Genomic DNA, 55,348 nt, shown 5'->3' with positions numbered 1-55,348 from the left:
CCGTGGTGCCGCACGGCCAGGCTTTCCCGTCCCTCTGGCAGCTTTGGCCCAGCTCGGGCGCGTCCATGCCCTGGAGGCGGATGCGCTGGCCGTCGAGCTTCAGGGTGTCGCCATCCACCACCCGTGCCGGACCGGCGAATACGTCCTTGCGCTGCAGCCATTCGGCCACGAAGCCAACCGCCAGAACCAAAGCGAGAGCGACGACCACATCGATGATGCGCATGGGACAGGTCTCTGGAACAGGTCTCTCGACAGGTCTCTCGACAGGTCTCTCGGGCCAACGCTCCGGAGGCCGGTATCAGGAATGCCGTCCGGCGCCGGTCCGGCCAGATCGCGGCGGTTGACGGGCGAGCCTGGACGGGGGAGCGTTAAGGCTTCGTTAACCGCCTTTCGGCGAGGAGTCGAACGGTCCCGTTGATGGGTTCATTCACTGCGGCAGCCGGTTGGTTCCGGCGCCGCCCGTGCCAGGGGGGCGCCCAGGAGCGCCACGGTTTCGCATGCACGGCTCCGTTCGGCCCCGGGTGACCCCGTCGCCCGCTCCCGCCCGCCAGGACGGCGCGGCGCGCTCCGCCGTGCCGGTCGCTTTGCTGTCGGCTGCCGTGGGCACCCTCGGGGCGGGGGCCGCCGCGCTGGCCTGGGGCGGCGTGGCGGCGCTGGTCGTGGTTGGCGCCGCCGGGGTGGCGGCGGGCGCGTTCGCGCTCGCCTGGGCGCGCGGTCTCGACCAGGAGCGGGCCCGCCTTGAGGCCCGGCTCGCCGCCGTGGAGGCCGCGCGCGCGCGAGCGGAGGCGGACAATCTCGCCAAGTCGCGCTTTCTGGCCGAGATGAGCCATGAGCTGCGCACGCCGCTCAATACGGTGATGGGTTTTTCCGAGATGATGGCGGACGAGGTGCTGGGCCCCCATCGCGTGCCCGCTTATGGCGGTTATGCCCGCGACATTCTCGCTTCCGGCCGGCATCTCCTGGCGCTGGCGGACGATCTGCTGGATCTGGCGCGCATCGAGAGCGGGCACCGGGTTCTGTTGGAAACACCGGTACATCTGGGCCGGCTGGGGCAGGAGTGCCTCGCCATGCTGCGGCCGGATGCCGCCAGCCGCCGCCTGACCCTGCGTGTGGAGCCTGCCGAGGGCGCGCCCGCGCGGCTGTGGGGCGATGAGCGGGCGGTGCGCCAGATCATCCTCAACCTGTTGGCCAATGCGGTGAAATTCACGCCGCAGGACGGCGAGGTGCGGCTGGTGACTGGTATCGACGCCAGCGGCGCCCCCTTCCTGGCGGTGGAGGACACCGGAGCCGGGGTGAGCGAGCGCGAGCTGCCGCTGGAGGACGCGCGCCACCGCGAAAGCCGGCTGGACGTGAAGAGCGGCCGTGGCGCCGGGCTGGGCCTTGCCATCGTGCGGGCGCTGGCGACCCTGCATGGCGGTGAGCTGAGCCTGACGCGCCGGGCCGCCGGCGGCACCCGCGCGCGCGTCGTCTTCCCCAAAAGCCGCGCCTTGGACGCGCCGTTGGAGGCCACCGAGAAGGTGTGAGCGGCATCGGCCGGGCGTGAGCCGTTCGCGTCGATGGTGCCACTCGGGATGCCGGGCGCGGTGCGCGCATGAGCGCGCCGGGCGGGGGGCGATGGCGGTGCCGCCGAAGTTTTTCAGGTCCACGCCTTCTGTGCGCCAGCCACAGGCCAATTCAGCCTTTCATGGGGGCCGCTGAAGTCTCTTGGCCTGTTGTTTGGCCTGTTATTTCGCACGTTTCACTCCGGCGCACCGGTTCGCGCGTCCCTCGGAAATGCTCTGGGCGGGCCATGTTGGTCGTGATCCGCTTCTCGCCGATGAAGCCGGGCTGCTGCGGATCGTGCGGCTTCTGGCGCGCGGGCGTTGAGGTGGCGACGAGCGATATCGGCCCGGCCTGTCCACGGGGCGGGCATCGTTTCTCGGGGAGCGCGGTGCCGGGCGGCGCAGGAAGCGCCAGACGGCATCTGGGACATGGTGATCCCGTCTCCGCCTTCATGCCGTGCCGCGTCAGGCGCGGGTTTTCGGCGAGGCACCTGATGATGAGGGCGCGCTGCGGCCACTTCACCACGGACGAGATCGAAACCCCGAACCGGGCGGTTAGATCCCGATTCGTGTCGCCGGCGTGCGCGGCGGCAATGATCCGTTCGCGCGGATCATTGGAGAGGGGGCTTCGATACGGGCCTTCGCCCCTCAGCTATTCTGAATCAGGATCCCGCCTCCAACCGCACCCGCCCCGATTCACTCGGCCAGGGAAACGCTCGCGCGCGGTTTCGAGCCGAACCGGCAACCGGCGCGGGAAAGAAACGCCGGAAAACACAAGGATGGGCTGTTTCATCGTTTCGATGAAAGGCGGAAGGCGTCCAGCGCCGGGGGCATTGGCATTGGCCTTGGTGCGTCGTCGAGCCTTCGTGGCCCCGCCCGCAGATGGCGAGCGGGCGGCGTCTTCCCTGCGCTGCTGCGCGGAAATGGGGGGTCAGGCGCCGCCTTCCGCGTCCCATTCCCCCCTCACCTCGGCGTCTTCCTCCAATGGCGCGTGGCGGCTGGCGAGGGTCTGGAAATCCGCCACGGGCAGCAGCCGCGCGAGCGCCCACACCGCCGCGCTCCGCACCAGGGGCGAGGGGTCGGCCAGCCGGGCGCCGGCGGCCTCCGCAAATCCCGCGTCTCCGGAATTGCCCATGGCGATCAGCACGTTGCGGATGAAGCGATCGCGCCCCACCCGCTTGATGGGGCTCTTGGGAAAGCGGGCGCGGAAGGCCGCATCGTCCAGGCTCACGAGGTCCAGCAGGCGCGGCGCCTCGTTCTCCGCCCGCGCCGCGAGTTTCACCTCGCGCCCGGCCACCGCGAACTTGTTCCAGGGGCAGGCGGCAAGGCAATCGTCGCAGCCATAGATGCGGTTGCCGATGAGGGGGCGCAGATCGCGCGGGATGGGCCCCTTCAGCTCGATGGTGAGGTAGGACACGCAGCGCCGCGCGTCGATCTGGTAGGGCGCGGGAAAGGCGGCGGTGGGGCAGGCCTCGAGACAGGCGCGACAGGAGCCGCAATGGTCGCGTTCCGCGGTGTCGAAGGGCAGCTCCAGGGTGGTGGCGATGGCGCCCAGGAACAGCCAGGAGCCGAACGCCCGCGACACCATATTGGTGTGCTTGCCCTGCCAGCCGAGGCCGGCCGCTGCCGCCAGCGGCTTTTCCATGAGCGGGGCGGTGTCCACGAACACCTTCACGTCCCCTTCGCCCGCCGCCGCGAGGAGGGCGCGGGCGATGCGCTTCAGCTTGGGCTTGATGATCTCGTGATAATCCTCCCCCCGCGCATAGACGGAGAGGGCGCCCGTCATGGCGTCCGCCTGCGCGGCACGGGGGTCCTGCTCGGGTCCGTAATTGAGGCCGAGCATGATCACGGCCCGCATGTCTGGCCACAAAGCGAGGGGATCGGCGCGGCGCTCTAGGGTCTCGGCCATCCAGCCCATGTCGCCATGGGCGCCGCTCGCCACCCATTGGGCGAGGCGGGCGCCGGCCGGAGCGATGGCGCGCGGGTCGGCGATGCCGATGGCGTCGAAGCCCTCGGCGCGGGCCAGCTCCTCAAGCCGGGCGCGCAGCGCGGCGGGTGTCGGCGGGGTTTTCAGAAATCGAGATCCGCATAGGTCTTGGAGGGGGGCATTCCGGGAATGCTCTCGCTCAGCAGCGCGCGGAAGGTCGGGCGCGACTTGATGCGCGCATACCAGTCCCGTGCGTGCTCGTCCTCGTCCCATGGGACATCGCCCAGATAGTCCGCGACGGACAGATGCGCGGCCGCCGCCAGGTCCGCCTGGCTCAGCCGCCCGCCGGCGAGCCATTTGCGGGCCTTGGCGAGCCAGCCGATATATTTGAGATGATAGCGCAGATTGGTGCGGGCCATGCGCAGCGCGGTGGCATCCGGCGGGCCGCCGCCCTGCTGGCGGTTCATATAGCGCTTGTGAATGCGCTCGCGCACCAGCGGCTCGGTGGATTCCACGTACATCTTCTCGTTGAACCACGAGGTCAGCCGGCGCACCTCCACCCGCTCGGCGGGCGCATCGGGCAGCAGGCGGTGGTCGCCCAGGGCAAGGCCGCGGGTTTCATCGAGATATTCGGCGATGATGCCGGCCCCGGGCACGGAGGCGCACTGCTCCTCCACGATCACCGGGGTTTCACCGGCGGGATTGAGGGCCAGGAATTCGGGCCGGCGCTCCCACACCCGTTCTTCCACAAGCTCCGGTTCCAGCCCGTACTCGGCGAGCAGCAGGCGAACGAAGCGGGAATGGGGGCAGAAGGGATGATGGTGCAGATACATGGGGCACTTTCGCCGGGGCGTTCGAGCGCCACGCGCTCACCCGGCCCGGTCATGTTTAGTGACGGATTCTTTCCGATTGGTTCCATTTCGCGCATGCCGCGCCGCGGTGCCGAAAGGGAAGGCCGCGCCTTGCCGCCGCGAGCGAAACGCAAGCCCGGCCGCCAACCAATGCGTCTTTTGCCGCATGTAGAACCCCCGCCCGCGCCCTCGCAAGGGGGCGGGACGCGGAAGATGGGCATGGGTGGTCCGAACATACCGTTTGCAACGCACAAAATGCCGCCATGGCCTCAATCGGCAGCCGGGTGCCTCTGCGGAATGGCTGGCGCGCGGCGTAAGAGCGGCTTAATGGCTCTTCGCGCAGGATGGCGCGCCCGGCGGCCCGGGTGCGCCATTCCGCTTCCTCTCCCTTCGGATCTTCTCAGCCCATGACCCTCGGCGACATGTTTGAAGCGCTCGTGCTCGGCCTCGTGGAGGGCCTGACCGAGTTCATTCCCGTCTCGTCCACCGCCCATCTGCTGCTGCTGGGCCATTTCCTGGGCTTCGAGAGCACCGGGCGCACCTTCGAGGTGCTGATCCAGCTGGGCGCGGTGCTGGCGATCCTCACCGTCTATTTCGAGCGCTTTGTGCGGGTGGCGAAGATGCTGCCCACCAGCCCGGGGGCGCGGCGGTTCGTCATCGGCGTGGTGGTGGCCTTCCTGCCGGCGGCGGTGATCGGGGCGATGGCGCACGGCTTCATCAAGAGCGTGCTGTTCGAGACGCCGGTGCTTATCTGCTGCACGCTGATCTTCGGCGGCATCGTGCTGCTGTTCATCGACAAGGTGGTGCCGGAGCCGCGCTACAACAACGCTATGGGCCTGCCATGGCAGGTGGCGCTGAAGATCGGCTTCTGGCAGTGCCTGGCCATGATCCCCGGCATGTCGCGCTCGGGCTCCACCATCGTCGGCGCCATGCTGATGGGTGTGGACAAGCGGGCGGCGGCCGAATTCTCCTTCTTCCTGGCCCTGCCCACCATGCTGGGCGCCTTCACCTATGACCTCTACAAGAACCGCAACGCGCTCTCCTTCGACGACGGCATCCTGATCGCCATCGGCTTCGTGGCGGCCTTCTGCGCGGCGGTGATGGTGGTGCGCTCGCTGCTCGATTTCGTGTCCCGCCACGGCTACAAGCCGTTCGGCTGGTGGCGCATCGCGGTGGGCATCGCCGGGCTGATCGGGCTCGCTTGGGTGGGTTGAGCGCCCGGCCCCTCGTGTTTCAACCCGCCGGATGCCTCTTCCGGCGGGTTTTTCTTTGCCGGAGACGGTCAGGCCGCCTCCACTTTCAGAAGGGTGCCGTCCACCGCCACCACCTTCACGTCCGTGCCGGCGGAAAGGTCGGGGCCGGTGATGCGCCAGACCGTATCGTCGATGCGCACCCGTCCCACGCCGCCCGCAATGGGCTCGTCCAGGGTGAACACCCGGCCCACGAAGCCCTGTGCCCGCCGGTTCAGGAACGGCCGGTCGGAGGCGTGGCCGGGACCGGGGGACACCTTGCGCCCCACCAGCACCGCCACCACCGCCAAGGCGGCGAAAGCGAGCACCTCGGTCTGCCAGGACAGGTCCACGGCATAGGACAAAGCGCCGGTGACGAGGGCGGCCAGCCCCAGCCACAGGAGGAAGGCGCCGGGCACCGCGATCTCGGCCACCAGCAGCACCCCGCCGAGGATGAACCAGGCCCAGGGCCCGAGATCGGTCAGAAGTGGCATGGGATCCTCACGCGCCGGGCGGAACGGTGGGGCCGGTGGCGCGGCCGCGGCGGGGCGGCGGCGTGGTTTCCGAACCGAAGGCGGCGCGGGCGATCTCGCCGATGCCAGTGAGGGAGGAGAGCAGGGCCGTGCCCTCATAAGGCACCAGCACCACCTTCTGGTTGGGGGAAGCGCCCAGGGTCTCGAACGCCTTCACGTATTTCTCGGCGATGTAGTAGTTGAGCGCCGCCGGATCGCCGCTCTCTATGGCGGCGGACAGCATCTGGGTGGCGCGGGCATCGGCCTCCGCCAGGCGCTCGCGGGCCTCCGCGTCGCGGAAGGCGGCCTCGCGCCGGCCCTCGGCCTCCAGGATCTGGCTCTGCTTCTGACCTTCCGCCTTCAGGATCTCCGACTGGCGCATGCCCTCGGCCTCCAGGATGGAAGCGCGCTTCTCGCGCTCGGCCTTCATCTGGCGGGCCATGGCATTCACCAGGTCCGCCGGCGGCACGATGTCCTTGATCTCGATGCGGTTGATCTTCACCCCCCAGGGAGAGGCCGCCGCGTCCACCACGGCCAGCAGGCGCACATTGATCTCGTCGCGGTGGGACAGCAGCTGGTCGAGGTCCATGGAGCCCATGACGGTGCGGATATTGGTCATGGTCAGGGCCAGGATGGCGGTGTCGAGCCGGGCCACCTCATAGGAGGCGCGCGCCGCGTCGAACACCTGGAAGAAGGCGACGCCATCCACGGAGACGGTGGCATTGTCCTTGGTGATGACCTCCTGGGTCGGCACGTCCAGCACCTGCTCCATCACGTTCACCTTGTTGCCGATGCGGTCGATGAACGGAACGATGAGGTTGAGCCCGGGATTGAGGGTCTTGGTGTAGCGGCGGAAGCGCTCGACGGTATATTCGTAGCCCTGCGGCACGGTCTTCACCCCGGCGAAGACGATGGCGATGGCGAGCACCAAGAGCACGATCACGAACAGGTTCGGGCCGATCTCGATCATGTCATCTCCTAGAGCGCTTCCCCGCAAAGAGGGAACCGGTTCGCGTGAAGGAAACGCGTAAAAACAAAAGGATAGACTGCTTCTGCGCTTCCATGAAAAGCCGAAGCGGCCCATGGGCCGCGCCTTGAGACGGGCTGCCCGCACTCCGCCGGTGGTGTCCCGGCAGGGGCGCGGGGGAACTGGCCTGCCGATGCGTGAGCTCGGGCAGGCGGCGCAGTCGAGCATGGGGCCGGCGCGCTCGCAAGCAGGGCTTTAGGGTGGTGCCGCCAGCCGGGACGTCCGCGTGCGCCGGGAACGAAGCGCGATCCGGCGTTGGGAAGCGATTCGCGCGCCTTTTGTTCGCCTTTGGTCCGCGTGGGCGCGCCCGGTGTCCCAGAATGGGATTTTGCCGCTGCAGGGGCCGTTGCGGGGCGCGTTGGGCGTGTTTCAGTCCGCAATCACCGCGAAACGCAGCAGGATGGTGCGCTGGAGGGGGCTGAAATTATCGTCGGAAATCATGGTGAGCAGGGTTTCGCCGGCGGCGTTGGTGGTCACCGCGAGCCCTTCCATATTGTCGATCTCGTAGCCGCTGTCGAAGGTGCCGAGAATGGTGCCGCTCAGCACCGCCCCCGGCTTCACCTCTGCCAGGGCGAAGCGGCGCAGCTGCATCAGCACGCCGGTGGCCAGTGAAAAATGGCGTTCCAGCAAGTACATGTCGCCATTGGGCGCGAGCGCGAGGTCGGTGGCGTTGAAGGGGCCGCTCTTGGTGATGGTGAAACGGCCGGGATGCGGCCCGCCGATGATGTAGCCCGGCAGATCCTCGCCCTTCTGAATTCCATCCTCGCCGATGCCGATGAGCGCGCCCTTCAGCGGGCCGGAGCGGACATAGGCCAGGCTCTCCAGCCCGAGATTCCAGCGCAGGTCGCGCACCATGGGGGCGGGCACGCGGGTGCCATCCTGCCCCAGCGGCGTGCCGGTCTTGGGATCGAGCGGATAGCGCCAGATCTCGTTCACGCTCTCCAGCCCCACATAGGCGGCCTGGGGGGTCAGGGTGAGGGATTCGCTGTCGCCGCGCCCGCGCTGTGCCTGGAGGCGGCCTTCATCATCCTTCAGCGCCGCGGCCATCACATCGGACAGGCCGGTGGGCTTGCCGCCCTCCAGGTCGAGCCGGCCGGAGAGGAAAACGCCGGCATCGGTGACCGCGACGAAGCGGTTGTCGTTCCCCAGGCTGAAGCCCGAAATGCCGCCGAACGCGGGATAGGTGGATTTCAACACAAGCCCGCCGCGGAAGCTCAGCGCGCCGAAGCGGGTGCCGTCCTCGGCGATCTTGAAGCGGGTGATGGGGGTGGCCGTGACGATCAGTGCCTCGGGCTGCTCCGGCAGGGCGGTGGGCTTGGAGGAGGCCGAGCCCACCAGAACCGCCGCGCCTGCCGCGAGCGCCAACAGGGCGCCTGCCGCCGCGCCGATGATCCGCCCCTTGTACCTGCGGCCCGTTGGAGCCGCCATCAATGCACCCGGCGGCGGGTGGAGGGGGCCGCGCTTTCCGCGAACAGCTCGGCCAGCTTTTCGGTCATCACGCCGCCCAGCTCCTCGGCGTCGACGATGGTCACGGCGCGCTTGTAATAGCGCGTCACGTCATGGCCGATGCCGATGGCGATCAGCTCCACCGGCGAGCGGGTCTCGATCTCGGAGATGATGTGGCGCAGGTGCCGTTCCAGATAATTGCCGGCATTCACCGAGAGGGTGGAATCGTCCACCGGCGCGCCATCGGAGATCATCATCAGGATGCGCCGCGCCTCGGGGCGGACCAGCAGGCGCTGGTGGGCCCAGTCGAGGGCCTCGCCGTCGATATTCTCCTTCAGCAGCCCCTCGCGCATCATGAGCCCGAGATTGCGGCGGGAGCGGCGCCAGGGCGCGTCGGCGGACTTGTAGACGATGTGCCGGAGATCATTGAGGCGGCCGGGATGAGCCGGCTTGCCGGCGGCGAGCCACGCCTCGCGGGATTGGCCGCCCTTCCAGGCGCGGGTGGTGAAGCCCAGCACCTCCACCTTCACGCCGCAGCGTTCCAGGGTGCGGGCCAGGATATCGGCGCAGGTGGCGGCCACCGTGATGGGACGCCCGCGCATGGAGCCGGAATTGTCGATGAGCAGCGTCACCACCGTGTCGCGGAAGTCGGTGTCCCGCTCTCGCTTGAAGGACAAAGCGGCGGTGGGATCGGTGACCACGCGGGAGAGGCGGGCCGGATCAAGCACGCCCTCTTCCAGGTCGAATTCCCAGGCCCGGTTCTGCTGCGCCAGAAGGCGCCGCTGCAGCCGGTTGGCGAGCCGCGCCACGACCCCCTGGAGATGGGACAGCTGCTTGTCCAGATAGGCGCGCAGGCGGGTGAGCTCCTCCGGGTCGCAGAGGTCCTCGGCGTGCACTTCCTCGTCGAACTTGGTGGTGAATGCGTGGTATTCAGGTCCGCGATTGTCGTGGGTCACCGGCGGGCGGGGCTGCCAGGGCTCGGCCTCCTCGTCGCTGTCGCCGGGCTCGGCGCCGTCGGGCATTTCCTCGGGCGGGGCGGACTCGGCGTCGATCTCGCCCAGGGGCAGCTCTTCCTCGGAGAGCTGGGCATCGGCCTCGGACGCGCCCTGCTGGCTCTCATCCTGCTTGGACTGGCCCTGCTCGGCGCCCTCTTCCTCCGAGCCGCCCTGCTGGTCCTCGTCTTCCTCGTCGCTCTCGGAATCGAGGCTGGAATCCTCGCCCATGTCGAGGGAGGAGAGCATGTGGCGGGCGATCTCGCCGAAGTGCTTCTGGTTGTTGATGGAATCGAGCAGCCGGCCGAGATCCTTGCCGGCCTTGTCCTCGATGAGGGGCCGCCACAGGTCCACCAGCGCCTTGGCATCGTGCGGTGGTGCCTCGCCGGTCAGGCGCTCGCGCACCAGGAGGGCGATGGCATCCTCGATGGGGGCTTCCGAGCGCTCGGTGACGTCGGCGAGGTTGGCGCGGTGGTAGCGGTCCTGGAGCATGGCCGCGATGTTGCCCCTGGTGCCGGGCATCCGGTTGGAGCCGATGGCCTCCACCCGGGCTTGCTCCACCGCCTCGAATACGGCGCGTGCGGTGTCGCCCACTGGCAGCATCTTGCGATGAACGGAGGGGTCATGACAGGCGAGCTTCAGGGCGAAGGCGTCCGCCTGTCCGCGCACGATGGCGGCGTCATGGGCGGTGAAACGGCGCGGCGGTTCGCTGAGGCGCACACGGCCGGGGGCCAGGCCCGGCCGCTCCGATGAGAAGGAGACCTCGAACTCGCCCACCCCGGCAATGGCCTTGAAGCAGCCGGTGACAGCCCGCTTGAAGGGCTCGGTGGAAGCCTCGGCGGAGGGCTTTCCAGGGGTGCGGTTGGTGGGCGCCATGGTCCGGCTCTTTCTCGACTCGTCACGCGGGGCAGGCGGTGCCGGTCCGTGGACCGGCACCCGGACGGGGAGGCCGCCTCAGGAAAGGGCGACGTTCACCGTGCTCTCGGTCAGCTCCTGGCCGAAGCAGCGCTGGAAGAATTCCGCCACCAGCGGCCGTTCCAGCTCGTCGCACTTGTTGAGGAAGGTGACCCGGAGCGCGAAGGCGATATCCTTGAAGATGTCCGCATTCTCGGCCCAGGTGATGACCGTGCGCGGGCTCATCACGGTGGACAGGTCGCCATTGATGAAGGCTTGGCGGGTGAGGTCGGCGAGCCGCACCATGCGGTTGACCGTGTCGCGCCCTTCCTGGTTCTGGAAGTGCTTGGCCTTGGCCAGAACGATGTCCACTTCCTTGTCATGGGCCAGATAGTTCAGGGTGGTGACGATGGACCAGCGGTCCATCTGCGCCTGATTGATCTGCTGGGTGCCGTGATAAAGGCCGGTGGTGTCGCCGAGGCCGATGGTGTTGGCGGTGGCGAACAGGCGGAAGGCGGGGTGAGGGCGGATCACCCGGCTCTGGTCGAGCAGGGTCAGGCGGCCGGAGGATTCCAGCACCCGCTGGATGACGAACATCACGTCCGGCCGGCCGGCGTCATATTCGTCGAACACCAAGGCGATGTTGTTCTGGTAGGCCCAGGGCAGGATGCCGTCGCGGAACTCCGTCACCTGGAGCCCGTCCTTCACCACGATGGCGTCCTTGCCGATGAGGTCGATGCGCGAGATGTGGCTGTCGAGATTGATGCGCACGCACGGCCAGTTCAGCCGCGCCGCCACCTGCTCGATATGGGTGGACTTGCCGGTTCCGTGGTATCCCGTGACCATCACGCGGCGATTGTGGGCAAAGCCGGCGAGGATGGCGAGGGTGGTCGGGCGGTCGAACAGATAATCGGGGTCGAGATCGGGAACGTGCTCGTCGGGCTCGGAATAGGCCGGCACTTCCATGTCGATATCGATGCCGAAGGTCTGGCGCACCGACACTTTCATGTCCGGGGTCGGGGCAAGGGTTTCGGTGCCGCTCATAAGTCCTCCGTGGGCGAATGCTGTGCGCCCTTCGCGTCTGAATCTCCGCCCGGCAGGCTCGACCGAAGCCGGCTCTCGGGCAACATGAAAAATGTCACGCCCGGCGATTGCCGGGGTCAGCAAAAGCCAGCCTGCTTGAGGTTGGTGTAGGCCTGGATGACGGAGCGCAGCCGGTCCTCGGAGGACCGGTCGCCGCCATTGGCGTCGGGGTGGTGCTTTTTCACCAGTTCCTTGTAGCGGGCCTTGATCTCGTCCGCCCCGGCGGACATTTCGAGGCCCATGACTTCCAACGCCCGCCGCTCGGTGGTGCGGATCACGCGGCCGTCCGGCTCCTCCCGGTCGGCGCGGAAGGTGCGGCCCATTTCGGAGGCAAAGCCGAACGGGTCCTTGGCATCCTTTGTGAAACCGTCACGCGTGGCCTCGTTGGCCGCCTGCCCGCGCGCGCCCATGCGCCAGGTGGGCCGGTGGCCGGTGAGCGCGTCCTTCTGATAGGCCGAGACGGCGTCGTCGGGCATGCCCGCGAAGTAGTTGTAGGACTGGTTGTATTCCTTCACATGGTCGAGGCAGTAGTGCCAATACTGGCCTTCCATGCTCCGTCCCTTCGGCGCGCGGTGAGTCGCGGGCGCGTCGCAGCCGGGCCACTGGCAGCACGCCTGCCGCGGAGCCTGCGAGCGGTCGTCGCCGGGTTTCACGCGAATGCGGTCGAAGAGCGGGGAGTTAAGCTTCATGATCGGGCGATTATGAGCGTCGCGCCGCGGCGCGGCAAGGAATGAGCTGGGTCTGCGCGCCCCGTGGAGGGGCTCGGCGGCCATGCCCGGCAAAGGATAGGCGGGCCACGATAACGCTTATATAATGTCCCGTGGCCGGTGCGCCATCGCGGCGCGGTTACGGCCCCCTTTCATTTCAGACATCGGTTTCATCATGCCCCAGCCCTCCCTTTCCCAGACCTCCCTGGCCTCCATTCGGGAGACCCTGCAGAGCGGCCTCAATCCGGTGACGCTCGACCTCATCGACGAAAGCCACAAGCATGCCGGCCACATGGGCGTGAGCCACGACCACAAGGGCGCCCACCGCGAGGATGGCGGCGTGACCCATGTGAAGGTGCGCGTGGTGTCGCCGGACTTCGTGGGCAAGAGCCGGGTGGAGCGTCATCGCATCGTGAATACCCTGCTCCAAGGTGAGATCGACAAGGGCCTGCACGCCATCACCATCGATGCGAAGGCCCCCGGCGAGTGAGATCCGCGTGGGGGCGCGTGCCTCCGGCGTAAATGAGAGCGGACCGGGCGGGGGCGGACGGCCGGTGCGGCTTCAATGACGAAATGGGCTCGCGCCGTCGCGGGCCCGGAAGACGAGACCTCAGGCGAAATGAACACCGCCAGCGTGCGTGATTTGGATGGCGCCCCGGAAGGGGCGCTGGTGCTGTTTTCCGGCGGGCAGGATTCCACCACCTGCCTGGCCTATGCGCTCGATCGCTTCGAGCGGGTGGAGACGGTGGGCTTCGCCTATGGCCAGCGCCACGCGGTGGAGCTGGACTGCCGCCCGCGGGTGCGGGAAGCGCTGGCGCGCCTCAACCCCAGCTGGCGCGGCCGGCTGGGCGAGGACCACATGGTGAGCCTCGATGCCCTGGGCCAGATCTCCGACACGGCGCTGACCCGCTCGGTCGCCATCGAGATGGAGGAGGGGGGGCTGCCCAACACCTTCGTGCCGGGGCGCAACCTCATCTTCCTGACGTTCGCGGCCGCGCTCGCCTATCGGCGCGGGCTGAGGCACATCGTCGGCGGCATGTGCGAGACCGATTTTTCCGGCTATCCCGATTGCCGCGACGACACGGTGAAGGCCATGCAGGTGGCGCTCAACCTCGGCATGGAAAGCCGGTTCGTGCTGCACACCCCGCTCATGTGGATCGACAAGGCCGAGACCTGGCGCCTGGCGGAAAGCCTGGGCGGGGCGTCGCTGGTGGCGCTGATCCAGGAGGAGACCCACACCTGCTATCTCGGCGAGCGCGGAGAGCGGCACGACTGGGGCTATGGCTGCGGTGCCTGCCCCGCCTGCCGTCTTCGCGCCGACGGATATGCGCGCTACCGTGCGGGCATCCGGGGGCCGGCCACGGCCGGGGGATGAGGAGGGCTTCATGCGCGCAAGGGCCGGTTTGTTGGGGGGCCGCAGGCTCGCCGCGGGCGGGCTCGGAACAGGGCCGGCGCGCGCGGCCAGCTTCGATTGCGCCACCGCCCGGACCGCCGACGAAAAGGGCGTGTGCGGAAACTGCGAGCTGCAGCAGCTCGATGTGAAGATGAGCACGCTTTACGGCGTCATCACGCGCCTGGTGGCCATGGGGCAGCGCGGCGACATCCAGGATGCGCAGCGCGCCTGGCTCTCGCGCCGAGCCCTGTGCGGGGGCGAGGTCACCTGCCTGCGACAGGCCTATCAGGGCCGTATCCAGGAGCTGGAGGCGGGCCTTGCCGCCATCTATTCGCGCGGGCCGTTCTGATCCGGCCTGCTTTCCTCCCGATCCGGCGCACCCGTTGCGTGCGCCTGCGAGCTTTCGATGACCTTTCCGGTTCCGCCATCCCGCTTCCAGAACGTCGACACCTGGGTGTTCGACCTCGACAACACCCTCTACAGCGCCGACCACGATCTGTGGCCACAGATCGACGCGCGCATGAAGTCCTACATCTCGGATTTCCTGGGCATCGCGCCCGATGACGCTTTCAGGCTCCAGAAGGATTATTATCGCCGCTACGGCACCTCGCTGCGCGGGCTGATGATCGAGCACAAGATGGATCCCGGCGCGTTCCTGGACCATGTGCACGATATCGACCTGTCGGGACTTGTGCCCACGCCGCGCCTGGGCGAGGCCATCGATGCGCTGCCGGGACGCAAGATCGTTTATACCAACGGATCAGTGGGCCACGCCCATAACGTGCTGTCCAGGCTTGGCATAGATGATCGGTTCTCGGCGGTTCACGACATCGTCGCCGCCGGGTTCCAGCCCAAGCCCACGGAAGCTGCGTATCGCGGCTTCCTCCACGCCCATGACGTGGATCCGCGGCGCGCCGCCATGTTCGAGGATCTGGCGCGGAACCTGGAGGTTCCCCACCAGCTCGGCATGGCGACGGTGCTGGTGGTCGCCCCATCCCACCGCCCCGGCACGCGTGAGGCCTGGGAGCTGGAGGGGCGCGATGCGGCCCATGTGGACCAGGTCACTGACGACCTGCCCGCCTTTCTCGAAAGGCTGGCCTGAAAGGGCGTCGGGGCGGGCGCCGCGGCGGGCCCCGCCTCGCTCCGCGGAAGGAGTGAATAGCCGGCTTGCGGCCCATAATGCAGGTGGCGCCGTGTCCTGATAGGGGTATCATAATGGTGCTTCGCGGTGGCGGCGGGATGAAACCTTGCCTGTCATCGCGATTTCAACCACTGCGTGCAATATTGCCTATACCTTTTACGTCAACGCCACATATAGTGCTGTGAGCGGCTCAGCCGACGGTACCCGCGAGGCCTCCGCAGTGACGAATGCAGAGCAGCATGCCTGGGTTGATCTCGTCCACGCCCCCGTGATGGTGGTGGATCGGGAGGGGGCGCGGGTCGTCAGGGCCAATGCGCAGGCGGTGGGGCTTGTCGGCGACAGTCTCGATGGGCGCGATCTCGTCGATCTTTTCGGAGCTTATGCCGCCGGCCGGCTGCAAGCGGTATTGGGCGGCGGCAGCCATGATCCCGAGGAGGTGGTGCTTTACTGCCGCACCCCATTCGGCCTTGCCACCATAGGCTTCAAGCCCTCCTGGCTGCCGGGTGACGCTGGCGCGGTGGTCACGCTGCGTGATCCCCGCGGGCCGTCGGCCGTCGGGCGCGGCAGCGCGGCCCCGCCGGCTGCCGATTTCGGACCCATGCTGGAAGAGATCGTCCGCTCGCTTCCCGTTGGCGTCGAGATTTATGACGGCAACCTGCGCGAGCTGTTCTTCAACAACCTTTCCGACCAGATGTTCGGCGTCGGGGCCACGGCCCACGGGCCGGTGCAGGGCGATCTCGACGGCTGGTGGGAGCGCGCCTTTCCCGATGATGCGGCCCGCGCGCGGGCGATTCAGGGCTGGCGGGAATGTCTGGACGGCGCGCGCGCCGATCCCTCGACGGTCAAGGAGGCCGAGTGGGAAGTGCTTTGCCGGGACGGGCAGACCCGCACCGTGCAGTTCCGCTTCCGCTTCGTGGGCGACACCTACATCGTGGTGTTCTGGGACGTTTCCGAGCAGCGCCGGCTGGAGCATGAGCTGCGCCACCTTGCCGTGACCGATGAGCTGACGGGCCTGTGCAACCGCCGCCACTTCTTCGACGAAGGCGACCGCGCCTTCCGCCTGGCGGTGGCCACATGTAGTGAGCTCGCGGTGCTGATGATCGACCTCGACCACTTTAAGTCCATCAATGACGGGCACGGCCACGGCGCCGGCGACGCGGTGTTGCGGGAGGTCGCGCGCCGTTGCCGCGGCACGCTGCGGGCGCGCGACCTGGTGGCGCGGGTGGGAGGGGAGGAATTCGCCGTGCTGCTGCCCACCACCGACATGGCGGGTGCCCGCCATGTGGCCCAGAACCTCGTTGCCTGCCTGTCTGGACAGCCGGTAGAGATCGAGACCGGCGCGTTGGACGTGCGGGCCAGCATCGGGGTCGCAGTCCTGCTGCCGGGTGATCGCAGCATTGAGGCCGTGATTGAGCGGGCGGATCGCGCTCTTTATGCCGCCAAGGACGGTGGGCGGAACCAGGTGGTGGTGTTCCCGCCCTCCGCTTCGGCGGCCGACGGCGATGGGGCGATGCTTTATGAATGATGCCCCGCTCATCCGCGCCCTGACCGACGCCGAGGTCAACACGGCTGTGGAGTGGGCCGCCCGGGAGGGCTGGAACCCGGGCCTCGCCGATGCCGCCGCCTTTCGCGCGCAGGATGAGGCGGGCTTCCTCGGCCTGTTCACGGGCGATGAGCTCGCGGCGACCCTCTCCGCGGTGCGCTATGCGGGCGGCTTTGCCTTCCTGGGCTTCTATATCTGCCGGCCGCAGCTGCGCGGGCGCGGCCTGGGCTGGCGCCTGTGGCAGGCTGGCATGGCGCGGCTGGAGGGCGGTACGATCGGCCTCGACGGGGTGCTGGCCCAGCAGGCCAATTATGCCAAATGCGGCTTTGAGCTCGCCCATCGCAACATCCGCTATGGCGGTGTTCCGCGCGAGCTCGCGGCTGCGGGCGCGGGCGCTGTGACCCTGACGCCGGAACTGCGGGCGGAGGTCGAGGCCTTTGATGCGCTGCATTTCGGCTTTGCCCGGCCAGCCTTTCTGGCCCATTGGCTGCAGCCCCCGCTGGGCGCCGCGCGGGTGCGCGTCGAGAATGGCCGGGTGACGGGCTATGGCGTGATCCGTCGCTGTCGCGAGGGCTTCAAGATCGGCCCCCTGTTCGCGGAGACCGCCGCCGGCGCGGGCGCGCTGTTCGCGGCGCTTGCGGGGCAGGCGCAGGGCGTCGCGCCTGGCGCGCCCGTCTATCTCGATGTGCCCGAGCCCAATGGGCCGGCGCGCGCCTTGGCGCAGGAGGCCGGCCTTGCCCCGATGTTCGAGACAGCGCGCATGTATCGCGGCCGCGCGCCCCACCTGCCCTTGGCGCGCATCTTCGGCATCACCAGCTTCGAGCTCGGCTGAGCAGTGCCGGCTGTCCACACCCGGCGCCGGAATGTGGGCATTCGTCTCGGCGATGCGGGGGCATCTTGAGAACGCCAAAGTGCTGCCCTAGCTCCCCGTGATCCACGAGGGAGATGCTCTTGACCTACGGATTGATCGGCGGCACCGGCCTCGGCCTTGTTCTGGGCGGGCCGCTGGGGGCGCTTCTGGGCGCCCTGGCGGGACACGTGCTGGACCGGCTGCTGTTGGCGCCCGCGCCCCGGCCCGCTGCCTTTTCGGTGGCGCTCATCGCTCTTTCCGCCAAGATGGCCAAGGCCGATGGCGTGGTGGTGCCGGCGGAGGTCGAGGCGTTCCGGCAGGTGTTCGACATTCCGCCGGAGGATTTCGACGCCGTCTCGCGGCTCTACAATCTCGCCAAGGCCGATGTGGCCGGTTTCGATGCCTATGCCCGCCAGGTGGCCGAAATGTTCGCCGACGATCCCGAGACCCGCGAAGACCTGATGGACGCGCTGTTCCACGTGGCCAAGGCCGATCACGCCCTGCATCCGCGCGAGCTTGCCTTCCTGGAGGAGGTGGGCCGCATCCTGGGCTTTACCGGCGCCGCCTATGCCCGCATCGAGGCGCGCCATGTGCGCCGGGCGGATGATCCCTATGCGGTGCTCGACCTGTCGGCCGAGGCTTCCGATGTGGAGGTGAAGCAGCGCTGGCGGGCGCTGGTCGCCGCCCATCATCCCGACCGCATCGCCGGGCGTGGCCTGCCACCGGCGGCGGTGAAGCTCGCCAATGACCGGGTGGCGGCGCTGAACGCCGCCTATGGCCGGATCGCCGAACTCAGGGATATCAAGTGACCGACGCCGTTTCGTTCGCCCCCGACTGCCCGCTGGTGTCCGCGGTGGTGCCCTCGCCCAATTTCGGCCCGCGCCGCGCCGCCATCGACATGCTGTTGCTGCACTATACGGGCATGGAGACGGCGGAAGCCGCCATCGCCGCCCTGCGCAACCCGGCGGCGGAAGTCTCGTCCCATTATGTGGTGCTGGAGGATGGGGGCATCCTCCAGCTGGTGCCGGAGGGCGCGCGCGCCTGGCATGCGGGCCTGTCCGAGTGGGAGGGCGTCAGCGACACCAATTCGCATTCCATCGGCGTCGAGATCGTCAATGGCGGCCATGAATATGGGCTGCCGGCCTATCCCCCGGCGCAGATTGCGGCGGTCACGCGCCTGAGCGCGGACATCGTCGCGCGCCATGCCATCCGGGCCGACCGGGTGCTGGGGCATTCGGACGTGGCGCCGGCCCGCAAGGAGGATCCCGGCGAGCATTTCCCGTGGGAGGTGCTGCACGCCGCCGGCATCGGCCATCTGGTGCCCGAGGCGCCGGCGACCGGTGGCCGGTTCCTGATGCCCGGCGACAGCGGGCCGCCGGTGGAGGCGTTCCAGGCCATGCTCGCCCTTTATGGCTATGGCATCGCAGTGAGCGGGCTCTATGACGCGGCCACCAGCCAGGTGGTGACCGCGTTCCAGCGGCACTTCCGCCGCTCGCGGGTGGATGGGGTGGCCGATGCCTCCACCATCATGACCCTGCATCGGCTGGTGTCTTCGCGCCCTGCCGCCGCGCGCCCCGCTATGGCGTGAGCGGCGACGTCAGGCGACGCCGATCCGCAGCAGGTCGTGGACGTGGAGGGCACCCACCGGCCGGCCATCCTCGGCCACCAGCAGCGAGGTGATCTTCAGCGCGTTCATGATCTTCAGCGCCTCGGAGGCGAGCTGGTCCGGACGCACCGTCTTGGGAGTGGAGGTCATCACCATCTCGACCGGCTGGCTCACGAGATCGTTGGCCATGTGGCGGCGCAAGTCGCCATCGGTGACGATGCCCACCAAGCGGCCGTCGGTGTCGAGCACGCCCACGCAGCCGAGGCCCTTGCCGCTCATCTCCACCAGGGCGGCCCCCATGAGGGTGCCGGCCTTCACCAGCGGCAGGGCATCCCGGCCGCGCATCACGTCGCGCACGAAGGAGAGGCTCGCGCCCAGCTTGCCGCCGGGATGGAACTGCCGGAACTGCAGCGCCGTGAAGCCGCGCGCCTCCAGCAGCGCCACCGCGATGGCGTCGCCCAGGGCGAGCTGCATCACCGTGGAGGTGGTGGGCGCAAGGCCCAGCGGGCACGCCTCGGAGGCCATGGGCAGCTGCAGCAGCACCGAAGCCATGCGGCCGAGCGTGCTTTCGCCATGGGCGGTGAAGGCGATCAGCGGCGCGTCGAACCGCCGCGAATAGTTAACCAGGTCCCGCAGCTCGGCGGTCTCGCCCGACCAGGACAGGGCGATGATGACGTCGTCGGCGGTGATCATGCCGAGGTCGCCATGGCTCGCCTCAGCCGGATGGACATAGTAAGCCGGGGTGCCGGTGGACGCGAGGGTGGCGGCGATCTTGCGGGCCACGTGGCCGCTTTTGCCCATGCCCGTCACGACCACGCGCCCGCGCGCCCCGCGAATGGTTTCCACCGCCTGCTCGAAGGACGAGCCGAGCGGCCCCTCAAGGGCCTCGATCAGGGCCTTGAGCCCATCGCGCTCGGCTTCCACCGTGGCCACGGCCGAACTGACGGAAGCGTGCTGCGGCAGCACGGCGCGCTCATCGCGCGCGGGTGTCTTCTGCGAAACTGTCATGCTCATTTCATAGCACCGATGGCGGCACCGATGGAATGTCACTTCTCAACCCTGCCGCGCAACGGCGAACGGGCGGAGCGACTTCGGTTCGATTTGGGGCCGCCCGTCCCATCAAGCGCGTCAAAACTTGATAGGAGGTTGGCGGCCGCCAATGGCACCTAGGCGCCATACTTCTCCAGGAACGCTTCCACCGCCAGGCCGCGGAAGTCGCCCAAAGCGGCGTGCAGCGCCTCGTGGCTCCAGTCCCACCAGGCGAGGGTCTGGAGGCGCGCGGCAATGCCGTCCTCGAACCGCCATTTCACGATCCGCGCCGGCACCCCGGCGACGATGGCGTAGGCCGGAACATCCTTGGTGACGACGGCGCCGGCCGCCACCACCGCGCCGGTGCCGACCGAGCGCCCGGCGAGCACGATCGCCCCATGGCCGATCCATACGTCATGCCCGAGGGTGAGCTGCTGCGCGCGGCGCCAGGCAAAGAATTCCTGCTCGTCTTCCTCGCCGGGAAAATAGGCGGAGGCGCGATAGGTGAAGTGGGCCTGGGTGGCCCGCCAGGTGGGATGGTTGCCGGGATTGAGCCGCGTCATGGCGGCGATGGAGCAGAACTTGCCGATGCGGGCGGAGGCAATGTCCGCATCGTTCACAACGTAGGAATAGTCGCCCATCTCCACGTCATTGAGCTTGGTGCGCGCGCCCACCTCCGTGTAGCGGCCGAGGCGGGAATCCCGCACCTCGGCGGTGGGGTCGATGAGCGGCTCCGGCCCGAGCTGTTTCATGCGCGCACTCCCGCGCCCAGGGGAACACGCCGCGCGAGGCGGAAGCGCGCGCCCGGCTCCGGCTGAACATAAAGCCCCACATCGGTGACCGCGAGCGGCGCATCGGCCCCGGTCGCCCCATAGGCGTCGGTCAGGGCGTTGAGGGCGTGGGCCAGCTCGTTCTCCCCCAGCGGCCCGGTAAGGGTCATGTGGAAGCGGAAGTCCTCATGGACATAAGGGTAGCCGTAGCGCTCCAGATGCCCCCGCTGGCGCGCGGAGAGGCGGTCTGGCCGGCGGCGGGCCACCTCCTCGGCGGAGAGGGGGGCGCGGGCCGGTTCCAGCTCCATGACGGCGCAGCGGGCGATATCCTCCAGCATGGGCACCGGCACGGGCGGCACCAGCGCCACGAAGGGGCCGATGGCCCGCACCGCCAGCGGCGGCAGCTCGAACGGGTGGTGCTCGGCGGCGAAGGCCGCGATCAGCGCGTCGAGATCGGCTTCGGTGCAGCCGTCAGCCAGCCGGAAGGGGGCCTTCAGCGTGCCGTGGAAGCCATAGCGGCGGGGTTCCTCGGTCAGCTCGCGCCAGCGCGGCGGATCGAAGCCGGCCATGTCCGGGGCGTCGAGGTCGGCGCCGCTTTCCGCGTCATATCCAACCACGGCGGAGCCGAACCGCCATAGCGGGCTCTGCGCCGCCGGGGCGAGGTAGATGGCGTAGCGATGGGCCATGGGAGGTCAGCCCTGGAGAAAGGGGTTGTGGGCACGCTCGTCGCCGATGCTGGTCAGCGCCCCGTGCCCTGGCAGGCAGACCACCGCATTGCCGAGTGGCAGAAGCTTTTCGACGATGGCCGAAATGAGCTGGGCATGGTCGCCGTAGGGGAAATCGGTGCGGCCCACCGAGCCGCGGAACAGGGTGTCGCCCACAATGGCGATGTTCTCGTCTTTCAGCACATAGACGAGATGGCCAGGCGTGTGGCCGGGCACATGCAGGATATCGAGCTTCAGCTCACCGATGGCGAGCGGGTCGCCCTCGCTCAGATAGCGGTCGGGCGTCACCGCGCGGCCGCCCTCGAAGCCGTATTTCGTGGCCATTGCGGGGATGCCGTCCAGCAGGAACTGGTCGGCGGCGTGGGGGCCTTCCACCGGAACCTTCAGGATCTCGGCGAGCTCGGCGGCGCCGGCGGCGTGGTCCACATGGCCGTGGGTGAGCAGGATTTTCTCAATGGTGGCGCCGGTCTCGGCAATGGCCGCCTGGATCCGGTCGAGATCGCCGCCGGGGTCGATCACCGCCCCCTTCATGGTCCGGGTGCACCAGACGATGGAGCAGTTCTGCGCGAAGGGCGTGACGGGCACAACGGCGATCTGAACGGGCTGCATATGGTTCCTGCTTCTGATCCGCGCGGGCCGGCCCGCGCAGAGAATAAGGCGTCGATTCCCTGCTCAAAAGCGCGTCCATATCGGGCGTGACGGGGCGCTGGCGCCCCGCCTGGCCGTCAATCGTGGTCGCCGTGGGCGCGACGGATGCGGCGCACCACGCCCCACACCGCGAGCACGGTCAGCGGCACCGAAATGGCGGTCACCAGCCCCACGTCCAGGTGCAGGCCGAGCTTCTCGGCGACACCGCTTTCATGCAGCCCATCGGCAAGGTGGTGGATCAGGCTCACCACATAGTAGGAAATGGCGGCCACCGAAAGCCCTTCCACGGTCCGCTGCAGTCGCAGCTGGAGCCGGGTGCGGGCATTCATGGAGGCCAGCAGGTCGCGATTCTGCTGCTCCAGCTCCACATCCACCCGCGTGCGCAGCAGGTCGGCGGCGCTGGAGAGCTTGCGGCCGATCTTCTCCTGTCGCTCCTCCACCGAGAGGCAGGTGCGCATGGCGGGGGCCATGCGGCGGTTGAGGAACTGCTGCCAGGAGGGAAAGCCGGGCACCGGCACCTCGCGGATGGTGGCGAGGCGGAGCTTCACGATTTCCATGTAGGCGCGGCTGGCACCAAAGCGGAACAGGGAGCCGGTGCTGGCCGCTTCCAGCTCCGCGGCCAGCGCCACCAGCTCGTCGAGCAACTTGTGGTTGGCGGAAAGGCCCACCGAATGGGTCATGGCATTGGCCGCCTCGGCCAGGCGCCCCTCGATCTTCGAGATGGCGGGCGCCAGGCGCTGGGCTTCCGGCAGGCCCAGAAGGGCCAGCGTGCGATAGGTCTCGATCTCCAGAAGGCGCTGGACCAGCGCCCCGGCGGCCTCCGCGCCCAGCCCGCGATTGCGCACCAGAATGCGCACGAAGCCGGAGGGGTCGGCCAGGAAGTCGCTGGCGATCTCGGCCATGCCGTCATTGACGTCGGCGCGGGCCAGGCTGGCGCGATCGAACACCTTGTCGAGGAACAGGTCTTCCGCCGTGTCGGGGATGAGGTGCAGGTCCACCGCCACCAGCAGCGGGCCTGGCTGGGGCATCTCGCCGAATGGCGTTGCGAGGGTCGCGGCCGGCGGCTGGAAGGGCAGCATGCCCGGCAGCACGCCGGGGGAGGGCAGGTCCCAGGTATAGGTGCAGAACTCGGCGTGGCTCTCCCACCGCAGGTCGGCGCCGCCGAACGACACGTGGTGGTGCTTGGCCCCCGCCGCCGGAGCCGGCAGCCCGCGCGAGGTGCACAGGGCCGCCAGCGCCTCCCGGTCCTTGCCGGAGCCGCCGGCGCCGAGCACGAAGGCGGCGTGCAGAATGCGCCGGGGCGTTTCCACCGGCACGAACGGGCGGGCGTGAAGCTCGCGCAGTACGGCGGCTCGCAGCGGATGGGCCGCAAGGGCGCGGCCTTCGCCGATGAGGAGATCCGCCTCACCCATGGTCATGTCCCATCGTCCGCATCCGACACCCCTCCCTTACGTCTTTCGTATGGTGCTGGCATGGGCGCGCGGCGGGATCAAGCGGAGGCGAAGCCGCATTCCGTCGCATGGGGGAATGGGCTGGCTCAGTGACGCAGGCCGCGCAGGGGGCAGGCGGGGTCAAGGGCAGGCGGGGTCAAGGGCAGGCCGCGCAGGGGGCAGGCGGGGTCAAGGGCAGGCGGGGTCAAGGGCAGGCGGGGTCAAGGGTAGGCGGGGTCAAGGGCAGGCGGGGTCAAGGGCAGGCGGGGTCAAGGGTAGGCGGGGTCAAGGGTAGGCGGGGTCAAGGGTAGGCGGGGTCAAGGGTAGGCGGGGTCAAGGGTAGGCGGGGCCAGGGTAGGCGGGGCCAGGGTAGGCGGGGCCAGGGTAGGCGGGGCCAGGGTAGGCGGGGCTGAGCCAAACGCCGAAGGCAGCCCCTGAGGCCTGCCTTCGGCGTTGGCGCGGGGCGGGCCTTGGTCGGGCCCATCCCGCGCGGTGCTGGAGCAAATCTGTCCGGCGCCGGTCGCGGGTCGGCGCCGGTGGCGTCAATTGCAGACGCGGACCGGGCCGAACGGCCCTTGGCGCCACCAGCAATGGGGCCGCCAGGGGCCGTACCACCGATAATAGCTTCCATTGGGGCGGCATCCGCCCCAGGGGCCGCGATGCCAGCCCCAGCCGCAGCCCTGGGCCACCGGCACCACGGGTGCTTCGGGCGCGAGGGCCTGCTCCGCCACGACGGGCGGTGGCGAGGCGAGGGCGGGCAGGGCCTGGGCCCCGGCGACGCCGGCGAGGAGGGCACCCGCGACGAGAGCGGGCAGAAGCAGCGGCTTCATGGCGCAGAATCCTTCCGGTGTGGGCTGCGGGCGCTCATTCCTCTTCCTCGAAGATCCAGAGCTGGCTGGATTCGGGCATGGCGCCGGTGTCGTGGAGGCCCAGGAAGGCGGGGATGCGGTTGAGCTGCGCCGGCGTCAGGGTCGCCACGAAGGGCTTGGCAGCCCCCACGAAGGTCTTGAGCGCCTTGGCGCGGGCTTCTTCCGCGTCGGCGATCATGGACAGCACGTCGAGGGCGGAGGTGGGCGGCGGCGCGGCCATGCGGGCCTCGCGGCGGGCCATGGCGCCCTTCGCGGCGTCGCGGATGGCGGCTTCCACCGGCGGCCAGAGCTTTTCCTGCTCGGGCGTCAGCTTCAGCACGGTCTTGAGGGCGGCAAGGCGCGCATCAAGGATCGCCGCGGCGTCCTCGGGCGTGTAGGGCATGCCGACAGCGTCCTGGGACATCATTGCCCCACCGGGGCCCCTGCCGTAGGGCATGCCCTGCCCCATCATGCCTTGGCCCTGCCCCATCATTCCCGGGCCCATGCCCTGGGGCATTCCTTGGGGCCCGCCCTGCCCCATCATTCCCGGGCCCATGCCCTGGGGCATTCCCTGAGGCCCGCCTTGCCCCATCATTCCCGGGCCCATGCCCTGAGGCATGCCCTGGGGGCCCGCCGGCTGGGCGGCGGCAGGAGTGGCGATGGCGGCGCCGAGTGCGGCGGCGAGCGTGAGTGTGGATAGGAGGCGCATGGGAGGACAAGCTCCATGTCTGACTGCGCGAGGCCTCGGCCTCACGCAAGGGCACCCGTTCCCGGCCGGAGGGCCGGCGGGCGGGCACAGGGTATCAGCCCTGGCGCTGGCCGGAAGGGGCGATTTGCGCGCCCGCCCGTCCATCGGCCGTTTCCGTTTGTCGTGGACGCATTGGATCTTTCTATCTATTTGTTTTTACGTGTTTCCTTTGCGCGAATCCGGATCCATATCACTCGGAAATGTTCTTGCGGGTCACAGGTGCCGCAGCACCCGCACCGGCGGAACGCTGAGGGCGCGGAAGGTGCCGATGAGGCCGAAGCCCACGGTGAGCGCCAGCGCCCCCGCCACCGCGCCCGCCGCCGCCGGCAGGGAGAAGGTGAAGGCGATCTCCATCACCTGCGTCACCACCGCATAGGCGGCGAGGCCGCCGGCGGCCACCGCGAACAGGGCGGTCACCAGGCCGAGACCGGCATATTCCAGCCCATAGGCGGCGATGAGCCGGGGCCGGGTGGCGCCCAGGGTCTTCAGGATGACCGCGTCATAGACGCGGTGCTGGTGCCCCGCCGCCAGCGCGCCCGCCAGCACCAGCACCGAGGTGATGAGGGTGACGAGGCTGGCGGCGCGGATGCCGAGCGAGAGGTTTTCCAGCATCCGCCGGGCCTCCTCCAGCGTCTCCTTGACCCGCACGGTGGTGACGGCCGGATAGGCAGCGGCCACCGCTTTCATCAGCTCCACCTCGCGCGCGGTGTCGCCGCCATCGGGGAAGGAGAGGGTGGAGAGCACCGTATAGGGCGCGCCGCCGAAAGTGTTGGGCGAGAATACCATCACGAAATTGATGCCGAGCCGCTCCCAGTTCACCCGCCGGAGATTGCTGATGCGGGCCGTTACCGTGCGGCCGAGCACGTTGACGCTGACGCGGTCGCCCAGCTTCAGGCCGAGGCCGGCGGCCAGCTTGTCCTCGAATGAGAGCTGGGGCTCGGTCGTGTCTGGGCCCCACCATTGGCCCTCCACCACCTGCGAGCCCTCCGGTACCTCGGCGGCCATGGAGATGCCCCGGTCGCTCTGCAGCACCCAGGCGGCGTCGGGCGTGCTCTTCACCTGGTCGGCCGGTACGCCGTTGAGCGCGGTGATGCGCCCGCGCAGCATGGGCACGGATTTCAGCACGCCATCGGGTGCCTTGGCCTTGATGAAGGCCGAAAACGCCTCCTGCTGGGAGGAGGGCACGTCGACGAAGAAGAAGCTCGGCGCGCTCTCCCGCATGGGGCCGGACAATTCCATGGTGAGGCTGCGGTCCACCAGCGCCAGCGCCACCATCAGCGACAGGCCGAGCCCGAGCGAGAGCACTACCGTGGGGGTGAGCGCGCCGGGGCGGTGGATATTGCCCAAAGCGAGGCGCGCCACCGTCGAGCGCGGCCGCGGCAGGCGCCGTGCCACCGCCATGATGGCGAGCGCCACCATGCGCAGCAGCACGAACACCGTGGCCGAGGCCGCCAGGAAGATGGCGGCGGTGCGGATGTCGTCGGAGGTGGCGAGCGCCACCGCCACCAGCATCGCCGCCAGCACGGCCATGAGCACCATGTGACCCAGACCGGGCCGTGGCAGGCGCGCGCCGATGCCATCGCGGAACAGGGTGGAGACGGGCGCCTCCTGGGCACGGGCCAGGGGCCAGACGGCGAACAGCGCCGACACCGTCAGCCCATAGAAAGCGGCAAGCGCCAGCGCCCCCGGATCGAGCCGTGGCGCCAGGGGAAACGGCACCAGGGCGGCGATGGCCGCCGCGGCCGCGAACGGCAGCGCCGCCCCCAGCACTAGGCCGAGGGTCACGCCCGCGCCGGCGATCAGCAGGATCTCGGCCCCATAGGTGGCGAAGATGGTGGCGCGGGTGGCCCCCAGGGCCTTGAAGGTGGCGATGGTCTCGCGCTTGGCGGCGAGGTGGCTCGACACCGCATTGGCGACGCCCACGCCCCCCACGAGCAGCGCCGTGAGCGCCACCAGAGTGAGGAACTGGCTGATGCGCCGCACATTGCGCTCCAGCTGCGGGGTGGCGGCATCGCGGGTGCGTACCTCGAAGCCGGCGGCGGCGAGGGGGGCTTTCACCCGCTCCATCACCTGCGGCAGGCTTTCCGGCTGGCGCAGCGCCACCCGGTAGCTCCAGCGCACCAGGCTGCCGGGCTGGACCAGGCCGGCCGCCTTCAGGCCGGCATCGGAAACCAGCAGGCGGGCGCCGAAGCCGACGCCGCTGGAGAGCTTGTCGGGCTCGGTGAGGATGCGGGCGCGGATCTCGAACGTGGCCTCGCCCACCTGGATCCGGCTGCCGATGCCCAGCCCCAGCCGGGTCATCATCACCTCGTCCGCCGCCGCGCCGAAGGCGCCATCGGAGGGGCGCAGGAGAGCCTCGGTGGATTGGGCGGGGGAAATGTCGAGCCGGCCCACCATGGGATAGGCGCCGTCCACCGCCTTCAGCTCCACCAGCATGGCTTCGCCCGACTGGGAGCGGGCCATGGCCCGCAGCAGCGCCACCCGCGACACCGTGCCGTCGGCGCCGATGGTCGCCAGCTCCTCCGGCGTGGCTTCGCGCTGAACGAGGTTATAGGCCACGTCGCCGCCGAGAATGGCGCGGCCTTCCCGCTCCAGCCCCTCGGTGAGGGCACGGGCGAAGGAGCCGATGCCGGCAATGGCCATCACCCCCACCGCCAGGCAGGCCAGGAAAATGCCGAAGCCGCGCCGGGCGCCGCGCAGCTCGCGCAGGGCGAGCGTGAAAGCGAGGGGCTGCCGGCTCACGCCGTCACCTCCAGGCGGGCGCTGTCCTCGGCGATGACGCCGGAGCGCACCTTCAGCACCCGGCCGCAGCGGTCGGCCAGCGACGCATCGTGGGTGACCAGAACCAGGGTGGTGCCGCGCGCGCGGTGGGCGGCGAACAGCAGGTCCATGATCTGCTGGCCGGTGGCCTCGTCCAGATTGCCGGTGGGCTCGTCGGCCACCAGGATGGGCGGCTCGGGCGCGAGGGCGCGGGCTACCGCCACGCGCTGCTGCTCGCCGCCGGAAAGCTGGGCGGGATAATGGGCGGCGCGATGGGCCAGGCCCACCGCCTCCAGCTCCCGCGCCGCGCGGGCGAAGGCATCGCGGCGGCCGGCCAGCTCCAGCGGCACGGCCACGTTCTCAAGGGCGGTCATGGTGGGGATGAGGTGGAAGGATTGGAACACGATGCCGATATGCCGGCCGCGAAAGCGGGCGAGGGCATCTTCGGACAGGCGGGTGATGTCCTCGCCCGCCACCTTCACCATGCCGCGATCGGGCCGCTCCAGCCCCGCCATCACCATCAGCAATGTGGATTTTCCGGAGCCCGACGGCCCCACCAGCCCGACCGTCTCGCCGGCCGTGATATGAACGCAGATGTCTTTCAGCACATGCACACGGGCCGCGCCGGTGCCAAGGGACAGGTCCACGTCCTTCAGATCGATGGCGCGCGGGGACAAGGAAACATCGTTCATGCCTGACAGGACCCTCGAACCGAACGGAATGGCCGCGACGCGCGGAGGCGCGCAGGCTGCGGCGCAACGGACGCGGAGGCAATCTCCTTTGCCGCGACATTCTTTCCGGCAATGGGCCCTCAAGGCGGCTCGGGGATGTCTGGTGCTGGCCGCGCTCATCACGATCGCGTCACCGGCCTTGGCGCGCACGGTGCGGGTGGTGGCGCTGGGCGACAGCCTCACCGCCGGCTATGGCGTGGCGCCGAAGGATGCCTTTCCGGTCCAGCTCGAAGCCGCGCTGAAGGCGCGTGGCCATGACGTGGTGATCGAGAATGCCGGCGTTTCGGGCGAAACCGCCAGCCAGGGCCTGGCCCGGCTGGACTGGTCGGTGCCCGAGGGGACGGATGCGGTGATCGTGGCGCTGGGCGCAAACGACATGCTGCGAGGCCTGCCGCCCCAGGTGACGCGGGCCGCCATCAGCGAGATCGTCGAGCGGCTCAAGGGGCGTGGGGTGAAGGTGCTGCTGGCGGGCATGCGCGCCGCACCCAATCTCGGCGCCGGCTATGCGGGCGAGTTCGATGCCATCTTCCCCCAGGTGGCCGACCACGAGGGCGTGCTGCTCTATCCCTTCTTCCTCGACGGGGTGGCCGGACAGCCGACGCTGAACCAGAAAGACGGCCTGCATCCCAATCCCAAGGGTGTGGCGGTGATGGTTTCAGGCATCCTGCCCAAGACCGAGGAACTCATCGGGCAAGTCGCGTCGCCCCAATAACGCGGCCAGGGTGAGGGGCGCCGTATCGAGAGGCGTCATGTCGAGGAACGAGCCGATGGAATGGGACGTAAGCCCGGAGCGGATGGCGCAGCTGCGCTCGTCCATCGCGCCCGTGCATTGTGAGGTGCCGCTGCGCCAGGTGCTGGCGGAGGATTTCCCGCGGGAGTGCGCGGACCTGCCCATTGCCGGCGGCTGGGGCTATGCGCGCGAGGATGCCATCATCCTGCTGAATGCGGGGGGCGGGGCGCGCGGGCCGCGGGGGGATTTCGTCTCCCTGGAATATTTTCTTGCGGAAAAGATCGTCCATGAGGAGCTGATCGTGTTCCGCGCCAGCGCCGAGCGCTTTTCCGGCATCCGCCTCACCCTCGGCCGCCAGATGCAGGTGGAGAGCGGCGGGCGGCACTACGACGCGCTGGAATTCGCCGTGTCCTGCTGGGCCGACCGGCACTGGGACCATCTGCGCACCGAGTGGGAGAGCAACGGATTCGGGCGGCGGCCCGGCTTCAACATCTCCGCCCACGAATCAAAACGAGAGGCCGCCCAGGTGCGCTACGAGCGCACGTTCTGGTTCGACATTACCGATGTCATGGGCGAGGGCGCTCCGCGCGGCCGGTCATGACGCGGGCCGGACCCGCGTGAAGGACTCGTGTAAAAACAAAGCTCTAGACGGTTTCGGTGCGGCCATGAAATGGCTGAAACAGTCTGGGCGCGGGTTTCGCGCCGAAGCACCAGCCGGCCTGTAAGCCGGGTTCTGTATGGCGGGCAGGGACACCGAGGCATCTCGGCCCGCGTGGCGGCCATTCATCTGGGACGCCGGTTGCCCGGCGCCTCTGGCAGTCAACCCGGACGACCCCCCGAGGACAGGGGTGGTTTCCCGCGTCGTCCCTATTCGACTTTGCTCCCGGTGGGGTTTGCCGTGCCGCTCCCGTTGCCGGTCGCGCGGTGGGCTCTTACCCCACCGTTTCACCCTGGCTCGTGCATGCACGAGTGGTCTGATTTCTGTGGCACTTTCCCTGGGGTCGCCCCCGCCGGACGTTATCCGGCACCGTGTCTCCGTGGAGCCCGGACTTTCCTCGACACCGAAATGCCGCGGCCGCCCGGCCGGCTGGTGGGTGAGGAATGGGCGTTTGAGGGCGCAGCGTCAAGGGCCGCGCGCGGTGTTTCCCTGCGGCGGTGTGGGGCGCGTGACCTCCGTGGTGGACCTCCGGACGAGCCCGAAGGTTGCCCAAAGGCGCAAGTGCCGCTATGGAGGCCGGCAACGAACCGCGCCCGCTCGAACCGGCGCGGACAAGGTTTTGGGCAAGGTTTTTGGGGATGTTTCCGAACCTCACGCTTTCGTCGTCGGCTTGGTGCGCTCTTTCGCGCCGGGGGACGCCGCGTCCGCGAAAATGACGCTCCGCTGAGGCCGGTGCCGGCAGAGCCCATTTCGCCGCGCGCCCTGAGACGACTTCCCCCGCATCTTTTTTGAAGAAAGGCACGAGCGATGGCTCGGCTGGTGATGAAGTTCGGCGGCACCTCGGTCGCCAATATCGATCGCATCCGCAATGTGGCGCGCCATGTGAAGCGCGAGGTGGAGGCCGGCTACCAGGTGGCCGTCGTGGTCTCCGCCATGTCCGGCAAGACCAATGAGCTGGTGGCCTGGTGCAGGGAGGCCGCCCCGCTCTATGACCCGCGCGAATACGACGCGGTTGTGGCCTCCGGTGAGCAGGTGACCTCGGGCCTCCTGGCCATCGCCCTGCAGCAGCTCGGCATTCCCGCCCGCTCCTGGCAGGGCTGGCAGATCCCGCTTTATACGGACGACGCCCACGGCTCTGCCCGCATCATGGACATCGACGCGGCGCGCCTCGGCGGTGCCATCGATGGGGGGGAGGTGGCGGTGATCGCCGGCTTCCAGGGCATCCACGCCGAGACCGGTCGCATCACCACCCTCGGCCGCGGTGGGTCGGACACCAGCGCGGTGGCGGTGGCCGCCGGCCTGAAGGCGGAGCGCTGCGATATCTATACGGACGTGGACGGAGTCTACACCACCGATCCGCGCGTGGTTTCCAAGGCGCGGCGGCTGGACCGCATCGCCTTCGAGGAAATGCTGGAAATGGCGTCGCTGGGCGCCAAGGTGCTGCAGGTGCGCTCGGTGGAGCTCGCCATGGTGCATCAGGTGCGCACCTTCGTGCGCTCCAGCCTGGTCGATCCCGACGCGCCGGAGATGGCGCATGTGGAAAAGGCCGGCACGCTCATCTGCGACGAGGAGGAAATCGTGGCAAACCAGATGGAATCCCAGGTTGTCACCGGCATCGCCTTCTCCAAGGACGAGGCCCAGGTCTCCATCCGCCGGGTGGCGGACAAGCCCGGCATCGCGGCGAGCGTGTTCGGCCCGCTGGCGGACGCCCACATCAATGTGGACATGATCGTGCAGAACGTGTCCGCCGACGGCTTCACCGACATCACCTTCACCGTGCCCAATGCCGATTATGAGCGGGCCAAGGCGGTGATCGACGGGGCCAAGGAAGCCATCGGCCACCAGATCGTGGAAGGCGCCACCGACGTCACCAAGGTGTCGGTCATCGGCATCGGCATGCGCTCGCACGCGGGGGTTGCCTCCAAGGCGTTCGAGGCGCTGGCCGCCAAGGGCATCAACATCCGGGCCATCACCACCTCGGAGATCAAGATCTCCTTCCTCATCGATGCGGCCTATACCGAACTTGCGGTTCGGACTCTGCATTCGCTATACGGGCTCGACAGCTGACGGCGCGTGTGCCTGGATCTGATCCGGATACCGTTCTTCACTGAGGGCTTTGCGGGTGTGAAACCCGCTGCAATTTAAGGATGCGGCCGATGCGTGGCGCGCTCGGCGGTCCCCGTGTGCTGCTTCGCCGCCTCCGAGAGGTGATGGCGGAGCAGATCAGCGCGCAGGATCGTCTCGACAAGATCGTGGTGCTGATCGCCGCCAACATGGTCGCGGAGGTCTGCTCGGTCTACGTGCTGCGCGTCGATCAGACCCTGGAGCTGTACGCGACCGAGGGTCTGAACCGCGACGCCGTTCACCAGACCGTGCTGAGCGTGGATGAGGGCCTCGTCGGCCATGTGGCGCGGGAGGCCGAATCCCTGGCCTTGTCCGACGCCCAGGCCCATCCCGAATTCTCGTATCGGCCGGAAACGGGGGAGGAGATCTACAACTCCTTCCTCGGCGTGCCGATCCTGCGCGCGGGCAACACGCTTGGCGTGCTGGTGGTGCAGAACCGGGCCCGGCGCACCTATACCGAAGAAGAGATCGAGGCGCTCCAGACCACGGCCATGGTGCTGGCGGAGATGATCGCCTCTGGCGAGCTCACCGCCCTTGCCCGTCCCGGCGCCGAGCCGGCGGTGCGCCGGCCGCTGCATTTGAAGGGCGTGGGCCTCGCCGATGCCCTGGGCCTCGGCCACGCGGTGCTGCATGAGCCTCGGGTGAAGGTGACCAACGTCATCGCCGATGACGTCCAGCGCGAGACCCACCGGCTTGACGCGGCCATCGGCAAGCTCAGGCACGCCATCGACAAGATGCTGGAGGATGACGGCCTCGCCAAATCGGGCGAGCACCGCGACATTCTCGAAGCCTATCGCATGTTCGCCCATGACCGGGGTTGGATGCACAAGATGCGCGAGGCGGTGCTGTCGGGCCTCACCGCCGAGGGCGCCGTGGAGCGCGTGCAGTCGGACACCCGCGCCCGCATGATGCGCGCCTCCGACCCCTATCTGCGCGAGCGCCTGCACGATTTGGACGATCTCGCCAACCGGCTGCTGCGCGAGCTACTCGGGCATGCGCCGGGGCCGGATCGGGATTCCCTGCCGGAAAACGCCATTCTCGTCGCCCGCAACATGAGCCCGGCGGCGCTGCTCGATTACGACCGCACCCGCATCCGCGGCCTCGTTCTCGAAGAGGGCGGCACCACCAGCCATGTCACCATCGTGGCCCGCGCGCTCGGCATCGCCGCCGTGGGGCAGGTGGACAACATCACCGGCCTTGCCGATTCCGGCGATCCGATGATCGTGGATGGGCAGGCGGGCGAAGTGCATCTGCGCCCGCCCGGCGACGTGGAGGAGGCCTATGCCGAGAAGGTGCGCTTCCGCGCCCGCCGGCAGGCCCAGTATGCGGCCCTGCGCACCCGCCCCTCGGTCACCAAGGACGGGGTGCACATCGCCCTTCACCTGAATGCCGGCCTGGTGGTGGACCTGCCCCACATCGCCGAAACCGGGGCGGCGGGCATCGGCCTGTTCCGCACCGAGCTTCAGTTCATGATCGCCTCGGCCTTCCCGCGCATTTCCGAGCAGCTGAAGCTCTATCGCGCGGTGCTGGATGCCGCCGGCGAGCGGCCCGTCACCTTCCGCACCCTCGATATCGGCGGCGACAAGGTGCTGCCCTATATGCGCACGGTGGAGGAGGAGAACCCGGCCCTTGGTTGGCGCGCCATCCGCCTGGGCCTCGACCGGCCGGGCCTGCTGCGCAGCCAGGTGCGCGCGCTGCTGCGCGCCGGCGCCGGGCGGGACCTGCGCCTGATGTTCCCCATGGTGGCGGCGGTGGAGGAATTCGATTCCGCCCGCGCCATCGTGGAGCGCGAATTGACCCACCTGCGCAAGCACGGCCATGGCCTGCCGGAGCGGGTGTTCGTGGGCGCCATGGTGGAGGTGCCCTCGCTCCTGTTCCAGCTCGACGAGATCCTGACGCGCGCGGACTTCCTTTCCGTGGGGTCCAACGATCTGGTGCAGTTCCTGTTCGCCGCGGATCGCTCCAATGTGCGGGTGGCGGATCGCTTCGACCCGCTGTCGCCGCCCGCGTTGCGCGCCTTCCGCATGGTAGCGGAGGCGGGCGCCCGCGCCGGCAAGCCCATCACCCTGTGTGGCGAACTGGCCTCGCGGCCGCTGGAAGCCATCGCCCTCGCGGCGCTGGGATACCGCTCTTTGTCCCTATCGCCGGCTGCGGTGGGGCCCGTGAAAGCGGCGCTGCTGGAGCTGGATGTCGGTGCCGCACGCAAGGTGCTGCTGCCGCTTCTGGAGGATCGCACCGGCATCGCCCATATCCGCGATGCGCTGCGCACCTTCGCCGAGACCACGGGCGTGCCTCTTTAGCGCTCAACTGAAGGGGCGCCGCTTTTCGGGGCCGGGTTGGCTCCGGCGCCCTCGCCGACGCAAAGGTTGCGCGGCGGGTACCAGCCGCTAGCCCGCTTTCCGGCCATCGTGTGCTCGGCGGACCTGTCCTCGGTTTGATTTTTCTCAGTTCCGCCCGCAAAACCGATTTCTCTTTCCGCAGGAATTGCCCGCGCCCGCCATGTCCTCCGCCCTGCCCCTCGCCAAGCTCGACCAACTGGTCGCGCGCCATGCCGAAATCGAAGCCGCCCTCGCCCATGGGGCGGAGGGGGATGAATATGTGCGGCTCGGCCGGGAGTTCGCGGACCTTTCCCCGGTGGTGGAGCAGGTCCAGGCGCTGAAAGGCGCGGAGCGCGACCTTGAGGGCGCCCGCGAGCTGCTGGCCGATGCCGCCTCCGATCCGGAGATGAAGGCGCTGGCCGAAAGCGAGGTGGAACGGCTGGAAGCGCGGATCGAGGAGCTCACCCACGAGGTGCGCCTGGCCCTGCTGCCCAAGGACGCCATGGATGAGCGCGGTGTTATCCTTGAAGTCCGCGCCGGCACGGGTGGCGACGAGGCGGCGCTGTTCGCGGGCGACCTCTACCGCATGTACTCCCGCTATGCCGCCGAGCACGGCTGGAGCGTGGAGGTGCTCTCCGAGAGTGAGGGCACCATGGGCGGCTACAAGGAAATCGTCGCCGCCTTGCACGGCCGCGGCGCCTATGCGCGGCTGAAGTTCGAGAGCGGCGTGCACCGGGTGCAGCGCGTGCCGGAAACGGAGAGCGGCGGGCGCATCCACACCTCGGCGGCCACCGTCGCCGTGCTGCCCGAGGCCGAGGACGTGGACGTGGACATCAACGAGGCGGATCTGCGCATCGACGTGTTCCGCGCCCAGGGCGCCGGCGGCCAGCATGTGAACAAGACCGAGAGCGCGGTGCGCATCACCCATCTGCCGACGAACACCGTGGTGATGGTTCAGGACGAGCGTTCCCAGCACCGCAACAAGGCGCGCGCCATGGCCCTGCTGCGCTCGCGCCTGCTGGACGAGGAGCGCACCCGCGCCGCCGCCGGCCGCGCCGCCGAGCGCAAGGGGCAGGTGGGCTCCGGCGACCGGTCGGAGCGCATCCGCACCTATAATTTTCCGCAGGGCCGCGTCACCGACCACCGCATCAACCTCACCCTCTACAAGCTGGAAGAGGTGATGGCGGGAACCGCCCTTGACGAAATTATCAACGCCTTGTTGACAGAGCACCACGCCGCGCTGCTGGCGGCGGCCGACGAAGCGTGAAATAGTTCTAAAGTACCACTGCAGCCTTCGCCATGAGGCGCCATGGGTGGGGCCTCCCGTTCCGAGTTCGCGCACCATGATTGCTGATCCGCCCTTCACGGTCACCGCCTTCTGCCGGCAGATGGCGGCTGAGCTGACGGTTTCCGGCGTCGAGACGCCGGAGCTGGAGGCGCGGATTCTGCTCGCCCATGCCCTGCAATGCGACCGTGCCGCGCTTCTGGCCCAGGGCAATGATCTGGTGACCCCGACCGCGGCGCGGGCGGCGACCGGCCTGCTGCTGCGGCGCATTTCCGGAGAGCCGGTGGCGCGGATTCTCGGCCATCGTGAGTTCTGGAGCCTCGATTTCCTGCTGTCTCCGGACACGCTCGTTCCCCGGCCCGACACCGAAACCGTGGTGGAGGAGGCGCTCGGCCTGTTTCCGGATCCACGCGCGCCCTTGCGCATTCTCGATCTGGGCACCGGCTCGGGCGCCATTCTCGCCGCCTTGCTGCGGGAGCGGCCGGCGGCCTTTGGGGTGGGGGTGGACCGGGCCGAGGGCGCCGCGCGCACCGCGCGCGACAATCTGGCGCGCGCGCAGGTTGCCGATCGCGGCGTGGTGCTCGTGGGGGACTGGGGCGCGAGCCTCGCCGGCGGCTTCGATCTCGTGGTCTCCAATCCGCCCTACATCATTCATCAGGCCATGTCCGGGTTGCCGCGGGAGGTGCGCCTGCATGACCCGGTGCTGGCGCTGGATGGGGGCGAGGACGGTCTCGGCGCCTACCGGGCCATCGCATCCGATCTTCCGCGCCTGCTGGCGCCCGGCGGCGCGGCCGTGTTCGAGCTCGGCGCGGGTCAGGAGGCCGATGTCGCGGCCATCGCCCGCGCGCACGGATTGCTGGTGCCCAAACCGGCGCGGCGCGATCTCGCCGGCATCCCGCGGGCCCTCACTCTGCGCCGGTCCTAAGCGCCTGCTGCGACCAAGGGCGCAGGAATAGGGACGAAAAAATTCACTTGGAACAAGGGCCGGAACTGGTTAGTGTCGAATCCAGGAATCGAACCGCGGCACCCGGATGGCGGGTGCTGGCTTCCGAACACTCAAAAGCAGTTTCGGGCGCTTGGGGTGGCTCTGTAGGGTGGCGCGCAGACGTGCAGCGCTCCGGCAGGCTTCTGGCGGAAGATTGTTTCATGAAGTCGCCGTCTTGGTTTGGTGGCCGGGCGGAGTCGGTTTGGGCGTCTGCGTGGGATCCATGCGGAATGGGGCTCGTTGAGCGGACGGAAGCCGAAACCTTAAACTCGTGATTGAGTGCGGGCACCCGGCGCAGGCGGGGCTCGATGAAGAAGACGTTCATCACCTGCAGTGAAAGATGCGGACGCTGCCGCCGATTTTCGAACTCCACGATTGTCGGACACACCTGGATCAAAGCATCCACGGTGACGCGCGCCGATTACAACGGCGGTTTTCACGCCGCGCGAGTAGAGAACGATCCAGATGAGAAATGGTCAGCAGAAGCGCATGCGCGGCCGCAACAACCGCCGCAGCTCTAATCCCCTGACGCGGGTCTACGAGTCCAACGGCCCCGACGTGAAGGTGCGCGGCACCGCCCACCACATCGCCGAAAAGTATCAGCAGCTTGCGCGCGACGCACAGTCTTCCGGTGACCCGGTGGCGGCGGAAAACTATCTGCAGCATGCGGAACATTATCTGCGCCTGATCGCCTCTCTGCAGGGCCAGTTCACACCCCAACTCGGCTTCGATCGCGACGACGGGATGGACGACGAGGAGATGGACGACGTGGGTGCGCTGGACGCGCCCCAGCCCTATGCCCGCCAGGAGCAGCAGCCCTATCCGCGCGAGGCGCGTGAAGGGCGTGAGGCCCGCGAGCCGCGTGAGGGTCGTGAGCCGCGAGAGGCGCGCGAGGGTCGTGAGCCCCGCGAGGGTCGTGAGCCGCGCGAACCCCGCGAACCCCGCGAGCCGCGTGGTGAGGGACGGAGCAGCCGCGAGGGACGCTCCAGCAATTACCGGCGCAACCGGGACGAGGAGGGGGCGAGCCGCGCCCCCCGCGAGGATAGCGGCGAGGCCGCGGCCTACGCGCCCGCTCCGCGCAGCTCCCGCTCGGCGCGTTCGTCCGAGGCCGCCGAGGCGCCGCGCGCGCCCCGGGCTGAGCGTGTGGACGATGAGCAGGATATCGGCCTGCCCGCTTTCATCACCGGCACGCCGGCCATCACCAAGGAGCGTGCTGAGCCCAAGGCTGAGGCCGAGGCACCGGCCGCCGCCGATGATGCCGGCGAGGGCGCCGAGGGCCGTGTGACCCGCCGCCGCCGCCGCTTCCGCACCCGCGCGGAGCGCGCGGAGGACGCTGAGGCGGGGGGGGGCGAGACGCCCGCGCCCGAGCAGCAGGCCCTTTTCGGGGAGTGACAAGGGAGCCCGCCGAAACGGCGCAGCGCCACCGAAACGCAACGTTTCATGCCCGGGGTTTCGCCCCGGGCATTTTTATTTGAGTGCCCGCAGCTCATGCCCGGCGGACGGCCTGCGCGCGTTACCGCGGGTGTGCAAGGTCATCGGCGGGGGTCGCCCCCGTCGCGCGCTCGCGCGCGTGGGGCTCGGCCGGAGGCGCCCGCCGGGGCGGGGCGCGAGGGGGAGGAGAGGGCGGGGACCGAGCTTCAATTGAGGCGCGTTCTGCACGCGAACAGGTCTCCACCTTGAGTGAAAGGGCGCCAGGACACCGGGTCGCCCGTCGCATCGGAGCGAACGGCCGAGGTTCTGAAAAGCCAAGATCGGTGCACTCCTGGCAAAGAGGTGAGCCAGGGCGGGTTCCCTTTCCGGACCTCGGAGACAGCCCGCGCAGCGCGGGGCGGGCGCTGAGGTGGTCGAGGCGTTTCGGCTTGCGGGCTTTCCGGAGCCCAGCCTGCCGGCTCGCTGCCGGGTCGACCTGTCCGACATCTCGCGCGCCGTCCCCAGGGGCGGAGGATGAAGCCGCAGTGGGAGGAGAAACCCCGCGGTTTGACGAAACTGGCCACGCGCGGAGCCGGTCGGTGGAGCCAACCCGGGGCGCTCGGGCCTTTGCCGTCGAAGGGAGGCGAGGGCCCGGCGTTGGCGTCGATCGCGGGCGGTATCGGCGCGGAGCAGGCACCCCTGCGGGCCTTTTGCGAAGGTGAAATTGAACAAGCCGGCGCGCGGCGGAGCGCTCGCGCCGCAGGCGCGCCCGATGCGCGGTCTGGCCGGTGCCGCGTGAGAGAGTGGCGTTTCAGGCCTGCGGCGCGCGGGCCGGGGACCTCGCGGTCGATCGGCCCCGGCTTCCGGCGGGGGGGTGGCCGGTCGGGGGCCGTTGCCCGGCTGTTGCCCGGCGCTCCTCAGGGACACGCCGGAGCCGCGTCGCGGCTCAGAGCCGGCGCAGGCTCACCTCAGCCACCTCGTGGTCGCCGGCCTTGCGCAAGATGAGGTCCGCGCGCTGGCGGGTGGGCAGGATATTGTCCTTGAGGTTGGGCATGTTGATGGTGCGCCAAATGGACAGCGCCCGCTCCCGCGCGCCCTCTTCCGTCAGCTTCGAATAGCGGTGGAAGTAGGAGAGGGGGTCGAGGAAGGCGGTGGAGCGCAGCCGCATGAAGCGGTCCACGTACCAGTCCTCCAGAACGTCTTCCTCGGCATCGATATAGAGGGAGAAATCGAAGAAGTCGGAGACGAAGGGGATGGCTTTGCCGTCCTTGGGTGGACGGGTGGTCTGCAGCACGTTCAGCCCCTCGACGATGAGGATGTCGGGGCGGTCCACTTCCACCATTTGGTCCGGCATCACGTCATAGAAGAAGTGGGAATAGAGCGGCGCGCGCACGCGGCGGCGGCCGGCCTTGATGTCGGTGAGGAAGCGCAGCAGCGCCGGCAGGTCGTAGCTTTCCGGAAAGCCCTTCTTCTCCATCAGCCCTTCGCGCTTCAGCACCGCATTGGGGTAGAGGAAGCCGTCGGTGGTCACCAGATCCACCTTGGGGGTGTTGGGCCAGCGGGCCAGCAGGGCCTGCAGCACGCGGGCGGTGGTGGACTTGCCCACGGCCACGGAGCCTGCGATGCCGATGATGTAGGGCATCTTGCCCTCGCCCTCGCGCTCCCCGTCCTTCTGGTCGAGGAAGTAGCTCATGGCGCGGAAGAGCTTCTGCGTCGCGGCCACATAGAGCGAGAGCAGGCGCGACAGAGGCAGATAGATTTCCGCCACCTCGGCGATGGAGAGGTGGGCGTTGAGGCCTTCCAGCCGCGCGATCTCGTCGGGGCGCAGCGTCATGGGCGTATCGCGCCGCAGTGACGCCCATTCGTCACGCGAGAAGGTGCGATAGGGAGAGAGGCTGGAGTCGATCCGGCGGTCCATCCTGGTGCCCCCGCTTCGGTCCTAGCTCTTCGCCCGGCTGGCTTTTTCGGCAAGGCCGGACTGGCCCGTGCGCCGGCCAAGCTCGGCATGGATCTCGCTGAGCGCGATGCCGCGCGCCTTCAGCACCACCATGAGATGGTAGAGGAGATCCGATGTCTCGGAAACGACCTCCTCGCGCGGGCCGGACACGGCGGCGATCACCGTTTCCACCGCCTCCTCGCCCAGCTTCTGGGCGCACTTGGCAATGCCCTTGTCGAGCAGGGAGCGGGTGTAGGACGCGCTCGCATCCGCCTCGGCGCGGGCGGCGATGGTGCTCTCGAGATCCGCGAGGGTGAAGGTCTCGCCGGCGGTGGTGTCACTGGTGGCGGTTTCGCTCATGGGGCACCCGATTGTTCGCCGCGCCGCGCGCGGACGGGTGGAAGGAGGCGTGATTCGTGCGGGCGCGACGGCGCTCACACATCCAGGCGCACCGGCAGGCCGGCATCCGCCAGCCGTTCCTTGGCCTGGCGGATGGTGAAGGTGCCGAAATGGAAGATGGAGGCAGCCAGCACCGCCGAGGCTCCGCCTTCGCGGATGCCGTCCACCAGATGGTCGAGGGTGCCCACGCCGCCGGAGGCGATCACCGGCACATGCACCGCGTCCGACACCGCGCGGGTCAGCGCGCAGTCGAAACCCTGGCCGGTGCCGTCGCGGTCCATGGAGGTCAGCAGGATCTCGCCAGCCCCCAGGTCCACCACTTCGCGGGCATATTGGATGGCATCGATGCCGGTGGGCTTGCGCCCGCCATGGGTGAAGATCTCCCAGCGGTTGTCCTCGCCGGGGGCGCTCACCTTCTTGGCGTCGATGGCCACCACGATGCACTGCTCGCCGAACTTTTCGGCCGCCTCACCCACGAAGGCGCGGCGGTTCACGGCGGCGGTGTTGATGGAAACCTTGTCCGCGCCCGCGTGGAGCAGGGTGCGCACGTCTTCCACCGTGCGCACGCCGCCGCCCACGGTGAGGGGCATGAAGCATTGCTCGGCGGTGCGGCGCACTACGTCGAGAATGGTGCCCCGGTTCTCATGGCTGGCGGTGATGTCGAGGAAGGTCAGCTCGTCGGCGCCGGCGGCGTCATAGGCGCGGGCCGCCTCCACCGGGTCCCCGGCGTCGCGCAGGTCCACGAACTGGACACCCTTCACCACGCGGCCGTCCTTCACGTCGAGGCAGGGAATGACGCGGACTTTCAGCATGGCACACCTATCGTCCGGCCACCAGGGCCAGCGCCTCGCGCGGGTCGAGCCGGCCATCATAGAGGGCGCGGCCGGTAATGGCGCCCTCAAGCTTGGCGGCGCGCGGCGCCAGCAGGTCCTCGATATCCTTCAGCGAGGCCAGCCCGCCGGAGGCGATGACGGGGATGGACACCGCGTCCGCGAGGGCGATGGTGGCATCGAGATTGAGGCCCTTCAGCAGGCCATCGCGGGCGATGTCCGTGTAGATGATGGCGGAAACGCCCGCATCCTCGAACCGCCTGGCGATGTCCACGGCGGGCAGGTCCGAGGTCTCGGCCCAGCCCTGCACCGCCACGCGCCCGTCGCGCGCGTCGAGCCCCACGGCCACGCGGCCGGGATGGGCCTTGGCGGCGGCCTTCACGAAGTCCGGGTCACGCACGGCGGCAGTGCCCAGGATGACGCGGTTGATGCCCTTTTCCAGCCAGGTTTCCACGGTCGCCATGTCGCGGATGCCGCCACCGAGCTGCACCGGGATGGAGACGGTCTCCAGGATGCGCTCCACCGCGGCGGCGTTCACCGGCTTGCCGGCGAAGGCGCCGTTGAGGTCCACCAGATGGAGATAGCGGAAGCCGAGGGTTTCGAACTCCGCCGCCTGGGAGGCGGGGTCGTGGTTGAACACGGTGGCGCGCGCCATGTCGCCCTGTTCGAGGCGAACGGCGAGGCCGTCCTTCAGATCAATGGCCGGAAAAAGGATCACGGATGCCACTTCAGGAAGTTCGCGAGCAGCGCCAGGCCCAGGGTCTGGCTCTTCTCGGGGTGGAACTGGGTGCCGGCCACGTTGTCGCGTGCGACCATGGCGGTGATGGTGCCGCCATAATCGGTGGTGGCCACAAGGTCGAGCCCCTCGGCCGGCTTCATGTGATAGGAATGCACGAAATAGGCGTTGAGCCCGCTTTCCCCGGTGCGGATGCCGGCGAGCAGCGGGTGCTCGCGCGCCGGGTTCAGCGTGTTCCAGCCCATGTGCGGGATCTTCAGGTGCGGATCCGACGGCGCGATGCGGATCACCTCGCCCTTGATCCAGCCCAGCCCCTCGGTGACCTTGTGCTCAAGGCCCCGCTCCGCCAGCAGCTGGGCGCCGACGCAGATGCCGAGGAAGGGCCGGCCCTTCTGCTGCACCGCCTCGGTCATGGCTTCCACCATGCCGGGCACGGCGTCGAGCCCCGCGCGGCAATCGGCGAAGGCGCCGACGCCGGGCAGCACCACGCGGTCGGCGCCGCGCACCACGTCCGGGTCGCTGGTGACGACGACGGTCTCATGGCCCACGCTCTGGGCGGCGCGCTCCATGGCCTTGGCGGCCGAGTGCAGGTTGCCGGAATTGTAATCGATGATGGCGACGGTCATGGAACCTCAATTCCCCGGAAAGGCGCCGATGACGGACGGGCCGTGAACCCCGGCGGGCGCCATGGGCGCGCGCTCCCGGCGCGGGGCGAGCGCTTCCGGCGCGGCCGGGCGACGCGGCGCCCAGGCGGAGAAGAAGCGCTGTTCGGCGATATCGCGATTGGGCGCGATCACCGCCCCTTCCTCCACATAGCCCTGGCGGACGAGCTTGCGCGCCCGCAGCGCGGGCAGCTCCAGGGCCACGAGCAGGTTGAAGCCGATCATCACCACTTCCACGCTCGCGTTTGGCACGCCGGAGGCCTGAAGGGCGAGGCCCACCAGCACCGACACCGCCACATAGGCCGCCAGCACCAGCCACAGCCGGTTATAGATCAGGACCAGAGGGGCAAACAAAAAGGCGAGCCAGGAAAAGGCCTCGCGCACGAACACCACGCGCCCTTCCGGCGCCGCCGCCGTGTCTGCGGGGCGGGTGCGGGAGAAGACCGAGAAGGTCGCCATGGGGTGCTCCCGTCCGTTCCTTCAGCTTCCGAGCGCGCCCTTGGTGGAGGGGATTTCCCCCGCCGAGGCCGGATCGATGGCCACTGCCGCGCGCAGCACCCGGGCGAGCCCCTTGAAGCAGCTCTCCGAGATATGGTGCGCGTTGAGACCATAGAGCGTCTCCACGTGCAGCGTCACCCCGGCATTCATGGTGAAGGCCTGGAAGAACTCGCGCACCAGCTCCGTGTCGAATTCACCGATCTTGGCGACCGGGAATTCGGTGCGGAACACCAGGAACGGCCGGCCGGAAATGTCGATGGCGACCCGGGTCAGCGTCTCGTCCATGGGCAGAAGGCAGTCCGCATAGCGGGTGATGCCGCGCAGGTCGCCCAGCGCCCGCTTCACCGCCTGGCCGAGCACGATGCCCACGTCTTCCGTGGTGTGGTGGAAATCGATGTGGAGATCACCGACCGCCTTGATGGTGAGATCGAAGCGGGCATGACGGGCGATGGCATCCAGCATATGGTCCAGGAACCCGATGCCGGTGGAGATGTCGGATTTCCCCGTTCCGTCGAGATCGACGGAAACAGAGATTTTCGTCTCCTTCGTCTCACGAACGATGTCTGCCTTGCGCATGATCGCCTCTGGACCACCTTCAGGAGGCCGTTGGGACCCCTCCAAGGCAGCGGGTTCTAGCAGCATCCCTGCTGCAACGCCATATGGCGATGCGATGACACCGTCGCGAGTTGGGGCCGATTGCACCGGTTCGCCGCCGAAGATTGGATTGTAGCCAACGGGAAACGCAATGCCGACCGCATCCAATGACGGAATTGTGCTGGATTATCAGGTGACCGGCGAGGGGCCGGCTCTCCTTCTCCTCTCCGGCCTCTCGGCCCAGCGAGCCTTCTGGGGCCTGGTCCGGCCGCGGCTCGCGGGCTTCACGCTCATCGAATTCGACCCTCGCGACATCGGCAAGAGCAGCCTTGCCCAGGGGCCCTACACGGTCGCCGACATGGCGCGCGACGCGCTGGCTGTGCTGGATGCGGCGGGCATCGGCAGCGCCCATGTGATCGGCCATTCCATGGGCGGCGCCATCGCCCAGGAGCTCGCCATCATGGCGCCGCAGCGGGTGGGGCGCATGGTGCTGGCCAACAGCTTCGCGCGGCATGATCTCTATAGCCGGCAGATCATGCAGCTTTTGGGCGACCTTCGGCGACAGCTCGACGATGAATTGGTGTTCGGCGCCGCCCTCACCAGCTTTGTCATCGGCGAGCACATGCTGAGGCGCAATGCCCTTTACGATTTCGTCCAGGCTGCGCTCGACGCGGGCCTCACCCAGCCCAAGGCCGCCTTCCTGCGCCAGCTCGAGGCCTGCCTCGCGGCCGATACGCTGGATCGGCTCCATGCCATCCGGGTGCCCACCCTGGTGCTTTATGCCGACGGTGACCGCCTGTTCTCCCCCGCCATGGCGCGGGAGCTGGTGCTCGGGCTGCCGGGGGTGGCGGACCTCGACGAGCTCGCGGACAGCGGCCATTGTCCCATGGTGGAGCAGCCGGAAGCCTTTGCCGACGTGGTGCGGCGCTTCCTCGCCGCGGATTGAGGGGCGCGCCTTTTCCTGCCCCCTTTGCGCTCACGCATTGCGCACGGCGCGGAACGGCATAAGTAAGCCCCAGGCGGAGCCCACCCGGTGGCGCTCCACGCCAGGAAGTCATGCGCCGCGCCCAACGCCCCGCCGGGGGCAGGCGCGGCCCGAGCGGAGCGCTTGATGCATTCGTCCCCGGATACCATTTACGGCACCACCATTGTTTCCATCCGCAAGGGCAGTCGGGTCGCCATCGCCGGTGACGGGCAGGTGACGCTGGGCAATACGGTGCTGAAGGCCAATGCGCGCAAGGTGCGGCGCCTGGGGCGGGGGGATGTGATCGGCGGTTTCGCCGGAGCCACCGCCGACGCCTTCACCCTGTTCGAGCGCCTGGAAGGCAAGCTGGAGCAGTATCCCGGCCAGCTCCAGCGCGCCGCCGTGGAACTGGCCAAGGACTGGCGCACCGATCGCTATCTGCGCCGGCTGGAAGCCATGATGATCGTGGCCGACGCCACCGTGACGCTGGTGCTCACCGGCACCGGCGACGTGCTGGAACCGGAGGCGGGCATCGCCGCCATCGGCTCGGGCGGGTCCTATGCGCTGGCCGCCGCCCGCGCTTTGGTGGACCACCAGGACGATCCGGAAGCCATCGCCCGCCGCGCGCTGGAGATCGCCGCCGACATCTGCATCTACACCAACCGCAACGTCACCGTGGAGACCATCGGCGCCTGAGGGCCGCCGGGTTTCGCGCGCGCTCAGCCCCGCGCACGGATGCAACACCGCCAGGATACCAGACCCGCATGAGCAGCGACTTTTCCCCCCGCGAGATCGTCTCCGAGCTCGACCGCCACATCGTCGGCCAGGCGAACGCCAAGCGCGCGGTGGCTATCGCCCTGCGCAACCGCTGGCGCCGGCTGAAGCTGGACGACAAGCTGCGCGAGGAGGTGCTGCCCAAGAACATCCTCATGATCGGCCCCACCGGCGTCGGCAAGACCGAGATTTCCCGCCGCCTGGCCAAGCTCGCGGGCGCGCCCTTCCTCAAGGTGGAGGCCACCAAGTTCACGGAAGTGGGCTATGTGGGCCGCGACGTGGAGCAGATCGTGCGCGACCTCCTGGAGGTCGGCATCGCTTTGGTGCGCGAGGCCAAGCGCAAGGACGTGCAGGCCAAGGCCCATCTCGCCGCCGAGGGCCGCGTGCTCGACGCCTTGGTGGGTGCCAACGCTTCCCCCGCCACCCGTGACGCCTTCAGGAAGCGCCTGCGCGCCGGCGAGCTGGACGACAAGGAAGTGGAGATCGAGCTGCAGGCGGGCGGCGGTGGCATGCCCTTGTTCGAGATTCCCGGAATGCCGGGCGCGCAGATGGGCGCCATCTCTCTGGGCGACATGCTGGGCAAGGCCTTTGGCGGTCGCGCCAAGCCCCGCCGCGTGACGGTGAAGGAGGCCCACCCCCTTCTTCTCACGGAGGAGGCCGACAAGCTCATCGACCAGGATGCCACCGTGCAGGACGCCATCCATGCGGTGGAAAATAACGGCATCGTGTTCCTGGACGAGATCGACAAGATCGCCGGCCGGGAGGGTCGCTCGGGCGCCGACGTCTCCCGCGAGGGCGTGCAGCGCGACCTGCTGCCGCTGATCGAGGGTACCACCGTGTCCACCAAGCATGGGCCGGTGAAGACGGACCACATCCTGTTCATCGCCTCCGGCGCCTTCCACGTCTCCAAGCCTTCGGATCTTCTGCCGGAGCTGCAGGGCCGCCTGCCCATCCGGGTGGAGCTGGAGGCGCTGACCCGGGCCGATTTCGTGCGCATCCTCACCGAGACCGAGGCGAGCCTCGTCAAGCAGTCGGTGGCCTTGATGGAGACCGAGGGCGTCAGCCTCACCATCACCGCCGACGCGGTGGAGGCCATCGCCGACGTGGCGGTGGAGGTGAATGCCAGCGTGGAGAATATCGGCGCCCGCCGGCTGCAGACGGTGGTGGAACGGGTGCTGGACGATCTCTCCTTCACCGCCCCCGACCGCTCCGGCGAGACGGTGCTGATCGATGCGGACTATGTGCGCTCGCGCGTGGCGGACCTCGCCAAGAACGCCGATCTCAGCCGCTTCATCCTCTGAGTATGTCTGGAGCCGGGGGTGTTTCCCCCGGCTGGCCGGGGCCGGTCAGCCCGCTTCTGCGGTGGCCATGATGCCGGTGATGGCCGGAATGACCTGGGTGCGCATCAGCCGCCCGTAGAACAGGGCGAAGTGCCCCGCCTGGGGCACTATCAGGCGGGCGCGGCGGCTGTCCGGCACGTTCACGCACAGCTCGTGAGCCGCCGCGGTCTGGCTGGGGGCGGAAATGTCGTCCTCCTCGCCCTCGATGGTGAGGAGCGCGGTGTCGCGCAGGGCCGCCGGGTCCACCCTGTGGCCGGCGACCGCGAGGCTGCCATGGGCCAGGGCATTGGCCCGGAAGATGGTGGCCACATTCTCCATGAAGAATTCGCCGGGCACGTCCATCAGCGTCCAGCACAGCCGTGCCAGGGGGTAGCGGATGGGGTCCTCGCCCTCGTCGAAGGCGAGCTGGAAGGGCAGCCGCCCACCGGTGATGCTCTGGCGCCAGAGATAAAGGGCGAAGGTATCTGTTTGCCGCCATGCGGGAAAGACCCGCCGTCCCCAGCCGGGAAAGCGCTCGGGCACGGTCTCGATGATCTGTTTTTCCAGTGCGTCCAGGGAGCGGTCCTGAAGCATCCGCCACAGCCGGGTCGGGTTGCGCGAGGGGTCGATGGGCCCGCCCATGAGGGTGAGGCTGGCTGGCGCGAGCCCTTCATCGGCCAGCAGCAGGGAACTCACCAGCGCCGGCACCGTGCCCTGGCACACGCCCACCACATGGGTGGTGGTGCCGTCTTCCATCAGCGCCCGCACCATCTGGGCGGTCTCGATGCAATTGTCGGCGAAGCCGAAGGGGCCGGCGGAAACCGGCACGTAGCGCGCATCGGGCCAATCGGTGATGGCGACCTCGTCGGCCACCGCCAGCAGCGACACCACCAGATCGCGCATGAGGAAGGGAAAGCCCCCCGCCATGGGCGCCACCACCAGCACGCGCCGGCCGGTCGCGGGCGGTGCCCCCGGTCCCGCGCGCCTGAAGCTGCGCAGCAGGCCATAGGGCAGGTGGCCGCGAATGCTCTCCTCAATGCCGAAGTCCGCTTCGGTCAGACAGACATGGCTGATACCGAGCGGACGGAACGCGTCCTCATCGAGGCGCCGGCGGAGATCCGGCGCGCCGGGCGTGAGAGGACGATGGTCGTCGAACCACATGACCCACTCCTAACGCAGCTTGCCCGATGCTAGCAGGGGACAAGCCTGCGCCGCGAGGGGGTGAGATGTCCAACCTGAGGATGTATCTCAGGATGGAGGGCCGAACAGCACCGAAAGCCGTGCCCGGATGCCCCGTGCGACCCAGGCATCCTTCAGCATCGGCGCCCAGCCCACCACCACGATGGCCAGCGGATGAGTGGCGCGCGCACCGCCGGCGAGGCCGAACACCAGCGATTCCCCCGCGGGTGTGGGCGCGAACGTGCCCAGCAGGCGGTCGAACACAATCAGCACCCCGCCAAAATTGCGATCGAGGCAGGAGGGGTTGGCCGCGTGGTGCACCAAATGGTGGCGGGGCGTGTTCAACACCCACTCCAGCGGCCCCAGATGCGGCGGGTGGGCGAGGTGCAGGAAGAATTGGTAGGTGAGGTTCAGCCCCAGCATGCCGAACACCGCCAGTGGCGGAAACCCCAGCAGCACCAGGGGCAGGTAGAACAGGAGGCCCCCGGTGAGCGGCCCGCCCCAGGCCAGGCGCACCGCCGCCGTGAGATTGATGCGGCTGGAGGAGTGGTGCACCGCATGGCTCGCCCACAGCCAGCGCACCCGGTGCATGGCGCGGTGGTGGACGTAATAGGTGAAGTCAACTGCCACGAACAGCAGCGCGGCCATCAGCGGCCCGTTGATGGACAGGTCGAACAGCCGGTATTCCGCGACCAGCATCACCGGCCCCGCCACCAGTCCGGCCGTGAGCACGCCGATGACCTTATTGCCCGCCGCCACCACCAGGGAGGCGGCGGATTCCGACCCATCGTGCGCGTGCGCGCCCTGAAGGCGGAGCCAGGCGAACTCGCCGCCCATGAGCAGCAGCGCGAGAGCGGCGAAGGTGAGCCCGGCGCCCGGCGTCGCGCCCTGAAGCGTGGTGAAGAGGCCCATCATGTCATCCTTTCCTGGCACCTGCCGCGCCTGGCCCCACCGCGCCTGGCCCCACCGCGCCTGGCCCCACCGCTCCTGGCCCCACCGCTCCTGGCCCCGCCGCGCCACAAGCAGCCGCTTTCGCGGCGATCGGGCGTCGAGAAGGGGCGCGGGGGTTCCCCCCCGGCCCCTCGCGGGCGAGAAGCCGGGCCGGGGCCGGTCGACCTTATTGCTTGGCCTGCGCGGCGGCGGCGATGGCGGCCTTACAGGCCGCTGAGACCTGGTCCGACTTTTCCATCAGGCAGGCCTTGATGCGGCCGCCGCCGGGCTGGATGCCACCGCACAGGGTCTTCACATCGGCCCCGCAGGCCTTCTGCAGGTCGGCCAGCGACTGCGCGAAGGCGGGAGCGGACATGAGAAGGGCGGAGCCGGTGAGAAGCGCGGCCAGCGCGCGGACGGGGGTACGGGTGAAGGCGGACATGGCTAGTCTCCTATGATGACAATGGCGGATGCGGGGACCATGGCCCCCTTGGGTGGCCGCGGCCCGGATGCGGCGGTACCTGCGGGCACTCCCGCGTTCTGCGGAAGCGGGAGTGCTCTAGAAGTTTGATTTCACGTGTATTTCACGCAGGGGCCTTGAACCCGCGTCGCGCGAAGGCGCTCCGGGGCGAACTGAATGTCAGGGCACCGCTTGAGGCCGGTGCTCTCCCGCCAAGGTGCCCGCGATTGCCCCCTGGTGGGGAGGGCGAAGCGTTTGGAGCGCAGGCCCACAAGCGTGGCGAGCGGCAATGCCGGCGACAGAGCCAAAGCCGCTCCGCCGTCAGGGCCAACGGTGCGCGGGTCTCGCCCGCACGCGGGAACGGCCTCTAGACGTCCTTGTTGCTCCGGTGTCGATCGACCCTAGCGGCTGACGCTCACCGAGCCGGAGCGGGTGACGCTGCCGCCGGCGGGGCCGGTGGTGGTGCGCCCATAGCTGAGGGAGGAATTGCCGCTGGCGGACACGGAGCCGGAGCGGGACGCGCGATAGCCCTGGGGCCCGGTGACACTGGCGCTGCGCGAGCAGGTGCCGCCGGCGCAGCCCCCCGAGGCGCTGGCGGTGGTCGTGCCCCGCGCGGTGGTGACGGAGCCGGAGCGCTCCCAGGCCCCGGCCGGCGCGATGGCCCCGAGGCTCACGGTAGCGGCGATGAATGCGGACAGCATGATGGGCTTCATGTGAAAATCTCCTTCGCAGTGCGCCGAGGGGGGCTTCCCAGGCCGGGCCGGTCGCGATGGCGGCAGAGTGGGCGGTGGCCTTTGCCCGCGAATTGCACGGCGGCCCGCTGGCGTAACGTTTTGTAACGGGCGCGTCGCTGTGCATTGATGCCGGGCCGGATCACCGCGAAAGTGGGGCCATGCCGCTGCAACGCACCATCCTCCTGGTGGAGGACGACCGCGAGATTCGCTCGCTTCTGGCCGATTTCCTCGGACGCGAGGGCTTCGGCGTGCTCGCCGCCGAGGACGGCGTCACCATGGACCGCCTGCTTCATTCGGCCCGGCCGGACCTGGTGGTGCTGGATCTGATGCTGCCGGGGGAGGATGGCCTGTCCATCTGCCGGCGCCTGCGGGCGCGGAGCAGCCTGCCCATCCTCATGCTCACCGCCAAGGGCGACGACGTGGACCGCATCGTGGGCCTGGAGATGGGCGCGGACGACTATCTGCCGAAGCCGTTCAATCCACGCGAGCTGCTGGCCCGCATCCGCGCCGTCCTGCGGCGGACAGAAACACAGGGCGCCCCGGAGCCCACCCGCCGTCTCGCCTTCGCCGGCTTTGTGGCGGACCTGGATGCCCGCGGCCTCACCCACGCCGATGGCGTGGTGGAGCTGACCTCGGCCGAGTTCGAGCTGCTCGCCTGCTTCCTGGAACGGCCCAAGCGGGTGTTGTCCCGCGACCAGCTTCTGGATTGGACGCGCGGGCGCACCGCCGACCCGTTCGACCGCACCATCGACGTCTCCGTGAGCCGCCTGCGGCGCAAGCTCTCGACGGTGGATGGGGAGGCGGGCGGCTTCATCAAGACCGTGCGCAATGGCGGCTATCTGTTCGCCCTGGACGTGCGCGTGCTGTGATGGGGCCGCATCGTTTTGGCATCGCCGCGCGGCTGGCGCTGATCGTGGTGGGCGCGCTGGCGCTGGTGCAGCTGCTGATGGTGGCGGCCTACATGGTGGAGCGCAGCCGCGCCATGAATGGCCAGGTCACCATCGTCCCGCTCATGGGGCAGATCGCCGCCGTGGCGCGGGCGGCGGAGGAGATCGCGCCTGCTCAGCGGGAACTGGCCCTGGAGGCCGCCACCAGCACCGGCTTTTCGCCACGCTACCTGGCCGAGGTGCCACACATGCGCACCACGGCGGTGCTGGCGCCCCTGGCCCAGCGGCTGCGAAACCTTCTGGGCGGCGATCCGCAACGGCAGGTCATGATCAGCCTGCTCACCTCCCCCCGCCTGGGCGAGCAGCCGGTGGAGCGGCTGAGTGATCTTTCGGGCGCGCGGCTGCGTGTGGTGGTGGCGCTGCGCCAAGGCGGCTTTCTGGAGGTGACGGCGGGTGGGGACCTGGTGGTGCGCCTGCTTGGCCTGCCGGTGGGCATGCTGGCCGGGGTGCTCGGTTTCCTGGTGGCGTTCGTGGCCCTGCTGGCGGTGCGGCGGGAGGTGCGCCCCCTCACCGATCTCGCGGCGGCGGTGGAACGGTTCGGCGCCGACCTGGAGCCCAAGGAGGTCGTCGAGCGTGGCGCACCGGAGGTGCGCGCCGTGACGCGGGCGGTGAACGCCATGCAGGCGCGCATTTCCGAGCTGGTGCGCAACCGCACCCTCGTGCTCGGCGCCATCAGCCACGACCTGAAGACCTACATCACCCGGCTGCGGCTGCGGCTGGAGCTGATGGAGCCGGACGCGCTGGTGGCTAAGGCCAAGACCGACGTGGAAGACATGCAGGCGCTGGTGAATGACGCGCTATCCTATGCGCGGGCCGCCTTCGCCGGGGCGGGCGCCGAGCCGGTGGACCTCTCGCCCCTGGCACGGGCCGAGCTGGACGCGCGCCTTGCCCAGGGCGCGGCCATGACGCTCGCGGGGGCCGGCGGGCCCCATCTGGTGCTGGGCACGCCGGGCGCGCTGGCGCGGGTGCTGGCGAACCTGGTGGGCAATGCCCTGGCCTATGGCGGCCGCGCCGATGTGAGTCTGGCGCCGCGCGGCGACAGTGTGGAGCTCATCGTCGAGGACCGCGGACCCGGCATTCCGCAGGCGGCGCGCGAGGCGGTGTTCGAGCCCTTCTTCCGTCTGGAGCCCTCCCGCAACAGGGAGCGCGGCGGCGCAGGCCTCGGCCTCACCATCGTGCGCCAGATCGTGGAGGCCCACGGCGGACGCATCGAGATCGCGGATCGCGCCGGCGGCGGCGCGCGGGTGATCGTGGCACTGCCCCGCCTCGACAGCGGGCCGGCGGGCGGCGTGCCCGGCGGGGACCTTGCCGGGCACGGCTGAAGCAGGCGGCGCATAGCGGTGCCGGATGAGCGGGCGCCGGCAGGATGGGCGTTCGGCTGTGGACGTGGCCTGCGTCGCTGCGCGGCCTCGCGTGGTTGAAGCGGGAAGCCCGTGGCGCAGCCGAGGGGCGGGCGTCTCTAAGATGGCTGCTCGGCGGCGGACGCGGCCTTTGTCCCTGTCAGTCCGCGCCGGATGTTTCCCCGTCGCCGCGTGGTTCGGTGACCGTGGGCCCGGATGGCCCCTTTTGGAAGGGCGCTTCGTCCTGGTGGCTGGCGCAAGGGTGGGGCTGTGGCGCAGGGGACTGGCGGTCAGGCGCGCTTGGGCCAAGCGGCCCCCGCAGAGAATGCGCGCGCAGTGGCTGCCCGCAACGTGGTTCGGCGCCCCTGGGCCCGGACGGCCCCTTTTGGAAGGGCGCTTCGTCCTGGTGGCTGGCGCGAGGGTGGGGCTGTGGCGCCGGGGGCTGGTGGTCAGGCGCGCTTGGGCCAAGCGGCCCCCTCAGGGAATGCGCGCGCAGTGGCTGCCCGCAGCTACGGCCGCATCAGCTTTTCATGGATCCGCTGAGGCCCGCTATCCCTTTGTTTCGACGCGCTTCGTTCAAGCCCCCCGGCGACCGCTTCGGCCGCGAAGGGGCATCCGGCGAAAGGGACCTGCGCGCGCCCGTCATGCAACGGCCCGTCCTCGGCGGAGCTGGGGCGCGCGGCGGGAGAGGGGCGCGGCGCGTCCCCCTCCGTGCCGCAGGGGTCAGCGGCGCATCTGCTCCAGGAGGGCGACGTCCGGATAGCCATCGGGCAGGAGGCCGCGGCGCACCTGATAATCCTGGATGGCGCTCTTGGTCTTCTGGCCCAGAATGCCGTCCACGTTGCCGATGTCGTAGCCCATCTGGGAGAGGCGGCCCTGAATTTCCAGCCGCTCCGCCTTGGAGAGGCCGCGCTCTTCCTTTGGCCAGGCCTGGGCGAACTCGCCGCCGCCGCGCAGCCGGTCCGCCAGGTGGCCGATGGCGAGGGCATAGGCATCGGCCGGATTGTACTTCAGGATCGCGTTGAAATTGCCGAGCATCAGGAAAGCGGGGCCGTTGGCGCCCGCCGGCAGCAGCAGATAGGCCTGGTCCGAGGCGCGCGGAAAGCCTTTGCCGCCCGGCCGCGTCACGCCGAGGCTCGACCACTGGCCCAGCGACTGTTTGAAGGTGCGATTGACGTAGCGATAGTCGAAGCCCTTGGGCAGCACCACCTCGTAGCCCCAGGCCTTGCCGAACTCCCAACCGTCCAGCTTCAGGTTGTTGGCGGTGGAGGCGATGATGTCGGGGATGGAATCCACCACGTTGCGCCTGCCGTCGCGGTCGAAGTCCACGGCGAAGCGCTGGAACGAGGTGGGCATGAACTGGGTGGGGCCGAACGCGCCCGCCCACGACCCTTTCAGGTGGTCATAGGGCACGTCGTCCTTGTCCAGGATCTGCAGGGTGGCGATGAACTCGTCGCGGAAATAGTCCTGCCGCCGGCCGATGCAGGAGAGGGTGGCGGTGGAAACCAGCACGTTGCGGCTGCCGATGCCCTTGGGGTCGCCATAGGTGGATTCGATGCCCCAGATGGCGGCCACCGCGTAGCGGTCCACGCCATAGGCGCGCTCCACCTGGTCGAAGATGGGCTTGTAGCGGGCCAGGATCTCCTTGCCCTTCTTCACCCGCCAGTCGCTCACCAGCATGGTGACATAGGCGCCGGTGGGCTTGGAGAATTCCGGCTGGCTGTCCAGGAAGTCCATGATCTTCATGTCGGGCTGGAGCGAGCTGGTGTAACGCTCGAAGGTCCGACGCGACACGCCCTTGGACTGGGCGAGCGGCCACATGGAGGCGATGCAGTTGGGGAAGTTCGCCTGGGCCGCGGCAATGGCCTGGGGCGTCATTTCCGGATGGCCGCCGCCGCTCTGCTGCTGGGGTGCGGCAAAGCCGTTGAAGCCGCCGAAGATGGAGCCGGTGGTCTGCGCCTGGGCGCTCGCAGGCGTAATCAGACAAGCCGCCGCCAGGGCCAGGGCGGCGCCAAGCAGGCCCTTGACCGCGGCGCCCTCAGTGGTCGTGGAAGCCATATGGTGAACCCTCGTCGCATCTCGCGCCGCCATTGGCGGCCATTCGCGGCTTTTGCCGTTTCGTCCCTACTGGGCGTCCAACCTGGTTGCGCCAAGGTTAACATGGGCCCGGAATTTGCGCCTTTTAGAGGGCGCGGACCGGTCGGAGCGGTGGTGGTCGTGGGATCGGCGCCAGATGTCTTCCGCAGCGTCATGGGGTTTGGCTGCGGTTAGGGAAACATCAACCATGAACTGCCAGATTTCGGCCTGCATTCTGATTGATAGCTGCGCGGCATTCATGTGCCCCAGGGGCTGCGGAGCCTCCAAAAAGTCAAGGCGGACTTCACGATATGCGTAAGCCCATTCGCAAGGCCATTCTGCCCGTGGCGGGCCTCGGCACCCGTTTCCTTCCGGCCACCAAGGCGGTGCCGAAGGAAATGCTGACCGTGGTGGACCGCCCCGTGGTCCAGCATGTGGTGGACGAGGCCCGGGCGGCGGGCATCGAGCACATCGTGTTCGTGACCGGGCGCAACAAGGCCGTGATCGAGGACCATTTCGACCGCCAGTTCGAGCTGGAGCGCACCCTGCAGGAGCGCGGCAAGACCAAGGAGCTGGAGCAGCTCGACCGCGATACCCCGAAGGCCGGAACCACCTCCTTCACCCGCCAGCAGCTGCCTCTCGGCCTGGGCCATGCGGTATGGTGCGCGCGCGACCTCATCGGCGACGAGCCGTTCGCGCTGCTGCTGCCGGACATGCTGCACATGGCCAAGAACGGCAAGGGCTGCCTCGCCACCATGGTGGAGGCCTATAACGAGACCGGCGGCAACATGCTCTCGGTGTACGAAGTGCCCGACGACCAGACCCACCAATATGGCATCGTTGGCACCGGCGCCTCTCACGGCAAGGCCCAGGCCATCACGCAGATGGTGGAAAAGCCCAAGCCCGGCACCGCGCCGAGCAACCTTGCCATTTCCGGCCGCTACATCCTCCAGCCCACCATCTTCGACCTGCTCGCCAAGCAGGAGCGCGGCGCGGGCGGTGAAATCCAGCTCACCGACTCCATGCTGA

General features: G+C 69.0%; 54 protein-coding genes and 1 other RNA gene (2 of these 55 cut by a window edge). 24 read left to right on the top strand and 31 right to left on the bottom strand.

Annotated elements, in window-relative coordinates:
• Positions 1–223: the 5' end (the start) of a thermonuclease family protein gene (locus L0966_RS17375; RefSeq protein ID WP_234053230.1), read on the bottom strand. Its footprint begins 269 nt before the window's first position; only the first 223 of its 492 coding nucleotides appear in the window; its start codon is at positions 221–223; its stop codon lies beyond the left edge, outside the window.
• A 274-nt stretch (positions 224–497) separates the two neighbouring features.
• On the opposite strand from L0966_RS17375, the gene L0966_RS17370 reads away from it, so the two are divergent.
• Positions 498–1,523, top strand: coding sequence for a HAMP domain-containing sensor histidine kinase (locus L0966_RS17370; protein ID WP_234053229.1), 1,026 nt, complete (start codon positions 498–500; stop codon positions 1,521–1,523).
• A gap of 949 nt (positions 1,524–2,472) precedes the next feature.
• Here the strand turns inward: L0966_RS17370 and queG are convergent.
• Together queG and L0966_RS17360 are read right to left on the bottom strand one after the other, a co-directional pair.
• The gene (gene queG, locus L0966_RS17365; RefSeq protein WP_234053290.1) at positions 2,473–3,615 is read right to left on the bottom strand and encodes a tRNA epoxyqueuosine(34) reductase QueG; all 1,143 of its coding nucleotides are present in this window, start codon (positions 3,613–3,615) and stop codon (positions 2,473–2,475) included.
• Positions 3,612–4,301 (bottom strand): glutathione S-transferase family protein, encoded by a 690-nt coding sequence (locus tag L0966_RS17360; protein WP_234053228.1) that lies wholly within the window; start codon positions 4,299–4,301, stop codon positions 3,612–3,614. The genes queG and L0966_RS17360 overlap by 4 nt, the downstream gene beginning before the upstream one ends.
• Positions 4,302–4,726: 425 nt before the next feature.
• Here L0966_RS17360 and L0966_RS17355 point away from each other — a divergent pair, with 425 nt between their 5' ends.
• Positions 4,727–5,533, top strand: coding sequence for an undecaprenyl-diphosphate phosphatase (locus L0966_RS17355; RefSeq protein WP_234053227.1), 807 nt, complete (start codon positions 4,727–4,729; stop codon positions 5,531–5,533).
• A 68-nt stretch (positions 5,534–5,601) separates the two neighbouring features.
• On the opposite strand, the gene L0966_RS17350 is transcribed toward L0966_RS17355, so the two are convergent.
• The 6 genes from L0966_RS17350 to L0966_RS17325 form a co-directional block, all read right to left on the bottom strand.
• Positions 5,602–6,042 carry an NfeD family protein gene (locus L0966_RS17350; RefSeq protein WP_234053226.1) on the bottom strand — a complete coding sequence of 147 codons (441 nt, stop codon included), beginning with the start codon at positions 6,040–6,042 and terminating at the stop codon, positions 5,602–5,604.
• A 7-nt stretch (positions 6,043–6,049) separates the two neighbouring features.
• Entirely contained in the window at positions 6,050–7,030 is a 981-nt protein-coding gene (locus L0966_RS17345; RefSeq protein ID WP_234053225.1) for an SPFH domain-containing protein, read from the bottom strand.
• A 426-nt stretch (positions 7,031–7,456) separates the two neighbouring features.
• A complete protein-coding gene (locus L0966_RS17340) occupies positions 7,457–8,515 on the bottom strand; it encodes an esterase-like activity of phytase family protein (RefSeq protein WP_234053224.1) in 1,059 nt (352 codons plus the stop codon).
• A complete protein-coding gene (cobT, locus tag L0966_RS17335; RefSeq protein ID WP_234053223.1) occupies positions 8,515–10,401 on the bottom strand; it encodes a cobaltochelatase subunit CobT in 1,887 nt (628 codons plus the stop codon). Before cobT ends, L0966_RS17340 begins: the two co-directional genes overlap by 1 nt.
• Before the next feature lie 78 nt (positions 10,402–10,479).
• A complete protein-coding gene (gene cobS / locus L0966_RS17330) occupies positions 10,480–11,463 on the bottom strand; it encodes a cobaltochelatase subunit CobS (RefSeq protein ID WP_234053222.1) in 984 nt (327 codons plus the stop codon).
• Positions 11,464–11,579: 116 nt separating this feature from the next.
• Positions 11,580–12,191 carry a J domain-containing protein gene (locus tag L0966_RS17325; RefSeq protein ID WP_234053221.1) on the bottom strand — a complete coding sequence of 204 codons (612 nt, stop codon included), beginning with the start codon at positions 12,189–12,191 and terminating at the stop codon, positions 11,580–11,582.
• Between the two features lie 193 nt (positions 12,192–12,384).
• On the opposite strand from L0966_RS17325, the gene L0966_RS17320 reads away from it, so the two are divergent.
• The 8 genes from L0966_RS17320 (at position 12,385) to L0966_RS17285 (ending at position 18,724) form a co-directional block, all read left to right on the top strand.
• On the top strand, positions 12,385–12,699 hold the full coding sequence (locus L0966_RS17320) for a BolA family transcriptional regulator (protein WP_234053220.1): 315 nt from the start codon (positions 12,385–12,387) through the stop codon (positions 12,697–12,699).
• Between the two features lie 129 nt (positions 12,700–12,828).
• Complete coding sequence (queC, locus tag L0966_RS17315; protein ID WP_234053219.1) at positions 12,829–13,584, top strand: 7-cyano-7-deazaguanine synthase QueC; 756 nt, start codon at positions 12,829–12,831, stop codon at positions 13,582–13,584.
• A gap of 10 nt (positions 13,585–13,594) precedes the next feature.
• Entirely contained in the window at positions 13,595–13,951 is a 357-nt protein-coding gene (locus L0966_RS17310) for a lysozyme inhibitor LprI family protein (RefSeq protein WP_234053218.1), read from the top strand.
• Between the two features lie 57 nt (positions 13,952–14,008).
• Positions 14,009–14,704 carry a pyrimidine 5'-nucleotidase gene (locus L0966_RS17305; protein WP_234053217.1) on the top strand — a complete coding sequence of 232 codons (696 nt, stop codon included), beginning with the start codon at positions 14,009–14,011 and terminating at the stop codon, positions 14,702–14,704.
• Positions 14,705–14,963: 259 nt separating this feature from the next.
• Positions 14,964–16,268, top strand: a complete 1,305-nt coding sequence (locus tag L0966_RS22570; protein ID WP_234053216.1) for a GGDEF domain-containing protein — start codon at positions 14,964–14,966, stop codon at positions 16,266–16,268.
• Positions 16,261–17,118 carry a GNAT family N-acetyltransferase gene (locus tag L0966_RS17295; RefSeq protein WP_234053215.1) on the top strand — a complete coding sequence of 286 codons (858 nt, stop codon included), beginning with the start codon at positions 16,261–16,263 and terminating at the stop codon, positions 17,116–17,118. The genes L0966_RS22570 and L0966_RS17295 overlap by 8 nt, the downstream gene beginning before the upstream one ends.
• Positions 17,119–17,237: 119 nt before the next feature.
• Complete coding sequence (locus L0966_RS17290) at positions 17,238–17,945, top strand: TerB family tellurite resistance protein (RefSeq protein ID WP_370640809.1); 708 nt, start codon at positions 17,238–17,240, stop codon at positions 17,943–17,945.
• Positions 17,942–18,724: an N-acetylmuramoyl-L-alanine amidase gene (locus tag L0966_RS17285; RefSeq protein ID WP_234053213.1), complete on the top strand. Its 783-nt coding sequence runs from the start codon at positions 17,942–17,944 to the stop codon at positions 18,722–18,724. Before L0966_RS17290 ends, L0966_RS17285 begins: the two co-directional genes overlap by 4 nt.
• 9 nt (positions 18,725–18,733) lie before the next feature.
• Here L0966_RS17285 and L0966_RS17280 read toward each other — a convergent pair whose 3' ends face one another.
• The 9 genes from L0966_RS17280 to L0966_RS17240 form a co-directional block, all read right to left on the bottom strand.
• Complete coding sequence (locus tag L0966_RS17280; RefSeq protein ID WP_234053289.1) at positions 18,734–19,750, bottom strand: SIS domain-containing protein; 1,017 nt, start codon at positions 19,748–19,750, stop codon at positions 18,734–18,736.
• Between the two features lie 158 nt (positions 19,751–19,908).
• Positions 19,909–20,523 (bottom strand): chloramphenicol acetyltransferase, encoded by a 615-nt coding sequence (locus L0966_RS17275; protein ID WP_234053212.1) that lies wholly within the window; start codon positions 20,521–20,523, stop codon positions 19,909–19,911.
• Positions 20,520–21,227, bottom strand: coding sequence for a DUF1045 domain-containing protein (locus L0966_RS17270; protein ID WP_234053211.1), 708 nt, complete (start codon positions 21,225–21,227; stop codon positions 20,520–20,522). The genes L0966_RS17275 and L0966_RS17270 overlap by 4 nt, the downstream gene beginning before the upstream one ends.
• A 6-nt stretch (positions 21,228–21,233) precedes the next feature.
• Positions 21,234–21,875 carry an MBL fold metallo-hydrolase gene (locus L0966_RS17265; protein ID WP_234053210.1) on the bottom strand — a complete coding sequence of 214 codons (642 nt, stop codon included), beginning with the start codon at positions 21,873–21,875 and terminating at the stop codon, positions 21,234–21,236.
• 116 nt (positions 21,876–21,991) lie between these two features.
• Entirely contained in the window at positions 21,992–23,326 is a 1,335-nt protein-coding gene (locus L0966_RS17260) for a DUF3422 family protein (protein ID WP_370640811.1), read from the bottom strand.
• 560 nt (positions 23,327–23,886) lie between these two features.
• Positions 23,887–24,174 carry a GCG_CRPN prefix-to-repeats domain-containing protein gene (locus L0966_RS17255; RefSeq protein WP_234053208.1) on the bottom strand — a complete coding sequence of 96 codons (288 nt, stop codon included), beginning with the start codon at positions 24,172–24,174 and terminating at the stop codon, positions 23,887–23,889.
• A 34-nt stretch (positions 24,175–24,208) separates the two neighbouring features.
• On the bottom strand, positions 24,209–24,619 hold the full coding sequence (locus L0966_RS17250) for a Spy/CpxP family protein refolding chaperone (RefSeq protein ID WP_234053207.1): 411 nt from the start codon (positions 24,617–24,619) through the stop codon (positions 24,209–24,211).
• A gap of 534 nt (positions 24,620–25,153) precedes the next feature.
• Positions 25,154–27,682 carry an FtsX-like permease family protein gene (locus L0966_RS17245; protein WP_234053206.1) on the bottom strand — a complete coding sequence of 843 codons (2,529 nt, stop codon included), beginning with the start codon at positions 27,680–27,682 and terminating at the stop codon, positions 25,154–25,156.
• Positions 27,679–28,392 (bottom strand): ABC transporter ATP-binding protein, encoded by a 714-nt coding sequence (locus L0966_RS17240; protein ID WP_234053205.1) that lies wholly within the window; start codon positions 28,390–28,392, stop codon positions 27,679–27,681. Before L0966_RS17240 ends, L0966_RS17245 begins: the two co-directional genes overlap by 4 nt.
• 142 nt (positions 28,393–28,534) lie before the next feature.
• Between L0966_RS17240 and L0966_RS17235 the strand changes: the two genes are divergently transcribed.
• Positions 28,535–29,143 (top strand): arylesterase, encoded by a 609-nt coding sequence (locus L0966_RS17235; RefSeq protein ID WP_234053204.1) that lies wholly within the window; start codon positions 28,535–28,537, stop codon positions 29,141–29,143.
• A 55-nt stretch (positions 29,144–29,198) separates the two neighbouring features.
• Complete coding sequence (locus L0966_RS17230) at positions 29,199–29,762, top strand: hypothetical protein (RefSeq protein ID WP_234053203.1); 564 nt, start codon at positions 29,199–29,201, stop codon at positions 29,760–29,762.
• Between the two features lie 105 nt (positions 29,763–29,867).
• Here the strand turns inward: L0966_RS17230 and rnpB are convergent.
• Positions 29,868–30,252: RNase P RNA component class A (rnpB, locus tag L0966_RS17225), an RNA gene on the bottom strand.
• Positions 30,253–30,626: 374 nt separating this feature from the next.
• On the opposite strand from rnpB, the gene L0966_RS17220 reads away from it, so the two are divergent.
• From L0966_RS17220 to L0966_RS17195, 6 genes are all read left to right on the top strand, one after another.
• Positions 30,627–31,886: an aspartate kinase gene (locus tag L0966_RS17220; RefSeq protein ID WP_234053202.1), complete on the top strand. Its 1,260-nt coding sequence runs from the start codon at positions 30,627–30,629 to the stop codon at positions 31,884–31,886.
• An 89-nt stretch (positions 31,887–31,975) separates the two neighbouring features.
• On the top strand, positions 31,976–34,243 hold the full coding sequence (ptsP, locus tag L0966_RS17215) for a phosphoenolpyruvate--protein phosphotransferase (protein ID WP_234053201.1): 2,268 nt from the start codon (positions 31,976–31,978) through the stop codon (positions 34,241–34,243).
• 199 nt (positions 34,244–34,442) lie between these two features.
• On the top strand, positions 34,443–35,528 hold the full coding sequence (gene prfA, locus L0966_RS17210) for a peptide chain release factor 1 (RefSeq protein WP_234053200.1): 1,086 nt from the start codon (positions 34,443–34,445) through the stop codon (positions 35,526–35,528).
• A gap of 76 nt (positions 35,529–35,604) precedes the next feature.
• Positions 35,605–36,471, top strand: coding sequence for a peptide chain release factor N(5)-glutamine methyltransferase (gene prmC / locus L0966_RS17205; protein ID WP_234053199.1), 867 nt, complete (start codon positions 35,605–35,607; stop codon positions 36,469–36,471).
• A gap of 368 nt (positions 36,472–36,839) precedes the next feature.
• Positions 36,840–37,052: a hypothetical protein gene (locus L0966_RS17200; protein ID WP_234053198.1), complete on the top strand. Its 213-nt coding sequence runs from the start codon at positions 36,840–36,842 to the stop codon at positions 37,050–37,052.
• On the top strand, positions 37,021–37,923 hold the full coding sequence (locus tag L0966_RS17195; protein WP_234053197.1) for a DUF4167 domain-containing protein: 903 nt from the start codon (positions 37,021–37,023) through the stop codon (positions 37,921–37,923). The genes L0966_RS17200 and L0966_RS17195 overlap by 32 nt, the downstream gene beginning before the upstream one ends.
• 964 nt (positions 37,924–38,887) lie before the next feature.
• Here L0966_RS17195 and coaA read toward each other — a convergent pair.
• The 7 genes from coaA to hisB form a co-directional block, all read right to left on the bottom strand.
• Positions 38,888–39,859 carry a type I pantothenate kinase gene (coaA, locus tag L0966_RS17190; protein WP_234053196.1) on the bottom strand — a complete coding sequence of 324 codons (972 nt, stop codon included), beginning with the start codon at positions 39,857–39,859 and terminating at the stop codon, positions 38,888–38,890.
• A 21-nt stretch (positions 39,860–39,880) separates the two neighbouring features.
• Entirely contained in the window at positions 39,881–40,237 is a 357-nt protein-coding gene (locus L0966_RS17185; protein WP_234053195.1) for a phosphoribosyl-ATP diphosphatase, read from the bottom strand.
• Between the two features lie 74 nt (positions 40,238–40,311).
• Positions 40,312–41,088 (bottom strand): imidazole glycerol phosphate synthase subunit HisF, encoded by a 777-nt coding sequence (gene hisF / locus L0966_RS17180; protein WP_234053194.1) that lies wholly within the window; start codon positions 41,086–41,088, stop codon positions 40,312–40,314.
• 7 nt (positions 41,089–41,095) lie between these two features.
• Positions 41,096–41,833 (bottom strand): 1-(5-phosphoribosyl)-5-[(5-phosphoribosylamino)methylideneamino]imidazole-4-carboxamide isomerase, encoded by a 738-nt coding sequence (hisA, locus tag L0966_RS17175; protein ID WP_234053193.1) that lies wholly within the window; start codon positions 41,831–41,833, stop codon positions 41,096–41,098.
• A complete protein-coding gene (gene hisH / locus L0966_RS17170) occupies positions 41,821–42,468 on the bottom strand; it encodes an imidazole glycerol phosphate synthase subunit HisH (RefSeq protein ID WP_234053192.1) in 648 nt (215 codons plus the stop codon). Before hisH ends, hisA begins: the two co-directional genes overlap by 13 nt.
• 6 nt (positions 42,469–42,474) lie before the next feature.
• Entirely contained in the window at positions 42,475–42,963 is a 489-nt protein-coding gene (locus tag L0966_RS17165) for a DUF2628 domain-containing protein (RefSeq protein ID WP_234053191.1), read from the bottom strand.
• Positions 42,964–42,984: 21 nt separating this feature from the next.
• Positions 42,985–43,578, bottom strand: coding sequence for an imidazoleglycerol-phosphate dehydratase HisB (gene hisB / locus L0966_RS17160; protein ID WP_234053190.1), 594 nt, complete (start codon positions 43,576–43,578; stop codon positions 42,985–42,987).
• Between the two features lie 169 nt (positions 43,579–43,747).
• Here hisB and L0966_RS17155 point away from each other — a divergent pair, with 169 nt between their 5' ends.
• The 3 genes from L0966_RS17155 to hslU all read left to right on the top strand — a co-directional run bounded on the left by L0966_RS17155 (position 43,748) and on the right by hslU (position 46,635).
• The gene (locus tag L0966_RS17155) at positions 43,748–44,542 is read left to right on the top strand and encodes an alpha/beta fold hydrolase (protein ID WP_234053189.1); all 795 of its coding nucleotides are present in this window, start codon (positions 43,748–43,750) and stop codon (positions 44,540–44,542) included.
• A gap of 165 nt (positions 44,543–44,707) precedes the next feature.
• On the top strand, positions 44,708–45,256 hold the full coding sequence (gene hslV / locus L0966_RS17150) for an ATP-dependent protease subunit HslV (RefSeq protein ID WP_234053188.1): 549 nt from the start codon (positions 44,708–44,710) through the stop codon (positions 45,254–45,256).
• A gap of 68 nt (positions 45,257–45,324) precedes the next feature.
• Positions 45,325–46,635, top strand: coding sequence for an ATP-dependent protease ATPase subunit HslU (hslU, locus tag L0966_RS17145; protein WP_234053187.1), 1,311 nt, complete (start codon positions 45,325–45,327; stop codon positions 46,633–46,635).
• Positions 46,636–46,680: 45 nt separating this feature from the next.
• Here hslU and L0966_RS17140 read toward each other — a convergent pair whose 3' ends face one another.
• From L0966_RS17140 to L0966_RS17125, 4 genes are all read right to left on the bottom strand, one after another.
• Positions 46,681–47,814 carry a hypothetical protein gene (locus L0966_RS17140; RefSeq protein ID WP_234053186.1) on the bottom strand — a complete coding sequence of 378 codons (1,134 nt, stop codon included), beginning with the start codon at positions 47,812–47,814 and terminating at the stop codon, positions 46,681–46,683.
• Positions 47,815–47,901: 87 nt separating this feature from the next.
• Entirely contained in the window at positions 47,902–48,747 is an 846-nt protein-coding gene (locus tag L0966_RS17135) for a sterol desaturase family protein (protein ID WP_234053185.1), read from the bottom strand.
• A 202-nt stretch (positions 48,748–48,949) separates the two neighbouring features.
• Complete coding sequence (locus tag L0966_RS17130; protein WP_234053184.1) at positions 48,950–49,204, bottom strand: cysteine rich repeat-containing protein; 255 nt, start codon at positions 49,202–49,204, stop codon at positions 48,950–48,952.
• Positions 49,205–49,623: 419 nt separating this feature from the next.
• The gene (locus L0966_RS17125) at positions 49,624–49,935 is read right to left on the bottom strand and encodes a hypothetical protein (RefSeq protein WP_234053183.1); all 312 of its coding nucleotides are present in this window, start codon (positions 49,933–49,935) and stop codon (positions 49,624–49,626) included.
• Between the two features lie 179 nt (positions 49,936–50,114).
• Between L0966_RS17125 and L0966_RS17120 the strand changes: the two genes are divergently transcribed.
• Together L0966_RS17120 and L0966_RS17115 are read left to right on the top strand one after the other, a co-directional pair.
• The gene (locus L0966_RS17120) at positions 50,115–50,825 is read left to right on the top strand and encodes a response regulator (RefSeq protein ID WP_234053182.1); all 711 of its coding nucleotides are present in this window, start codon (positions 50,115–50,117) and stop codon (positions 50,823–50,825) included.
• On the top strand, positions 50,825–52,225 hold the full coding sequence (locus tag L0966_RS17115; protein WP_234053181.1) for an ATP-binding protein: 1,401 nt from the start codon (positions 50,825–50,827) through the stop codon (positions 52,223–52,225). The genes L0966_RS17120 and L0966_RS17115 overlap by 1 nt, the downstream gene beginning before the upstream one ends.
• A 741-nt stretch (positions 52,226–52,966) precedes the next feature.
• Here the strand turns inward: L0966_RS17115 and L0966_RS17110 are convergent.
• Complete coding sequence (locus tag L0966_RS17110) at positions 52,967–54,301, bottom strand: lytic murein transglycosylase (protein ID WP_234053180.1); 1,335 nt, start codon at positions 54,299–54,301, stop codon at positions 52,967–52,969.
• 329 nt (positions 54,302–54,630) lie between these two features.
• Here L0966_RS17110 and galU point away from each other — a divergent pair, with 329 nt between their 5' ends.
• Positions 54,631–55,348, top strand: partial view of a UTP--glucose-1-phosphate uridylyltransferase GalU gene (gene galU / locus L0966_RS17105; protein WP_234053179.1) — the 5' portion only. 167 nt of this gene lie beyond the right edge of the window; only the first 718 of its 885 coding nucleotides appear in the window; its start codon is at positions 54,631–54,633; its stop codon lies off the right edge, out of view.

Source organism: Xanthobacter sp. NM-59 (assembly GCF_021401125.1).
Taxonomy (GTDB): Bacteria; Pseudomonadota; Alphaproteobacteria; order Rhizobiales; family Xanthobacteraceae; genus Xanthobacter.
Note: the sequence above shows the minus strand (reverse complement) of the source record. Positions and strands in the feature narration are given on the sequence as shown.

Bases quoted from the DNA above. Each gene is read 5' to 3' on its own strand.
- L0966_RS17370 (WP_234053229.1), top strand. From the start codon at position 498: ATGCACGGCTCCGTTCGGCCCCGGGTGACCCCGTCGCCCGCTCCCGCC.
- L0966_RS17360 (WP_234053228.1), bottom strand. From the start codon at position 4,301: ATGTATCTGCACCATCATCCCTTCTGCCCCCATTCCCGCTTCGTTCGC.
- L0966_RS17355 (WP_234053227.1), top strand. From the start codon at position 4,727: ATGACCCTCGGCGACATGTTTGAAGCGCTCGTGCTCGGCCTCGTGGAG.
- L0966_RS17350 (WP_234053226.1), bottom strand. From the start codon at position 6,042: ATGCCACTTCTGACCGATCTCGGGCCCTGGGCCTGGTTCATCCTCGGC.
- L0966_RS17345 (WP_234053225.1), bottom strand. From the start codon at position 7,030: ATGATCGAGATCGGCCCGAACCTGTTCGTGATCGTGCTCTTGGTGCTC.
- L0966_RS17340 (WP_234053224.1), bottom strand. From the start codon at position 8,515: ATGGCGGCTCCAACGGGCCGCAGGTACAAGGGGCGGATCATCGGCGCG.
- cobT (WP_234053223.1), bottom strand. From the start codon at position 10,401: ATGGCGCCCACCAACCGCACCCCTGGAAAGCCCTCCGCCGAGGCTTCC.
- cobS (WP_234053222.1), bottom strand. From the start codon at position 11,463: ATGAGCGGCACCGAAACCCTTGCCCCGACCCCGGACATGAAAGTGTCG.
- L0966_RS17325 (WP_234053221.1), bottom strand. From the start codon at position 12,191: ATGAAGCTTAACTCCCCGCTCTTCGACCGCATTCGCGTGAAACCCGGC.
- L0966_RS17320 (WP_234053220.1), top strand. From the start codon at position 12,385: ATGCCCCAGCCCTCCCTTTCCCAGACCTCCCTGGCCTCCATTCGGGAG.
- queC (WP_234053219.1), top strand. From the start codon at position 12,829: ATGAACACCGCCAGCGTGCGTGATTTGGATGGCGCCCCGGAAGGGGCG.
- L0966_RS17310 (WP_234053218.1), top strand. From the start codon at position 13,595: ATGCGCGCAAGGGCCGGTTTGTTGGGGGGCCGCAGGCTCGCCGCGGGC.
- L0966_RS17305 (WP_234053217.1), top strand. From the start codon at position 14,009: ATGACCTTTCCGGTTCCGCCATCCCGCTTCCAGAACGTCGACACCTGG.
- L0966_RS17295 (WP_234053215.1), top strand. From the start codon at position 16,261: ATGAATGATGCCCCGCTCATCCGCGCCCTGACCGACGCCGAGGTCAAC.
- L0966_RS17280 (WP_234053289.1), bottom strand. From the start codon at position 19,750: ATGACAGTTTCGCAGAAGACACCCGCGCGCGATGAGCGCGCCGTGCTG.
- L0966_RS17275 (WP_234053212.1), bottom strand. From the start codon at position 20,523: ATGAAACAGCTCGGGCCGGAGCCGCTCATCGACCCCACCGCCGAGGTG.
- L0966_RS17270 (WP_234053211.1), bottom strand. From the start codon at position 21,227: ATGGCCCATCGCTACGCCATCTACCTCGCCCCGGCGGCGCAGAGCCCG.
- L0966_RS17265 (WP_234053210.1), bottom strand. From the start codon at position 21,875: ATGCAGCCCGTTCAGATCGCCGTTGTGCCCGTCACGCCCTTCGCGCAG.
- L0966_RS17260 (WP_370640811.1), bottom strand. From the start codon at position 23,326: ATGGGTGAGGCGGATCTCCTCATCGGCGAAGGCCGCGCCCTTGCGGCC.
- L0966_RS17255 (WP_234053208.1), bottom strand. From the start codon at position 24,174: ATGAAGCCGCTGCTTCTGCCCGCTCTCGTCGCGGGTGCCCTCCTCGCC.
- L0966_RS17250 (WP_234053207.1), bottom strand. From the start codon at position 24,619: ATGATGTCCCAGGACGCTGTCGGCATGCCCTACACGCCCGAGGACGCC.
- L0966_RS17240 (WP_234053205.1), bottom strand. From the start codon at position 28,392: ATGAACGATGTTTCCTTGTCCCCGCGCGCCATCGATCTGAAGGACGTG.
- L0966_RS17230 (WP_234053203.1), top strand. From the start codon at position 29,199: ATGGAATGGGACGTAAGCCCGGAGCGGATGGCGCAGCTGCGCTCGTCC.
- L0966_RS17220 (WP_234053202.1), top strand. From the start codon at position 30,627: ATGGCTCGGCTGGTGATGAAGTTCGGCGGCACCTCGGTCGCCAATATC.
- ptsP (WP_234053201.1), top strand. From the start codon at position 31,976: ATGCGTGGCGCGCTCGGCGGTCCCCGTGTGCTGCTTCGCCGCCTCCGA.
- prfA (WP_234053200.1), top strand. From the start codon at position 34,443: ATGTCCTCCGCCCTGCCCCTCGCCAAGCTCGACCAACTGGTCGCGCGC.
- prmC (WP_234053199.1), top strand. From the start codon at position 35,605: ATGATTGCTGATCCGCCCTTCACGGTCACCGCCTTCTGCCGGCAGATG.
- L0966_RS17200 (WP_234053198.1), top strand. From the start codon at position 36,840: ATGAAGAAGACGTTCATCACCTGCAGTGAAAGATGCGGACGCTGCCGC.
- L0966_RS17195 (WP_234053197.1), top strand. From the start codon at position 37,021: ATGCGCGGCCGCAACAACCGCCGCAGCTCTAATCCCCTGACGCGGGTC.
- coaA (WP_234053196.1), bottom strand. From the start codon at position 39,859: ATGGACCGCCGGATCGACTCCAGCCTCTCTCCCTATCGCACCTTCTCG.
- L0966_RS17185 (WP_234053195.1), bottom strand. From the start codon at position 40,237: ATGAGCGAAACCGCCACCAGTGACACCACCGCCGGCGAGACCTTCACC.
- hisF (WP_234053194.1), bottom strand. From the start codon at position 41,088: ATGCTGAAAGTCCGCGTCATTCCCTGCCTCGACGTGAAGGACGGCCGC.
- hisH (WP_234053192.1), bottom strand. From the start codon at position 42,468: ATGACCGTCGCCATCATCGATTACAATTCCGGCAACCTGCACTCGGCC.
- L0966_RS17165 (WP_234053191.1), bottom strand. From the start codon at position 42,963: ATGGCGACCTTCTCGGTCTTCTCCCGCACCCGCCCCGCAGACACGGCG.
- hisB (WP_234053190.1), bottom strand. From the start codon at position 43,578: ATGCGCAAGGCAGACATCGTTCGTGAGACGAAGGAGACGAAAATCTCT.
- L0966_RS17155 (WP_234053189.1), top strand. From the start codon at position 43,748: ATGCCGACCGCATCCAATGACGGAATTGTGCTGGATTATCAGGTGACC.
- hslV (WP_234053188.1), top strand. From the start codon at position 44,708: ATGCATTCGTCCCCGGATACCATTTACGGCACCACCATTGTTTCCATC.
- hslU (WP_234053187.1), top strand. From the start codon at position 45,325: ATGAGCAGCGACTTTTCCCCCCGCGAGATCGTCTCCGAGCTCGACCGC.
- L0966_RS17140 (WP_234053186.1), bottom strand. From the start codon at position 47,814: ATGTGGTTCGACGACCATCGTCCTCTCACGCCCGGCGCGCCGGATCTC.
- L0966_RS17135 (WP_234053185.1), bottom strand. From the start codon at position 48,747: ATGATGGGCCTCTTCACCACGCTTCAGGGCGCGACGCCGGGCGCCGGG.
- L0966_RS17130 (WP_234053184.1), bottom strand. From the start codon at position 49,204: ATGTCCGCCTTCACCCGTACCCCCGTCCGCGCGCTGGCCGCGCTTCTC.
- L0966_RS17125 (WP_234053183.1), bottom strand. From the start codon at position 49,935: ATGAAGCCCATCATGCTGTCCGCATTCATCGCCGCTACCGTGAGCCTC.
- L0966_RS17120 (WP_234053182.1), top strand. From the start codon at position 50,115: ATGCCGCTGCAACGCACCATCCTCCTGGTGGAGGACGACCGCGAGATT.
- L0966_RS17115 (WP_234053181.1), top strand. From the start codon at position 50,825: ATGGGGCCGCATCGTTTTGGCATCGCCGCGCGGCTGGCGCTGATCGTG.
- L0966_RS17110 (WP_234053180.1), bottom strand. From the start codon at position 54,301: ATGGCTTCCACGACCACTGAGGGCGCCGCGGTCAAGGGCCTGCTTGGC.